This window comes from Sphingomonas eleionomae (assembly GCF_049889035.1).
GTDB lineage: Bacteria > Pseudomonadota > Alphaproteobacteria > Sphingomonadales > Sphingomonadaceae > Sphingomonas.
Genome location: NZ_JBLTWP010000004.1, coordinates 388,289 through 445,418 on the forward strand (window position 1 = coordinate 388,289; position 57,130 = coordinate 445,418).

General features: G+C 65.3%; 48 protein-coding genes (2 of these 48 cut by a window edge). 21 read left to right on the forward strand and 27 right to left on the reverse strand.

Annotation, left to right across the window (positions count from 1 at the left end; translation table 11 throughout):
* A protein-coding gene (locus ACNI3Q_RS13060) for a LysR family transcriptional regulator (RefSeq protein WP_426277350.1) crosses the window boundary here: on the reverse strand, positions 1–513 show its 5' portion. 390 nt of this gene lie to the left of the window's left edge; 513 of the gene's 903 nt are visible here — the first part of the coding sequence; it begins with the start codon at positions 511–513; its stop codon lies beyond the left edge, outside the window.
* Positions 514–618: 105 nt separating this feature from the next.
* On the opposite strand from ACNI3Q_RS13060, the gene ACNI3Q_RS13065 reads away from it, so the two are divergent.
* The 4 genes from ACNI3Q_RS13065 (at position 619) to arfB (ending at position 3,174) form a co-directional block, all read left to right on the forward strand.
* Positions 619–1,317, forward strand: coding sequence for a pirin family protein (locus ACNI3Q_RS13065; protein ID WP_426277352.1), 699 nt, complete (start codon positions 619–621; stop codon positions 1,315–1,317).
* Between the two features lie 27 nt (positions 1,318–1,344).
* Entirely contained in the window at positions 1,345–1,947 is a 603-nt protein-coding gene (gene wrbA / locus ACNI3Q_RS13070; protein ID WP_426277354.1) for an NAD(P)H:quinone oxidoreductase, read from the forward strand.
* A gap of 149 nt (positions 1,948–2,096) precedes the next feature.
* Positions 2,097–2,771 carry an RluA family pseudouridine synthase gene (locus tag ACNI3Q_RS13075; RefSeq protein ID WP_426277356.1) on the forward strand — a complete coding sequence of 225 codons (675 nt, stop codon included), beginning with the start codon at positions 2,097–2,099 and terminating at the stop codon, positions 2,769–2,771.
* Positions 2,764–3,174, forward strand: a complete 411-nt coding sequence (arfB, locus tag ACNI3Q_RS13080; protein WP_426277358.1) for an alternative ribosome rescue aminoacyl-tRNA hydrolase ArfB — start codon at positions 2,764–2,766, stop codon at positions 3,172–3,174. Before ACNI3Q_RS13075 ends, arfB begins: the two co-directional genes overlap by 8 nt.
* A 3-nt stretch (positions 3,175–3,177) precedes the next feature.
* Here the strand turns inward: arfB and galE are convergent, their stop codons facing one another.
* Complete coding sequence (gene galE / locus ACNI3Q_RS13085; protein ID WP_260020082.1) at positions 3,178–4,176, reverse strand: UDP-glucose 4-epimerase GalE; 999 nt, start codon at positions 4,174–4,176, stop codon at positions 3,178–3,180.
* Positions 4,177–4,285: 109 nt separating this feature from the next.
* Between galE and msrA the strand changes: the two genes are divergently transcribed.
* Positions 4,286–4,837: a peptide-methionine (S)-S-oxide reductase MsrA gene (gene msrA / locus ACNI3Q_RS13090; protein WP_426277360.1), complete on the forward strand. Its 552-nt coding sequence runs from the start codon at positions 4,286–4,288 to the stop codon at positions 4,835–4,837.
* 79 nt (positions 4,838–4,916) lie between these two features.
* A complete protein-coding gene (locus tag ACNI3Q_RS13095; protein ID WP_260020080.1) occupies positions 4,917–5,153 on the forward strand; it encodes a hypothetical protein in 237 nt (78 codons plus the stop codon).
* A gap of 108 nt (positions 5,154–5,261) precedes the next feature.
* Here ACNI3Q_RS13095 and ACNI3Q_RS13100 read toward each other — a convergent pair whose 3' ends face one another.
* Positions 5,262–6,671, reverse strand: coding sequence for a helix-turn-helix domain-containing protein (locus tag ACNI3Q_RS13100; protein ID WP_426277363.1), 1,410 nt, complete (start codon positions 6,669–6,671; stop codon positions 5,262–5,264).
* A 129-nt stretch (positions 6,672–6,800) separates the two neighbouring features.
* Here ACNI3Q_RS13100 and ACNI3Q_RS13105 point away from each other — a divergent pair, with 129 nt between their 5' ends.
* Both ACNI3Q_RS13105 and ACNI3Q_RS13110 read left to right on the forward strand, forming a co-directional pair.
* Positions 6,801–8,393 carry an isocitrate lyase gene (locus tag ACNI3Q_RS13105; RefSeq protein WP_426277365.1) on the forward strand — a complete coding sequence of 531 codons (1,593 nt, stop codon included), beginning with the start codon at positions 6,801–6,803 and terminating at the stop codon, positions 8,391–8,393.
* An 18-nt stretch (positions 8,394–8,411) separates the two neighbouring features.
* A complete protein-coding gene (locus ACNI3Q_RS13110) occupies positions 8,412–8,606 on the forward strand; it encodes a hypothetical protein (RefSeq protein ID WP_426277599.1) in 195 nt (64 codons plus the stop codon).
* Between the two features lie 57 nt (positions 8,607–8,663).
* Here ACNI3Q_RS13110 and ACNI3Q_RS13115 read toward each other — a convergent pair whose 3' ends face one another.
* The gene (locus tag ACNI3Q_RS13115; protein ID WP_426277367.1) at positions 8,664–9,662 is read right to left on the reverse strand and encodes an L-threonylcarbamoyladenylate synthase; all 999 of its coding nucleotides are present in this window, start codon (positions 9,660–9,662) and stop codon (positions 8,664–8,666) included.
* Between ACNI3Q_RS13115 and ACNI3Q_RS13120 the strand changes: the two genes are divergently transcribed.
* Positions 9,661–11,385, forward strand: coding sequence for an acyl-CoA dehydrogenase family protein (locus ACNI3Q_RS13120; RefSeq protein ID WP_426277369.1), 1,725 nt, complete (start codon positions 9,661–9,663; stop codon positions 11,383–11,385). The genes ACNI3Q_RS13115 and ACNI3Q_RS13120 overlap by 2 nt on opposite strands.
* On the forward strand, positions 11,382–11,636 hold the full coding sequence (locus tag ACNI3Q_RS13125; protein ID WP_426277371.1) for a hypothetical protein: 255 nt from the start codon (positions 11,382–11,384) through the stop codon (positions 11,634–11,636). The genes ACNI3Q_RS13120 and ACNI3Q_RS13125 overlap by 4 nt, the downstream gene beginning before the upstream one ends.
* Before the next feature lie 19 nt (positions 11,637–11,655).
* Here the strand turns inward: ACNI3Q_RS13125 and ACNI3Q_RS13130 are convergent, their stop codons facing one another.
* The 3 genes from ACNI3Q_RS13130 to ACNI3Q_RS13140 all read right to left on the reverse strand — a co-directional run bounded on the left by ACNI3Q_RS13130 (position 11,656) and on the right by ACNI3Q_RS13140 (position 13,004).
* The gene (locus ACNI3Q_RS13130) at positions 11,656–11,895 is read right to left on the reverse strand and encodes a hypothetical protein (protein WP_426277373.1); all 240 of its coding nucleotides are present in this window, start codon (positions 11,893–11,895) and stop codon (positions 11,656–11,658) included.
* A gap of 126 nt (positions 11,896–12,021) precedes the next feature.
* Positions 12,022–12,378, reverse strand: a complete 357-nt coding sequence (locus ACNI3Q_RS13135) for a GntR family transcriptional regulator (RefSeq protein WP_260020073.1) — start codon at positions 12,376–12,378, stop codon at positions 12,022–12,024.
* 47 nt (positions 12,379–12,425) lie between these two features.
* Entirely contained in the window at positions 12,426–13,004 is a 579-nt protein-coding gene (locus tag ACNI3Q_RS13140; protein WP_426277375.1) for a nitroreductase family protein, read from the reverse strand.
* A gap of 190 nt (positions 13,005–13,194) precedes the next feature.
* Here ACNI3Q_RS13140 and ACNI3Q_RS13145 point away from each other — a divergent pair, with 190 nt between their 5' ends.
* Together ACNI3Q_RS13145 and ACNI3Q_RS13150 are read left to right on the forward strand one after the other, a co-directional pair.
* On the forward strand, positions 13,195–14,772 hold the full coding sequence (locus tag ACNI3Q_RS13145; RefSeq protein WP_426277378.1) for a peptide MFS transporter: 1,578 nt from the start codon (positions 13,195–13,197) through the stop codon (positions 14,770–14,772).
* Between the two features lie 21 nt (positions 14,773–14,793).
* Positions 14,794–15,486: an NnrU family protein gene (locus ACNI3Q_RS13150; protein ID WP_426277380.1), complete on the forward strand. Its 693-nt coding sequence runs from the start codon at positions 14,794–14,796 to the stop codon at positions 15,484–15,486.
* Positions 15,487–15,547: 61 nt separating this feature from the next.
* Here the strand turns inward: ACNI3Q_RS13150 and ACNI3Q_RS13155 are convergent, their stop codons facing one another.
* The 3 genes from ACNI3Q_RS13155 to queF all read right to left on the reverse strand — a co-directional run bounded on the left by ACNI3Q_RS13155 (position 15,548) and on the right by queF (position 19,756).
* A complete protein-coding gene (locus tag ACNI3Q_RS13155; RefSeq protein ID WP_426277381.1) occupies positions 15,548–16,825 on the reverse strand; it encodes a glycoside hydrolase family 130 protein in 1,278 nt (425 codons plus the stop codon).
* 49 nt (positions 16,826–16,874) lie between these two features.
* On the reverse strand, positions 16,875–19,151 hold the full coding sequence (locus ACNI3Q_RS13160; protein ID WP_426277383.1) for a glycosyltransferase family 4 protein: 2,277 nt from the start codon (positions 19,149–19,151) through the stop codon (positions 16,875–16,877).
* Between the two features lie 158 nt (positions 19,152–19,309).
* Entirely contained in the window at positions 19,310–19,756 is a 447-nt protein-coding gene (gene queF, locus ACNI3Q_RS13165) for a preQ(1) synthase (protein WP_260020067.1), read from the reverse strand.
* Positions 19,757–19,787: 31 nt separating this feature from the next.
* On the opposite strand from queF, the gene ACNI3Q_RS13170 reads away from it, so the two are divergent.
* The 5 genes from ACNI3Q_RS13170 (at position 19,788) to ACNI3Q_RS13190 (ending at position 25,894) form a co-directional block, all read left to right on the forward strand.
* Entirely contained in the window at positions 19,788–21,341 is a 1,554-nt protein-coding gene (locus tag ACNI3Q_RS13170; RefSeq protein WP_426277385.1) for a cryptochrome/photolyase family protein, read from the forward strand.
* A gap of 84 nt (positions 21,342–21,425) precedes the next feature.
* Positions 21,426–22,256: a 3-mercaptopyruvate sulfurtransferase gene (gene sseA / locus ACNI3Q_RS13175; RefSeq protein WP_426277387.1), complete on the forward strand. Its 831-nt coding sequence runs from the start codon at positions 21,426–21,428 to the stop codon at positions 22,254–22,256.
* The gene (gene metC / locus ACNI3Q_RS13180) at positions 22,214–23,452 is read left to right on the forward strand and encodes a cystathionine beta-lyase (protein ID WP_426277389.1); all 1,239 of its coding nucleotides are present in this window, start codon (positions 22,214–22,216) and stop codon (positions 23,450–23,452) included. Before sseA ends, metC begins: the two co-directional genes overlap by 43 nt.
* Complete coding sequence (locus ACNI3Q_RS13185) at positions 23,449–24,753, forward strand: mechanosensitive ion channel family protein (RefSeq protein WP_426277391.1); 1,305 nt, start codon at positions 23,449–23,451, stop codon at positions 24,751–24,753. The genes metC and ACNI3Q_RS13185 overlap by 4 nt, the downstream gene beginning before the upstream one ends.
* Positions 24,754–24,757: 4 nt before the next feature.
* Positions 24,758–25,894, forward strand: coding sequence for a GNAT family N-acetyltransferase (locus ACNI3Q_RS13190; RefSeq protein ID WP_426277393.1), 1,137 nt, complete (start codon positions 24,758–24,760; stop codon positions 25,892–25,894).
* 12 nt (positions 25,895–25,906) lie between these two features.
* Here the strand turns inward: ACNI3Q_RS13190 and ACNI3Q_RS13195 are convergent, their stop codons facing one another.
* From ACNI3Q_RS13195 to ACNI3Q_RS13205, 3 genes are all read right to left on the reverse strand, one after another.
* Positions 25,907–27,607: a hypothetical protein gene (locus ACNI3Q_RS13195; RefSeq protein WP_426277395.1), complete on the reverse strand. Its 1,701-nt coding sequence runs from the start codon at positions 27,605–27,607 to the stop codon at positions 25,907–25,909.
* A gap of 68 nt (positions 27,608–27,675) precedes the next feature.
* Positions 27,676–29,244, reverse strand: coding sequence for a hypothetical protein (locus ACNI3Q_RS13200; RefSeq protein ID WP_426277397.1), 1,569 nt, complete (start codon positions 29,242–29,244; stop codon positions 27,676–27,678).
* Positions 29,244–30,914 carry a hypothetical protein gene (locus ACNI3Q_RS13205; protein WP_426277399.1) on the reverse strand — a complete coding sequence of 557 codons (1,671 nt, stop codon included), beginning with the start codon at positions 30,912–30,914 and terminating at the stop codon, positions 29,244–29,246. Before ACNI3Q_RS13205 ends, ACNI3Q_RS13200 begins: the two co-directional genes overlap by 1 nt.
* Positions 30,915–31,038: 124 nt before the next feature.
* Between ACNI3Q_RS13205 and clpB the strand changes: the two genes are divergently transcribed.
* A complete protein-coding gene (gene clpB / locus ACNI3Q_RS13210; RefSeq protein WP_426277401.1) occupies positions 31,039–33,618 on the forward strand; it encodes an ATP-dependent chaperone ClpB in 2,580 nt (859 codons plus the stop codon).
* A gap of 61 nt (positions 33,619–33,679) precedes the next feature.
* Here the strand turns inward: clpB and ACNI3Q_RS13215 are convergent, their stop codons facing one another.
* The 3 genes from ACNI3Q_RS13215 to folD all read right to left on the reverse strand — a co-directional run bounded on the left by ACNI3Q_RS13215 (position 33,680) and on the right by folD (position 38,320).
* Entirely contained in the window at positions 33,680–36,631 is a 2,952-nt protein-coding gene (locus ACNI3Q_RS13215) for a TonB-dependent receptor domain-containing protein (RefSeq protein WP_426277403.1), read from the reverse strand.
* A 187-nt stretch (positions 36,632–36,818) separates the two neighbouring features.
* The gene (locus ACNI3Q_RS13220; RefSeq protein ID WP_426277405.1) at positions 36,819–37,451 is read right to left on the reverse strand and encodes a MarC family protein; all 633 of its coding nucleotides are present in this window, start codon (positions 37,449–37,451) and stop codon (positions 36,819–36,821) included.
* Entirely contained in the window at positions 37,448–38,320 is an 873-nt protein-coding gene (gene folD, locus ACNI3Q_RS13225) for a bifunctional methylenetetrahydrofolate dehydrogenase/methenyltetrahydrofolate cyclohydrolase FolD (protein ID WP_426277407.1), read from the reverse strand. The genes ACNI3Q_RS13220 and folD overlap by 4 nt, the downstream gene beginning before the upstream one ends.
* Before the next feature lie 149 nt (positions 38,321–38,469).
* On the opposite strand from folD, the gene ACNI3Q_RS13230 reads away from it, so the two are divergent.
* Positions 38,470–39,933, forward strand: a complete 1,464-nt coding sequence (locus tag ACNI3Q_RS13230) for a tetratricopeptide repeat-containing sulfotransferase family protein (RefSeq protein WP_426277409.1) — start codon at positions 38,470–38,472, stop codon at positions 39,931–39,933.
* Positions 39,934–40,040: 107 nt separating this feature from the next.
* Here the strand turns inward: ACNI3Q_RS13230 and ACNI3Q_RS13235 are convergent, their stop codons facing one another.
* The 5 genes from ACNI3Q_RS13235 to ACNI3Q_RS13255 all read right to left on the reverse strand — a co-directional run bounded on the left by ACNI3Q_RS13235 (position 40,041) and on the right by ACNI3Q_RS13255 (position 47,358).
* Entirely contained in the window at positions 40,041–43,250 is a 3,210-nt protein-coding gene (locus ACNI3Q_RS13235) for a TonB-dependent receptor (protein ID WP_426277411.1), read from the reverse strand.
* 410 nt (positions 43,251–43,660) lie between these two features.
* Positions 43,661–43,957: a YggT family protein gene (locus ACNI3Q_RS13240; protein WP_426277413.1), complete on the reverse strand. Its 297-nt coding sequence runs from the start codon at positions 43,955–43,957 to the stop codon at positions 43,661–43,663.
* 78 nt (positions 43,958–44,035) lie between these two features.
* Positions 44,036–44,935, reverse strand: coding sequence for an acetylglutamate kinase (gene argB / locus ACNI3Q_RS13245; RefSeq protein WP_426277415.1), 900 nt, complete (start codon positions 44,933–44,935; stop codon positions 44,036–44,038).
* 71 nt (positions 44,936–45,006) lie between these two features.
* Entirely contained in the window at positions 45,007–45,660 is a 654-nt protein-coding gene (locus tag ACNI3Q_RS13250) for a queuosine precursor transporter (protein ID WP_426277417.1), read from the reverse strand.
* A gap of 963 nt (positions 45,661–46,623) precedes the next feature.
* A complete protein-coding gene (locus tag ACNI3Q_RS13255) occupies positions 46,624–47,358 on the reverse strand; it encodes a hypothetical protein (RefSeq protein WP_426277419.1) in 735 nt (244 codons plus the stop codon).
* Positions 47,359–47,670: 312 nt separating this feature from the next.
* On the opposite strand from ACNI3Q_RS13255, the gene ACNI3Q_RS13260 reads away from it, so the two are divergent.
* The gene (locus ACNI3Q_RS13260) at positions 47,671–48,918 is read left to right on the forward strand and encodes a NupC/NupG family nucleoside CNT transporter (protein WP_426277421.1); all 1,248 of its coding nucleotides are present in this window, start codon (positions 47,671–47,673) and stop codon (positions 48,916–48,918) included.
* 28 nt (positions 48,919–48,946) lie between these two features.
* Here ACNI3Q_RS13260 and ACNI3Q_RS13265 read toward each other — a convergent pair whose 3' ends face one another.
* Positions 48,947–49,816: a 3-hydroxyacyl-CoA dehydrogenase NAD-binding domain-containing protein gene (locus ACNI3Q_RS13265; protein ID WP_426277601.1), complete on the reverse strand. Its 870-nt coding sequence runs from the start codon at positions 49,814–49,816 to the stop codon at positions 48,947–48,949.
* 80 nt (positions 49,817–49,896) lie between these two features.
* Here ACNI3Q_RS13265 and ACNI3Q_RS13270 point away from each other — a divergent pair, with 80 nt between their 5' ends.
* Positions 49,897–51,021, forward strand: coding sequence for a DUF1176 domain-containing protein (locus tag ACNI3Q_RS13270; RefSeq protein ID WP_426277423.1), 1,125 nt, complete (start codon positions 49,897–49,899; stop codon positions 51,019–51,021).
* A gap of 16 nt (positions 51,022–51,037) precedes the next feature.
* On the opposite strand, the gene ACNI3Q_RS13275 is transcribed toward ACNI3Q_RS13270, so the two are convergent.
* From ACNI3Q_RS13275 to ACNI3Q_RS13295, 5 genes are all read right to left on the reverse strand, one after another.
* Positions 51,038–51,787, reverse strand: coding sequence for a class I SAM-dependent methyltransferase (locus tag ACNI3Q_RS13275; protein ID WP_260020045.1), 750 nt, complete (start codon positions 51,785–51,787; stop codon positions 51,038–51,040).
* Positions 51,788–51,886: 99 nt separating this feature from the next.
* A complete protein-coding gene (locus tag ACNI3Q_RS13280) occupies positions 51,887–55,420 on the reverse strand; it encodes an autotransporter domain-containing protein (protein WP_426277425.1) in 3,534 nt (1,177 codons plus the stop codon).
* A gap of 227 nt (positions 55,421–55,647) precedes the next feature.
* Positions 55,648–56,172, reverse strand: a complete 525-nt coding sequence (rpsI, locus tag ACNI3Q_RS13285; protein ID WP_426277427.1) for a 30S ribosomal protein S9 — start codon at positions 56,170–56,172, stop codon at positions 55,648–55,650.
* Positions 56,172–56,651: a 50S ribosomal protein L13 gene (gene rplM, locus ACNI3Q_RS13290; RefSeq protein ID WP_260020042.1), complete on the reverse strand. Its 480-nt coding sequence runs from the start codon at positions 56,649–56,651 to the stop codon at positions 56,172–56,174. The genes rpsI and rplM overlap by 1 nt, the downstream gene beginning before the upstream one ends.
* Positions 56,652–56,787: 136 nt before the next feature.
* Positions 56,788–57,130, reverse strand: the final stretch of a protein-coding gene (locus ACNI3Q_RS13295; protein WP_426277430.1) for a hypothetical protein. The gene runs 461 nt beyond the window's last position; 343 of the gene's 804 nt are visible here — the last part of the coding sequence; its start codon lies off the right edge, out of view; its stop codon occupies positions 56,788–56,790.

The window sequence follows — 57,130 nt, forward strand, 5'->3', positions numbered from 1 at the left end:
CGGTGCGCCGACGATATGGATGGCCACCGGGGCCACGCGGCGGGCGCGCAGCGAGGAATCGGGCAGGTCGGCAATGCGGATCGCGATGTCGATCCCCTCCGCCACGATGTCGATCTTGGCATCCGACAGCGTCAGGTCGATTTCGACCCCGGGGTTCAGTGCCAGAAATTCGGCAATCGCCGCGGACACATGGTGCACGCCGAACGTCATCGGTGCCGCCACGCGGATCAGGCCGGTGGGCGCGCTGGCCTGATCCCGCGCTGCTTCCTCGGCGGCCTCTGCCTCGGCCAGGATCGCGGCCGCCCGTTCGGACAGCGGCTTTGCGCTCTCGGTCAGCGTCAGCTTTCGCGACGTGCGGTGGAACAGGGTAGTGCCCAGCCGTTGTTCCAGCCGGGCAATCGCCTTGGACACCGTCGCCTTGGACACGCCCAGGCTGTCGGCCGCGCCGCTGAAGGAGCGCAGTTCAACGACGCGGGCAAAGATCGCCCAGGCTTCGAAATCAGGCAGGTTCATTGCGATGGCATAACATTGCCCATCCATGGAAACAATCCGTTTCATTCGTTTCCATTTACGTCTGTGCGCTGACGATTATCTCCCCAGTCAACAAGGAGACATCCAATGGTCGAAAGACGCGAATTCGAAAGCCTGGGCCATGCCGATCATGGCTGGCTGAAGGCACGGCATCATTTTTCGTTTGCCAGCTATTATGATCCCGCCCGCATGGGCTGGGGTTCGATCCGGGTATGGAATGACGACGAGATCGCGCCGAACAGCGGCTTTCCGCCGCACCCGCATCAGGACATGGAGATCATCACCTATGTCCGTTCCGGCGCGATCACGCATCAGGACAGCATGGGGAACAAGGGGCGTACCGAGGCGGGCGACGTTCAGGTGATGAGCGCCGGTTCCGGCGTGCGGCACGCCGAATATAATCTTGAGCCGGAAACCACGCGCATCTTCCAGATCTGGATCAGCCCGCGCGAACAGGGCGGCTCACCCAGCTGGGGTGCAAAGCCCTTCCCGAAGGGAGAGCGTTCCGGCCGGCTGGTCACGCTGGCCAGCGGTTTTGCCGATGATGGCGACGCGCTGCCCATCCGCGCCGATGCGCGGGTGATGGGTGCGACGCTGAAGGCGGGCGAAACCCTGACCCACAGCATCGGCGATGGCCGTCATGCCTATCTGGTCCCCGCAACCGGCGCGATCGAGATTGACGGCGTGCCGTTCAAGGCCCGCGACGGTGCCGCGCTGAAGGGCGGGGCGACCGTGACCATTACGGCGATCGAGGACGCGGAAATCGTCCTGGTCGACGCTGACTGATCCAGGTTCAAACACAGGAGATACGCCATGGCCAAGGTTCTGGTCCTTTATTATTCGTCCTATGGTCATCTCGAACAGATGGCCGATGCGGTGGCTGATGGCGCGCGCAGCGCCGGTGCCACCGTCGATGTGAAGCGCGTGCCCGAAACTGCCCCTGCGGCGGTGGTCGCCGCTGCCGGGTTCAAGACGGACAGCGCGCATCCGGTGATCGGCAATGTCGAGGAACTGGCCGATTACGACGCCATCATCCTCGGCGCGCCGACCCGGTTCGGTCGCCTGCCCAGCCAGATGGCGGCGTTCCTGGATCAGGCCGGCGGCCTGTGGTTTCGCGGCGCGCTGAACGGCAAGGTTGGCGCCGTGTTCACCAGCTCTGCCAGCCAGCATGGCGGACAGGAAGTCACGCTGTTCAGCATGATCACCAACCTGCTGCATTTCGGCATGACCATCGTCGGGCTGGACTATGGGTTCCAGGGGCAGATGGGCGTCGATGAGGTCAAGGGCGGATCGCCCTATGGCGCGACGACCATTGCTGATGGCGATGGCAGCCGGATGCCCAGCGCGGTCGAACTGGACGGCGCCCGGTATCAGGGCCGCCGCGTCGCCGAAACGGCGGCCAAGCTGTTCGGATAACCGAACCGGATCATCCACCCGCTGCGCCGCCCTCCCTCCCTCCCCCCAAGCGGCGCCGGGTCGATGTCAGGGACCGCGAACCCCATCCCCCCATCGGGGTTCGCGGTCCCGCCCTTTCCCTATTCGCCAAAGCCGCTATGGCTGCGGTCATGCTTTCCGATCGCGTCCTGTTCATCGATGGCGAAGCCGTCGTCATCGACAAGCCTTCGGGCCTGCCGGTCGACCGGCCGCGCGACCGGTCCGCCAGTGTCGAGGACATGCTGGATCAGCTGACCTTCGGCTTTCAGCGGCTGCCCCAGCCGGTGCACCGGCTGGACCGCGATACCTCCGGCTGTCTGTTGCTGGCCCGCAATCCCAAAGCCATGAAGCGGTTCGGCCAGACGTTCGAGGCGGGCCGGGTTCAGAAACGGTATCTCGCCGTGATCGACGGTATTCCGGCGGACAGTTCCGGCACCATCGACCTTGCGCTGTCAAGGGTGAGCAGCCGCGAAGAGGGCTGGCGGATGCGCGGCGACCCCCGCGGAAAGCCCGCGCGGACCAACTGGAAACGGCTGGCGACCGAGAATGGCCGGGCGCTCATCGGCTTCTATCCCGAAAATGGCCGCACCCATCAGATCCGCGTCCATGCGGCAGAGGGGCTGGGCATGCCCGTCGCTGGCGATCCGGTTTACGGCACCGCGCTGACCGGCATCCCGATGCTGCTCCACGCCGCCGGACTGATCGTCCCGCGCGAGGGCAAGCCCAAGATCGAGGCGTTTTCGCCCTTGCCCGAACGGTTCATGGCGCTGGGCTTTGCTGATCCCTTTGCGCAGCCGGATGGCTGACCTTGCCTCCCCCTTCGACCATGCGATCGTCGAGGAAAAGTTCCTGGCGGCGACGGGGCCGGGTGGTCAGAATGTGAACAAGGTGGCGACCGCGGTGCAGCTGCGCGTCGATGCCTATCGCCTGGGACTGCCGCCCTGGGCATGGGCGCGGTTCAAGGAACTGGCCGGATCGAAACTGACCAGCGGCGGCGAGCTGGTGCTGATCGCCCGCAAGTTCCGCACGCAGGAGGCCAATCGCCAGGATGCGCGCGAACGGCTGGCCGATCTGGTCCGCAAGGCGCATGAGCGGCAGGCCAAGCGGATCAAGACCAAGCCCAGCAAATCCGCCAAAGCAAAGCGGGTGGACGAAAAAAAGGGCCGTTCCGCGGTCAAGGCCGGACGGGCAAAGGTCCGGCCCGACTGACCGTCAGCCCTGACGTTCGGCCAGCTTGCGTTCCCATGCCAGCGCATCGCGCACGATGCCGTCCAGATCGTCATGCTGCGGCCGCCAGGGCAGGGTGGCCAGGATGCGGGCATTGTCCGCCACCAGCGCGTCGGGATCGCCCGCACGGCGACCCTCCATCCGCCGGTCGATCGTCTGGTTGGTGATCCGGTCGACGGCGTTCAGCACCTCCTGAACCGAATAGCCCCGGCCATAGCCGCAATTCATCGTATGGCTTTCGCCCGGCCGCGCGATCAGCAGTTCCAGCGCATGGACGTGCGCCGCCGCCAGGTCGCTGACATGGATGTAATCGCGCACGCCCGTGCCGTCGGGCGTATCGAAATCCGTGCCGAACACGCTGACATGGCTGCGCCGCCCGATCGCCGCCTCGACCGCGACCTTGATCAGGTGCGTTGCCCCGGCAGTGGACTGGCCCGAACGCCCCTGCGGATCGGCGCCCGCCACGTTGAAGTAGCGCAGGGCGCAATAATTGATCGGATGCGCGGCGGCGACGTCCTTCAGCATGATTTCGGTCATCAGCTTGGACATGCCATAGGGATTGATCGGTAGTTTCGGCACGTCCTCGCTCACCGGCACCTGTTCCGGGATGCCATAGGTGGCGGCGGTGGACGAAAAGATGAAATGACGAACGCCGGTCGCCACCGCGCTTTCGATCAGGCTGCGGCTGGCGGCGGTGTTGTTGCGATAGTATTTCAGGGGGTCGCTGACCGATTCCGGCACGACGACCGAACCGGCAAAGTGCATGATCGCGGTCACGCCATGGTCGCGGATCGCCCCGCGCACGGCGGCATCGTCCTGAATGTCGGCAACCACGAGGGTCGCGCGCGGATCGACCGCCCAGTCGAACCCGGTGACCAGATTGTCGACCACCACGACGCGCCATCCCGCATCCAGCAGCGCCAGCACCGCATGGCTGCCGATATAGCCCGCCCCGCCCGTCACCAGCACCGTCCCGTCCCGCATCACTTCATCCTTCTGCCAATCAGCCTGTCGCACGCGCCATATCCCAGCCGATTGTGCGCAGCCATCGCATTCCTATCTTAAGAAGCTATTCCACGATGGAGATGTTTGGATGGCGAGCGAGACCGCAACCTTTGCCGGCGGCTGTTTCTGGTGCACCGAGGCGGTGTTCACCGATGTGATTGGCGTGAATGCCGTCGAAAGCGGCTATATCGGCGGCACCGTGCCCAACCCCACCTACAAACAGGTGTGCAGCGGCACGACCGGCCATGCCGAGGCGATCCGGATCACGTTCGACCCCGATCAGGTGAGCTATGCCGATCTGCTCGACATGTTCTTTGCCACCCATGATCCGACGCAGCTCAATCGTCAGGGCAACGACATCGGCACCCAGTACCGATCGGCCATTTTCCCGCATTCGGCGGAGCAGGAAGAAGCGGCACGGGCGGCGATCGCGCGCAATGCGCCCAACTGGCCTGCGCCCATCGTGACGACCATCGAACCGGATGCCCCCTGGTATCCGGCAGAGGATTATCATCAGGATTACTGGTCGGGCGAGGGACAGCGCAATCCCTATTGCATCGCGGTCATTCCGCCCAAGCTGAACAAGCTGCGCAAGAGCTTTGCCGAGCGGCTGAAAAGCCAGGTTGCGACGAATGGTTGAACCGGCGGGGGAACCGAATGCCCCGTCACCTGTTTCGGGGACCACGGGAATTTGCCCGACCCAACAGGGAGATAGGATTATGAAGGCATTGCTGGTTCCCGCGCTTGCGCTGGTTGCCCTGCCGCTGGCCGCTTGCACGAACTCGCCCCAGGAAGCGGTGGCCGAGAACGTGGAAGATCAGGCTGAAATGGCCGCTGATCAGGCCGAAGCCAATGGCGCAACCGACGCGCAGGCCGATGCGATCGAGGAAGCCGGTGAAAACCGTGCCGATCAGATCGAGGACGGCAACATGATGGCGATGCCGAACGCCATGTGATCCCCCTTCGCCGGCGCCGGGTGCCCAAGCAAGCCCGGCCGTCGGCGGAGTTGAGGCGAGATCGGGGCCGTCCTGAAAGGGGCGGCCCTTTTCTGTTCGTGCCGCCGCTCAGATGGCGCGAAACGGGTAGGGCGACGCCGGCCGCGCATAATCGCTGAGGTCGAGGACGCGGGTGACCGGGGGCAGGGCGCGGTCCGGACATCCGGCCAGTTCGCACAGATGGCAGCGCGGGCCGATGGGGATGGCGTCGACGGGCGGTGCGCTCATCCGGGTCAGGCCGCCAATCTGCCCGGCGTGCCGATCCGGACAGCCCAGAATGATCATCGATGGCGCCCGGCCCGGCCGGGGCGGGATGGCGCGGGCCACTGTCACGAACCGCTCGCCATCCGGTGCCTCGACCAGCGCGGTCACCGGCTCGCCCGGCTGGCGAAAGGCGCGCTGCACGCCCCATCGGGCACATCCGCCGCCGGCGCGCGCAACCCATGCCCCGTCCGATGTGCAGCGTTTCGACACCGCGCCTGCCCAGTCGATCTTCATCATGAACATCGGTACGCCGCGCGCCGTGGGCCGGGTCAGCGTGACGAGCCGCTGCGCCGCCTGTTCATAGGAGACCCCGAACCGCGCCTTCAGCAGTTCCATGTCATATTGGCTGTCCTGCGCCACCTGAAGGAAGCGGGCATAGGGCATGACGATGGCGGCGGCGGCATAGCTGACCAGCGCGCGGCGCAGCAGCATCCGGGTTTCATCGTCCGGCGCACCGGCCCGTTCCACCTCGGCCCGGATGCGGTCGGCGAGGGCCGATTCCGCCAGCCGGACGGCAACGGCGAACTGCCGGCTCTGTTCGTCCATCCGTTCCGACAGCATCAGGCGGCGGCGGTGGAAATCATAATGCCACAGGGCATCGACCAGCACCCCGTCCTCGACCACCTGAACCCGGATGCCATAGCGATCGGCCAGCATCGCGCGCATTGCCGGGCGCATCGTTTCCGGCCCCGCGCCCAGATCGGCGGCCAGCGCCTCTGCCGCATCATCGATGTCGGACAGGTGATACCGCCGCGCCTGAAGCATGTCGCGAAGCCACTGGACGGCGTTGGACGCCGAAACCGGGCGCACGGTCAGTTCCTCGACCCGGCCCGGCGCTTCGCGCAGGTCCGTCAGCGCACGGTACAGGCGCATGATCGCTTCGCTGACGCCGGGATAGTTTTCGGCAACCTCCATCACCTCGTTCCGGGCGATGCCGATATCGCGGACCAGCCCGTCGGCGAACACCGATTGCAGGTCGCCTCCATCTGCCTGCGCCGCGCCCGCCACGAAATCGCGCACGTCGATTTCATAGGTGTTGGCCAGCCGCAGCAGCATCTGCGCCGTCAACGGCCGCTGATTACGCTCCAGATGGTTGAGATAGGAGGGCGATACGCCCAGTTCCTGCGCCATCTGCGCCTGATTGAGGCCAAGCTCGCGGCGCAGGACGCGCAGCCGGGGGCCAAGATACAGCTTGCGATCCTGATGCGTCGTCATGCTGATACATTGTCAATAATTCACAATGTGATCAAGTCATGTGATGACAGGCCGTCACTAATCGCCCTGCCAAGCGGTGCCGCAATGCGTCATGCCCCCGATCCGACATGGAATTGGAAAGGAACGACCATGACCTATCAATCAGCGATCCGGGCCGCGGATCAGGCGATCGAGCCGAACGCCGAACGCTGGAGCGGCATCGGTGCAGAGGCGGTGGCGCGGATGCGATTGCAGAACCGGTTCCGCACCGGGCTGGATATCGCCCGCTATACCGCGGGCATCCTGCGCGCCGACATGGCCGCTTATGACGCGGATCCGGCCGCCTACACCCAGTCGCTGGGCGCATGGCACGGCTTCATCGCGCAGCAGCAGGTGATTTCGATGCGCAAGCATTTCGGCAGCACGCGGCGGCGCTATGTCTACCTCTCCGGCTGGATGGTCGCGGCGCTGCGGTCGGATTTCGGGCCGCTGCCCGATCAGTCGATGCACGAAAAAACCGCCGTCCCCGCGCTGATCGAGGAAATCTATACCTTCCTCAAACAGGCTGACGCGCGCGAACTGGGCATGATGTTCCGTGCGCTGGACAAGGCGCGGGCGGCGGGCAATGCGGCCGAGGCGCGGGCGATCGAGGATCGCATCGATGGCTATGAAAGCCATGTCGTGCCGATCATCGCCGATATCGACGCCGGCTTCGGCAATGCCGAGGCGACCTATCTGCTGGCCAAGAAGATGATCGAGGCGGGTGCCTGTGCGCTTCAGATCGAAAATCAGGTGTCCGACGAAAAGCAGTGCGGGCATCAGGATGGCAAGGTGACTGTCCCGCACGAGGATTTCCTGGCCAAGATCCGCGCCTGTCGCCACGCCTTTCTGGAGCTTGGCGTGGATGACGGGATCATCGTTGCGCGCACCGACTCCCTCGGCGCTGGCCTCACCAAGCAGATCGCGCTCAGCCGGACGCCGGGCGATCTGGCCGACCAGTATAACGGTTTCCTGGACTGCGAGCCGGTGACCAGCCTGGATGCGATCCGGGGCGATGTGCTGATCGAACGGGATGGCGCGCTGATGCGGCCCCGACGGCTGGCATCCAACCTGTTCCAGTTCAGGGCCGGCACGGGGGAGGACCGGGTGGTGCTCGACTGCATCACCGCGCTTCAGCACGGGGCCGACCTGTTGTGGATCGAGACCGAAAAGCCGCACATCGAACAGATTGCGGGGATGGTGGACCGCATCCGCGCGGTCGTGCCGGATGCCAAGCTGGTCTATAACAACTCGCCGTCGTTCAACTGGACGCTGAACTTTCGCCAGCAGGTCTATGACGCCTGGGCGAAATCGGGCCGCGATGTCGCCGCCTATGAGCGGGATGCGCTGATGAGCGTCATCTATGACGGCACCGAACTGGCGCAGGAGGCGGACGAGCGCATTCGCCGCTTTCAGCGGGATGCCAGCGCGCGGGCGGGGATTTTCCACCACCTGATCACGCTGCCCACCTATCACACCGCTGCCCTGTCCACTGACCTTCTGGCCCGCGACTATTTCGGCGATGCCGGGATGCTCGGCTACGTTGCCGGGGTGCAGCGGCGGGAGATCCGCGACGGCATCGCCTGTGTCCGGCACCAGAACATGGCCGGATCCGACGTCGGCGACGACCATAAGGAATATTTTTCCGGCGATGCCGCCCTGAAGGCGGGCGGCGCGCACAACACCATGAACCAGTTCGCCTGAACAGGAGGAAAGACGATGATGATCACCATGATGGAAACGCCCAAGCGCACCCGCACCAGCCCGGAGCCGACCCGCGCTCGCCCGGTTTTTTCCAGCGAGGATTTCCGCCTGATCCGCGCAGCCGTGCTCAGCCATCTTCAGCGAGAGGATGTGCAGGGCTCGCCGGATTCAGTGAAGTTCAGTCACCTCTATCACCGGCTGGGCCGGCTCTGACCCACCGTTCAACCCTGCACGTCCCAAGCAAGCAGCGGGGACTGGCGCCAGCCGGCGTCAGTCCCTGTCTGCTGCGGCCCGCGTCAGCCGGTCGTTGATTGCCGCGCCCAGGCCGTCCATCGGCACCGGCGCGACGGCGATGCCCCCGGCCTCGCTCGCATCGGCGCGGTGCAGGCTGTCGAACAGGCGCGCGCCCGCCTCGATCAGGTCGCCGGTGGCGGACAGCGTATCCTGCCCCGTGACTGCACCGAACCCGATCAGCCATTCACCCGGCCGGGCGTCGGTGGCATTCAGCCGGAGCGGCTTGGACGGCGCATAATGGCTGGCCAGCATCCCCGGCGCGACCACCGCGCCATCGTCCGCCGCCAGCACCGGCTCGCCCAGTGCCGCCGCCAGCGTCGCCGCCGCGATGGGTCCGGGCCGCAGCAGCCGGGCCTGCGTCCCGGTCAGGGCGATGATGGTCGATTCCAGCCCAGCCCGTGTCGCCCCGTCATCCAGGATCAGGGGAATGCGCCCGTCCAGCGTCGCCAGCACATGAGCGGCGCGGGTCGGGCTGATCGTCCCGCTGGCATTGGCCGATGGCGCGGCCAGCGGCTTGCCCGTCGCGGCGAGCAACCCCTGCATGGCGCGGTGGGCGGGCACGCGGATGGCGATGCTGTCCAGCCCCGCCGTTACCAGAGAGGCAATTCCGCTGTCCGGCCGCAGCGGCAGGACAAGGGTCAGCGGCCCCGGCCAGTACGCCGCCGCCAGCCTGTCGGCACGCGCATCGAACAGGGCGAACCGGCGGGCGGCGTCGGTATCCGGCACGTGCACGATCAACGGGTTGAAACTGGGCCGCCCCTTGGCCGCATAAATGCCCGCCACGGCGCGCGAATCAGTGGCGTCGGCGGCCAGCCCGTAAACGGTTTCGGTGGGCACCGCGACGCATTGCCCGGCCGCGATTGCCGCAGCAGCATCGGCAAGCGCGGCCTCGCCGTAGGGTAAGGTTCGGGTGCTTTGAAGCGTCACGAAACCGCCGCTATACTTCCGTGAAAACGCCGACAAGAGAGGATTCATGAGCTTCACCGCCCCCGTTACCGAACAGCGGTTCGTGCTGGACAGCATCGCCGGGATTGCCGCCCTTGCCGACAGCGACCGTTTCGCCGCCGCCAGCGCCGATGTGGTCGATGCCGTGCTGGAGGGGGCAGGCCAATTTGCCGCGGGCGAATGGGCGCCGCTGGACCGCATCGGCGACACGGTGGGCGCGCGCCTGACCCAATCCGGCGTGGTGATGCCGGACGGTTTTGCTGCCGCCTATCGCGCCTATGTCGAGGGCGGATGGGGCACGATCGGCACGCCAGAGGCCTATGGCGGACAGGGGCTGCCCTTTTCGCTGACCACGGCCGTGCTGGAAACGCTGGGCGGCGCGAACATGAGCTTTGCACTCTGCCCGACGCTGACCGTCGGCGCGATCGAGGCGCTGGCCCATCATGGCAGCCCGGAACAGCAGGCATTGTATCTGCCGAAACTGGCGACCGGCGAATGGACCGGCACGATGAACCTGACCGAACCGCAGGCGGGCAGCGATGTCGGGGCGCTGCGGGCGCGGGCGGAGCCGATCGGTGACGGGCGGTTCCGGATTTCGGGCACCAAAATCTATATCAGCTTTGGCGACCATGACATGGCGGACAATATCGTCCACCTGGTGCTGGCCCGCACGCCCGGCGCGCCAGAGGGGACGCGCGGCCTCAGCCTGTTTCTGGTGCCCAAATACCGGCTGAACGCCGATGGCACGCCGGGCGCGTTCAACGACATCCGCGTCGTGTCAATCGAACACAAGATGGGGCTGCACGCATCGCCGACCTGTGTCCTGTCGTTCGGCGACAATGGCGATTGCATCGGCGAACTGATCGGCCCGGAACATGGCGGGATGCGCGCGATGTTCACGATGATGAACAATGCGCGTCTGAATGTCGGGCTGCAGGGGGTGCAGGTGGCAGAGCGGGCGACCCAGCGCGCCGTCGCCTATGCGCTGGACCGGGTGCAGTCGGCGCGGGCCGGATCGCCGGACAAGTCGCCGGTCGCCATCGTCGAACATCCCGATGTGCGGCGGATGCTGATGCGGATGAAGGCGCAGACCATGGCCGCCCGCGCGCTCGTCTATTACGCCGCCGGACAGGTGGATCAGGCCGCGCTGGGCGATGCGGAGGCGCAGGCGCGCGTCGACCTTGTTACCCCGCTGGCCAAGGCGCATGGCACCGATATCGGCAACGAAGTCGCCAGCATCGGCATTCAGGTGCATGGCGGCATGGGGTATGTCGAGGAAACCGGCGCTGCCCAGCATTTCCGCGACGCGCGCATCACCCCGATCTACGAAGGGACGAACGGTATCCAGGCCGCCGATCTGGTCGGCCGCAAGCTGGGGCTGGACGGCGGCGGGGTGTTCGACCGCTTTGTCGGCCAGCTGGCGGCCGAGGCACGCCATGCCGCGCTGGGCACCCTGATCGCAGAGGTGACCGCGATCGGCGGGGCGCTGAAAGGGGCATCGGCCGATGACCGGCTGGCGGCCAGCTATCCCTTCCTGACCATGATGTCGGTCGCCACCTGTGGCTGGTTGATGGAACGGCAGCTCGCGGCGCTGGACGGCTGGACCGGCGATCCGCAATTCGCCGCGATGAAGCGCGCGGCAATCGCCTTTTACCTGGATCAGGTGGTGCCGGAGGCGCTGGGCCTGGCCCATGCGGCGCGGGCGGGGGCGGAACAGCTGTATGCCGTGCCCGCGGCGGCCTTTGCTGCATGATCGGGGTGCGGCTGGTCAGCGAACGGGACGAGGCGCTCGTCCTGTTCGAACTGCTGTGCCGCTGGTTCGATGATGACGCCATGCCGCCGGGCGACCATTTCGCCCATCGCGCCGAATATGCGGTGCTCGACGGCGTGCGCCAGCGGCTGGCCGTCACGCTGGATGAGCCGTTCCGCGCCGATTACCTGCGCCTGCTGACCGAGGCGCGCGACCGGATTGCCGATGCCTGGACGGGCGAGTCCCCCGAATAGATCGCCTGTCGCCGACCGTTCAGGCGGCGAGCGTGCCGGTCAGATTGCTGGTGCCGGTCATCATGTAGCTGCGCAGGCCGCTATGGCTGAGCGGCAATGCAGCACCGCAGCACGCGCATTCGGCGGTCATCCGGCCGACGAACCACTGGCTTTCGCCGCAATCGGGACAGGCATTCACCTTGTCCAGCCGATAGGTCAGGCCCTGTTCGCCCCGGCCGATCGTCCGGCTCAGCATCAGAATGTCGTCACCGCGGGCCATGTCGCTTCCTCCAGACTGCGGACCATAGCATGAACGCAGCGATGAGCCGCCCTGTTCCGTCGATCAGCGGAAGATTTTTCTGTGGATGAATCATAAATGCAACGCTGCCCGGCGGGGCACCGGCAATCAGGCGATTTCGCGGTCCAGCAGGTCGTCGACGCTCAGGCCGAGCAATGCGATCTGTTCCTGAACCCGCGGCCAGGTTCCGGCCAGAAACCGCTCCCGTTCCGCCGTGCGCAGCCGTTCCGCCGTGCCGGGCAGGACGAACATCCCGACGCCGCGCCGCACCTCGACATAGCCTTCGTCCTGAAACCGCTGATACGCCTTTGCGACGGTCAGCGGATTGGCGCCATGTTCGGCGGCAAGCGCACGAACCGAGGGCAACTGGTCGCCCGCACGAAACCGTCCCTTCAGGATCGCGGCAACAATGGTTGCCCGCAATTTCAGATAGACCGGGCTTTCATCGTGATCGAGCAGCGCCATAGCACCTTAATACACCATCGGTCCGGCCTGTCCAGCGTCGGTGTGGGTCAACCGTGCCAGATGGAGGCAATATCGTCGATCAATGGGCGGGGCCGCTCCTCCAGCGGTTTGGCCGCCGTACCGATGAACACGAATCCGGCAATCCGTTCATGCGCAGCGCCGAATGCGTCCCGCACGCGATCCGATGTGCTGGCCCAACCGGTCAGCCAGCCCCCGACATAGCCATGGGCATGGACGGCATGCAGCAGGTTCATGGTCGCCGCGCCCGTCGACAGTTCCTGTTCCCAGGCCGGGATATGGCTGGGTTTCGGCGAATGCAGCACCACGACCAGCGCGGGGGCCATGCGCGCGAAATTGTCCATCGCCTCGATCTCCAGCCGACCTGCCTCCGGCTTTTCGGCGCGATAGGCATCGGTCAGCATCGCGGACAGCGCATCGCGCGCATCCGGCGGCACGATGACGAAGCGCCACGGGGCCAGCTTGCCATGATCGGGCGTGCGCGCCGCCAGCGCGATCATCGCCCGCAGCTCCGCCTCGCCCGGGCCCGGGGCAGTCATTTCGCGCGGGCGACCCGACCGGCGGGTGGCAAGCAGGGTCAGCGGACTGGTGCGATCATTGAACGTCATGCCCCGCGATCTAGGGTGGCACCGGCCGACGCACAATAATTGCTTGGCAAGCCAGTTTCGCTGGCTAGGCTGCGGCGCATCTTCGGTCCGGGTGCAAAGTGCGCCCGGGCCATGCATTTGTTTTGCCGAAAGGGTGTCCGTTTTGTCTTCCTTCAAACCAATCGCTGCCTGGGCGGAAGCAGACTGGATCATGGCCATCGCCATGGCAGTGCTGTTCGCGTTCCTGGCCGTCGGACTGATGATCGCGGCCAGCCGCAAGCCGGAATTTGCGGGCCATCCCAAGGGCCTGTACATGCTGTTCTTTGCCGAAATGTGGGAGCGTTTCTCCTATTACGGCATGCGCGCCATCCTGATCTTTTACCTGACGCAGCACTGGTTGTTTTCGGACGGCAAATCGAACCTGATCTACGGCGCCTATACCTCGCTGGTGTACATCACCCCGGTACTGGGCGGCTATCTGGCCGACCGCTATCTGGGACAGCGCAAGGCGGTGCTGTTCGGCGGCCTGTTGCTGGCGGCGGGCCATTCGCTGATGGCGGTCGAAGGCACCGGCGGGCAGAGCGACCCGACGATCAACGTCTTCTGGGCCGCGCTTGCCTTCATCATCGTCGGTTCGGGATTCCTGAAGGCGAACATCTCGGTCATGGTGGGTCAGCTTTATAACCTCACCGACACGCGCCGCGATGCCGCCTATACGATCTTCTACATGGGCATCAATGTGGGGGCGGCGATGGGCACGATCCTTGTCGCCTATCTCGGCCAGACGCTCGGCTGGGGTTACGGCTTCGGACTGGCGGGGATCGGCATGCTTGTCGGCCTGATCGTTTTTGCGCTGGGCAGGGGATCGCTGCGCGGGGCCGGAGAGGCGCCTGCACCGCTTGCCCGTGGCAAGGAATTCGGCCTGTACGGCATTGGCGTTGCCTCCGTGGCCGTGATCTGGGCGCTCGTTCAGTATCAGAACGTGATTCAGGGGTTGCTGGCCGTTTCCGGCGTCGCGCTGCTCGCCTATGTCCTGTTCGAAAGCTTCAAGCTGGAAAAGGAACCGCGCGAACGGATGTTCGCCATCCTGTTCCTGATTTCCCTCAATCCGGTCTTCTGGGGCCTGTTCGAACAGGCGGGCGGTTCGATGAACCTGTTCACCGACGAATTTGTCGATCGCGGCGGGGTGCCGGCCGGCATCTTCCAATCGATCAACCCGATTTACATCATCCTGTTCGCCCCGATCTTTGCCGCCCTTTGGCAATGGCTGGGCAAGCGCGGGCTGGAGCCGTCTGCCCCGGCCAAGTTCGGCATCGCCCTGTTGCAGATGGGTGCCGCCAACCTTGTGCTCGTGTTCGGTGCGCAGGCATGGGGGATCGAGGCGATGACGCCGGTGTTCCTGGTGTTCGCCTATTACCTGTTGGCGACCACGGCCGAGCTGTGCCTGTCGCCGGTCGGCCTGTCGGCGATGAACCGGCTCGCTCCGAAATTCCTCGCCTCGCTGATCATGGGGGCGTGGTTCTACATGACGGCGGTCGGCAATTTCGTTGCGGGCAAGATCGGTGAGGCGACGGGCGGCCATGACGGCCAGATGACCAAGACCGGCCTGCTCGACATTTACGAACTGTTCGGCTGGATCGCGATCGGCATCGGCGTTGCTGTCGTGCTGTTCAGCCCGGTGGTGAAGAAGTGGATGCACCTCGACACGCTGCGCGATGACGGCGATCGGGCGGTCGATGCCCTGGCCGAACCGGATGCCGCTGTACCGCCGCGCCCGGCAACCTTCTGACCCGATGGAGGCGTGCCGCCGATGATGATGCTGATCCTTGCCTGCATCGCCTTTGTCGGCACGCATTTCCTGTTGTCGCACCCGCTGCGCGCGCCGCTGGTCGCGCGGTTGGGGGCGAACGGGTTTCTGGGTGTCTATTCCATCGTCGCCTTTGCCACGCTGGGGTGGATGGCCCATGTCTATCAGACGCTGCCGGCACAGGCGCCGCTATGGCCGGTCGGCAATGGCCTTTGGGCGGCGGGTACGGCGGTGATGTGGGTTGGCGCGGTCCTGTTTGCCGGATCGCTGGTCCGCAACCCGGCGCTGCCCGATCCAAAGGGGCCGCCCGCCACCGTGCCGACGCCAAAGGGCGTGTTCGCCATCACCCGCCATCCGATGATGTGGGGGTTCGGCCTGTGGGCGCTGGTCCATGCGGCGGTGTTCCCGATCCCCGCCAATCTGGTGCTGACGGCGGCCATCGCCGTGCTGGCGCTGGTCGGGGCGGCGTTGCAGGATGCGAAAAAGGCAACGCTGCAGCCCGGATTCTGGCCGGAATGGTCGCGGACGACCAGCTACTGGCCGTTCGCCGCGCTGATCGCCGGGCGCGTGCCGTGGCGTTCGGCAATGCCCGGCGCGCATGCCCTGGGCGCGGGCACCGTGATCTGGGCCGCTGCGACCTGGGCACACATCCCGCTGGCGGGTGTCGCCGCCGGGATCTGGCGCTGGATCGGCTAGGGCCGGGGCCGCGTCCTTCGACAGGCTCAGGACGAGCGGGGATGAGTGATCAGCCGGCGGTTCAGACCATAGCCGCGATCAGCGAAGCGATGGGCACGAACGCAAAGGCGATCGAGCTGTCCGCCACGCCATAGGGGATGAAGATCCGGTCGTCATGCCGCATCCCGCCGCAGCTATAAACGACGTTGGGCACATAGCCTTCGCGGTCCTGATTGGCGGCGGACAAGATCGGCTCGGCCGTGCGGCCCAGCACCTTTGACGGATCGTGCTTGTCCAGCAGCACCGCGCCGATCGAATATTTCCGCATCGCGCCGACGCCGTGCGTTAGCAGCAACCAGCCCTCGTCCAGCTCGATCGGCGGCCCGCAATTGCCGATCTGCACCAGCTCCCACGGATAATGGGGGGTCAGCAGCTTTTGCCCCTCGTCCCAATGGGTCAGCGTATCGGACTGGATCAGGAACAGGTTTTCGCCATCCTGCCGCCCGATCATCCAGTAACTGCCGCCGATCTTGCGCGGGAACAGGCCCATGCCCTTGTTGCGCGCGGCACTGCCGCTCATCGGCACCAGGTCGAAATTGCGGAAATCGCGGGTCCGCAGCATCTCCGACTGAATCGCCGAACCGTTATAGGCGGTATAGGTGCCCAGCCATTCCACGCTGCCATCGTCATGCGTGAACTGCACGAGGCGCAGGTCCTCCAGCCCCTTTGACTGGGCGTGGGTGATGGGAAAGATCACCGTGCCGGACAGGGTGCTGTCACGGTGGCGGCACACGGTCACCGGACCTTCCGGAATCTCCTCACCCTCCACATCGACCGCCGTGGCAAAGGGCGGTTCGGGCGACAGACGCAATTCGTTGCCCGGCCCGATGATCCCCTCGCGGAACGCGACGGACGAGATGTGCCCTTCGCCGACGGCACGCATCGACATCAGGATGCGGGTGGACCCCGCCGGCATCCCGGACTGGTCGAAATGCGGCACCACGCTGGGGTTCATCAGCGCGGCGGCGGCATAGCTGTATTCGTGACAGAAATAGGCGCCGATCAGCTGGCGGCGCTCGTCGCCGATCACCGCATCGTCCAGGCCGAGCACCTGCGCAATCTGTTCATACCGGGTCATGAACACGCGCCGCGTCTGCCAGTGCCGCGCCTCGAAATCCTTGAGCACCAGCTCAAGCTCGGCGCGCGCCTCCGGCAGGGATAGCGCCAGAACGGCACTGACCAGTCGTTCCGTGCGGCTCGGCCCGCCGCCATTGGACGACCATCCGATATGGAACGGCCGCACGACCACCCGCGACGGATCGGCATACAGCCGGGCCGGGTGATGGAACAGGTCGAGCATCAAATCCCCCGCGTGCGAACCCTTGATGCGTTGCCGCGAGGAATTGGCCTCAGGCAGCGCGTTCCTGACCGTTTGACACGGACTCGCGCCGTTTTGAAAGGGCAGAAATCGCGCATGAGGCAAGTTGCAGTGCCAAAATGGATTCGGCACCCTGATTGCGGTTGAGGCCCGACGGCATCAATCCGTCGAAACATCCGCCATCGGCTCCGCTGGCCAGCGGCAGGTCAAGGTCGTTGACCCCCAGATACCAGCGATAGGCGCGTTCCGCCTCGTCGATCCAGCGCGTGTCGCCGCTGGCATGGAATGCGGCGGCACAGGCATCGATCGTCGCCTGCGCCTCCAGCGGCTGCTGGTCAAAGGGCAAGGGATCGGCATAGGCCCGGCCGAAACTGTCGGTGCCAACCGCGCGGAACCGGCCATCGGGCGATGTCTGGCGCGAAACGATCCATTCCAGCGTCGCCAGGCCGGTGTCGATGAAATCCTGCCGTTCCAGCACCTGGCCTGCGCGCAGCAGCGCCTCGGGCAGGCGGGCATTGTCATAGGCAAGGACGATTTCAAACCATTCCCATTCCGGCCGCCGCGCCGCATCGAGCAGTTCGGTCAGCTCCTCACCGAACCGGGTCAGGATGGTATGCGATACCCCATGGTCGGGCCGCGCCTCCAGATAGGCGGCGGCACCCAGCATGGCGAATGCGCGCGCCCGCGGGCTGCCCAGGTTCAGTGCGATCGGCGCCGTCCGCTCAAACCATTCGCCGGCCCAGATGCGATGCTTGGGAATCCGGCCCTCCGCCGCGCCGACGCCCAGCGCCCAAAGGGTACGGCCGTTGGAATCCTCCGACCCCGTATCTTCCAGCCATTGCCGGTCGAACCCCATGAAATTGCGGAACCGGCGCTGATGCTCGTTCCAGGCGTGCTGGATGAACGAGGCATAGACCGTGGTCCACTCATCCCGCACCTGATCGTCCAGCGGGTCGATCCGGTGCATCAGGATGAAGGCGCGGGCATTATCGTCGATGCAATAGCCGTGGCGGCGATCCGGCACGGAATGGATCGCGTGCTGCAGCATCCCCGTCCCGTCGCTCATGCGGATGACGGCGGACAAGTCCGGCGCCAGCGGGGGGTGGTCCGCCGATCGTTCGACGCGCAGGAAGCGCGGCTGGCGCTCGATCGCGTCCTCGATCACCGCCATCGCCGTATCGGCAAGGCGCGGCCACAGCATCGTGCGCCCCCGGGCATAGGCACGCGCCGACAGGGCATCGCGCCGGTCCGCTTCGTCGAACAGGCCGTTGATCGCGTCGGCAAAGCCTGCACTGTCGCCGAACGGCACGATGATGCCGTGATTGTCGGCCAGAATTTCGGTGGCGTGGACATAGGGGGTCGAAACGACCGCCGCGCCGACGCCCACGGCATAGGACAGCGTTCCCGACGTGATCTGTGCCGGGTTCGGGTAGGGTGTGGCATAGACGTCTGCGGCCTGCAGATAATCCAGCAGTTCTTCCTGTTCGATGAACCCGTCGATGAACCGGACATGTTCGGCAACGCCCAGCGCCTCGGCATCCGCCTTCAGCCGCTGGCGATACGCTTCGCCCTCATGCGCGACGACATTGGGGTGTGTCGCGCCCAGCACGATATACAGCGCCTCCGGATGGCGGGCGGCAATGGCCGGCACGGCGGAAATCAGCGTCTCGATCCCCTTTGACGGGGCGAGCAGGCCAAAGGTCAGCACGACCTTGCGCCCTTGCCATCCGAACTGTTCCTTCATGCTGTCGGGCGCGACCAGCGGGCGGTCGGGCACGCCGTGCGGCACGGTGACGATCTTTCGCGTATCGGTGCCGTGCGTGCGCATCAGGATTTCGCAGCCTCGTTCGGCCATCACCATCACCCTGGCAGCGCGGGCGATCAGCGCCTCGATCACCCGGCGCTCGTCCGGGCTGGGCTGTTCCAGGATGGTGTGCAGCATGACGACGACCGGAATGGTCAGTCGGTCGATCAGCGCCAGCAGATGCTCGCCCGCCGCACCGCCATAGATGCCGTATTCGTGCTGAACCCACAGCGCCTGGGCGCCCGACCCCTCGATCCGGCGGGCCGCGTCCAGATAGGCGGCGCGATCATGCTGGGGGATGCTGTGCGTGACGGCGGGGGGGTAGGCATAGCTTTCGGCACGGTCGTCCATCGCATAGACATCGACGGTCAGGTCCGGAAACTGTTCGACCAGCGCGTCATGACAATGGGTGGTAAAGGTTGCGAGGCCGCACCGGCGGGGCAGGAAATTGCCGAGCAGTGCGACATGGCCGGTCCCTGCCGGCGCAAGCGGATGATGCGCCATAATGCTCTATCCCTGATCTGTTTGGTGGGTGCCACGCGGCGGCACCCGAACCTAAACCCCGGATGAACACTATGGTTGCATCGATGCTGCGGTGCAACAGAAACAAAATGATGCAATTTTCAGCTGTTACGCGCCGCCGATGGTGCGGCCTGCGCGACTCACCCGCGGCCGCGATATCCCGGCACACCCTGATCCGGCAGCCACAGCCCGGCCGGCGGTTCGCCCGATTGCCAGAACACGTCGATGGGAATGCCGCCGCGCGGATACCAATATCCGCCGATGCGCAACCATTTCGGCTTCATTTCATCAAACAGCCGGCGACCGATGCCGACCGTGCAGTTTTCATGAAACGCCTGATGGTTGCGAAAGCTGCCCAGGAACAGTTTCAGCGATTTGGATTCGACGATGGTCTGGTCCGGGGCGTAATCGATCACCAGATGGGCGAAATCGGGCTGCGCCGTCACAGGGCAGAGCGAGGTGAATTCCGGCGCGACGAAGCGCACCAGATACAGCTGCCCGGCCTGCGGGTTGGGGACATAATCCAGCACCGCTTCTTCGGGGGTCTGGGGCAGGTCGGCGGTCTGGCCAAGGAATTTGGGTGTCATGGTTCGCGCATTTAGGAAGGAACGGGGCGGAATGGAACGGGGCATCGACACGCTGATCCCGGTACTGGGCGATCAGCTGAGTTTCGGGCTGTCCGCCCTCAAGGATGCGGACCCCAAAACCAGCGTCATCCTGATGATGGAGGTGGATGAGGAGGCGACCTATGTCCGCCATCACGTCCGCAAGATCGCGTTCCTGTTCGCCGCGATGCGCCACCATGCCGAAGCGCTGCGGGCGGCGGGATGGACGGTGGATTACATCGCGCTCGATGATCCAGCCAATGCCGGCAGCTTTACGGGCGAACTGGCCCGCGCGGTCGAACGGCACGCGCCGAAACGGATCGTGGCCACCGAAGCGGGCGAATGGCGGGTGCGCCAGGCGCAGGACCAATGGGCCGACAAGTTCGGATGCACCGTCGATATCCGCGAGGATGACCGCTTCATCGCCGCCCATGCCGATTTCGACGACTGGGCCGAGGGGCGCAAGCAGCTGCGCATGGAGTTTTTCTATCGCGAGATGCGCCGCAAGACCGGCCTGTTGCTGGATGCGGACGGCAAGCCCGAAGGCGGGGAGTGGAATTACGACAAGGAAAACCGAAAGCCCGCGACCCGCGACCTGTTGATGCCACGGCCGCTTTCCTTTGCGCCGGACGCGGGGACGAAGGCGGTGCTCAAGCTGGTTGCGGACCGGTTCGCCGATCATCCCGGCAGGCTCCACGGCTTCGATTTTGCCGTGACGCGCGCGGATGCGCTGGCGCAGCAGGCGCATTTCATTCGCCACGCGCTGCCCCGGTTCGGGGATTATCAGGATGCGATGCTGACCGGCGAGCCGTTCCTGTGGCACTCGATCCTGTCGCCCTATCTCAACTGCGGCCTGCTTGACCCGCTGGAGCTGTGCCGGCTGGCGGAGGCGGAATATGCCGAGGGCCGCGCGCCACTCAATGCTGTCGAGGGCTTTATCCGCCAGATCATCGGCTGGCGCGAATATGTGCGCGGCATCTATTGGCGGGAGGGGCCGGACTATACCGCCCGCAATTTCCTCGACGCCAAACGGCCGCTGCCCGCATTCTACTGGACGGGCGAGACGGACATGCACTGCCTGTCGCAGGCGATCGGCCAGACGCTGGATTTCGCCTATGCCCATCATATCCAGCGGTTGATGGTCACCGGCAATTTCGCGCTGCTGATCGGGGCGGACCCGGCCGATGTGCAACGTTGGTATCTTGAGGTGTATGCCGATGCCTATGAATGGGTGGAGGCGCCCAACACGCTGGGCATGAGCCAGTTCGGGGACGGCGGCCTGCTGGCATCCAAACCCTATGCCGCGTCGGGAGCATATATCGACCGGATGAGCGATTATTGCGGGCATTGCCGGTACGACGTCAAACAGCGGACCGGGCCGAAAGCGTGTCCGTACAACGCGCTTTACTGGGATTTTCTGGACAGGAACGCGGACAAGCTTGGCAAGAACCAGCGGCTTGCCATGCCCTATCGCAACTGGGCGAAGATGAAGGATGACGACAAGCGCGCACTGAAGGCGCAGGCCGCGCATTTCCTGAAACGGCTCGATGCGGGCGATCGGGTTTGAACATCCCCGCAGCGGAATGACGTCGGAAACGCTGTCTCGACTTCGCTCCGGACGAACGGCTAGGACGGCGGCAAGGAGGCGCGCATGGAAACGCTGGTATCGACCGAATGGCTGGCCGGGCATCTGGCCGACCCTGATCTGGTGATCGTGGATGCAAGCTATCATTTGACGCCCCGTGATCCCGCCGCCGAATTTGCCGCCGCGCACATTCCGGGCGCGGTGTTCCTGAACCTGAAGGCGCTGGCCGATCCCGATCATCCCGCGCCGATGATGCTGCCCCGGCCGGATGCGTTCGCCGCCGCGATGGGTGCGCTGGGCATTGGCGAGGGGCGGCGTGTCGTCCTGTATGACGACAGCGACATCCGCACTGCCGCCCGCGCCTGGTGGATGCTGCGGACGATGGGCTTTGCCGATGTCGCCATTCTCGACGGCGGACTGGCCAAATGGCGGGCGGAGGGTCGGCCGCTTGAGGCGGGCGAACACCGGCCATGCCCTGCAACCTTTTCCCCGCGACCGGCAAGCGGCGCGGTCCGCGACAAGGCGGCGATGCTGGCCAATGTGACGAGCGGCGAGGAACAGGTGGTCGACGCGCGCGGCGCACCCCGGTTTTCGGGGGCAGAGGCCGATCCCCGGCCCGGCGTTGCGGCGGGGCATATCCCCGGCGCGCTGAACCTGCCCTATGGCCGGATGTTTCAGGCCGACGGGACATGGAAGTCGCCGGACGCCATCCGCGCCGAATTCGATGCGGCGGGCATCGACCTTGACCGCCCCATCGTCGCCAGTTGCGGATCGGGCATCACCGCATCTGTTCTGCTGTTCGGGCTGGACCGGATCGGGCAGGGCGGCGCGCTCTATGACGGCAGCTGGTCCGAATGGGGCATCGACCCCGAAACGCCAAAGGAAGTGACTGCGTGAGCAAGACGCCGCCCGACGATCAACGCCCCGCAACCCGCCTGATCACCGGCGGCCGGCGCGCGGAATGGACCAACGGCATCGTCAATCCGCCGGTCTGGCGCGCGTCGACGATCCTGTATGACAGCGTCGCCGAGCTGCGCGCGCGGGGCGGGGCGGATACGCACCACAGGCTGTTCTACGGCCGGCGCGGCACGCCGACCCAATGGTCGCTGGCCGACGCGCTGACGCAGCTGGAGCCGGAGGCAGAGGCGACGTTCCTCTATCCGTCCGGCGTGGCGGCGGTATCGGCTGCGTTGCTCGCCTGTCTCAACCCCGGCGACGAGCTGTTGATGACCGACAGCGCCTATGACCCGACGCGCAGCTTCTGCGACCATTTCCTCGCCCGGTTCGGCGTGACGACGCGCTATTACGACCCGCTGATCGGCGCGGGAATCGCCGACCTGATCAGCCCTGCCACCCGCGCCATCTTCATGGAAAGCCCCGGCAGCCTGACGTTCGAGGTGCAGGATGTGCCGGCCATCGTCGCTGTCGCCAAGGCGCGGGGGCTGACCACGCTGATCGACAATACCTGGGCAACGCCGCTGTTGCTGCCGGCCATTGGCATGGGGGTCGATTATTCGATCATGGCCTGCACCAAATATGTCGTTGGGCACAGCGACGTGATGCTGGGCAGCGTGACCGCCGGGCCGGGCCGCTTTGACGCCCTGCGCACCGTCAGCCATCAACTGGGTCAGACGGCCAGCCCCGACGATGCCTGGCTGGGCGCGCGGGGGCTGCGCACCATGGGCGTCCGGCTGGCGCAACAGGGGGCGGCGGCGCTCAGGATCGCCGAATGGCTGCAGGGCAGGGCGGAGGTGGCGCGGGTGCTGCATCCGGCTCTGTCCGATTGCCCGGGCCATGCCCTGTTCCAGCGGGATTTTCGCGGTGCGTCAGCCCTGTTCAGCATCGTGCTCGCGGGGGGCAGCGACCGGGCGCGGGCGGCGTTCATCGACACGTTGGGCCTGTTCGGCATCGGCTATAGCTGGGGCGGCTTTGAAAGCCTGGCGCTGCCCGTCGATCCGCAGCGGCATCGCAGCGCGACCCGCTGGCTGGCAGAGGGGCCAGTGGTCCGGCTGCAGATCGGGCTGGAGGATTCGGACGACCTGATCGCCGATCTCGAGCGCGGCTTTGCGGCCTGGCGATCCATCAAGGCATGAACGGCATCGGCGCCTGGCTGGCCGCGCGTGGCATCGACGTGCCCGACGGGCCGGAGCTGGTCGAGGCGGCGGTGGCGCTGGGCATCATCGGCCTTGCCCTGATCGCGGGTTGGGCTGCCGCGCGCTGGATCGGCCCAGCACTGGTGGCGATGCTGGGCGATCGGACGGGGTTTCAGGGCACGCCGATCCTGCCCCGCATTGCCCCCATCCTGCGCCACCTGACCATCGCGCTGATGCTGGCCATCGCCAATCGGCTGTGGCCGTGGACCGGCCTTGCCACGCTGCTGATCGGCCTTGTCTGGAGCATCGCGGCGGCGCGCGGCGTGATCCAGACCCTGCGTGGCCTGCGCGTGGTGGGCGGGCTGGCCTGGGCGGTCGGCCTGTTCGTCTTTGTGGCCATCTTCACCCGCGCGGTCGGGGGCCTCACGCCGGTCACCGAACTGCTCGATTCGCTGGCGGTTCAGGTGGGCAGCCGCCGCATTTCCCTCCTCGATCTGGTCACGATCACCATTGCGGGCGTCACCCTGTTCGCCATCGCCCGGCTGACCAACAAGCTGATCGCTCATTCGATCAGCGGCTCGCGCGCGTTCGATCCGACGCAAAAGCTGCTGTTCCAGAAACTGGCCGGCATTGCGGTGGTCGTCATCGCGTTCTTTGTCGGCATCGACCTGTTGTCGATCGACCTGACCAGCCTTGCGATCTTTTCGGGCGCATTCGGCCTGGCGGTGGGCTTTGGCCTGCAAAAGACCATCGGCAACCTGATCGCCGGCATCATCCTGTTGATGGACCGGTCGATCAAGCCGGGCGACGTGATCGTGGTGGGTCAGAGTTTCGGCTGGGTGAACAAGATCGGCGTGCGCGCGGTCAGCGTGATTACGCGCGATGGCAAGGAGCATCTGATCCCCAACGAAAACCTGATGACGCAGGAGGTGGAGAACTGGTCCTTTTCCGACCGCGACGTGCGCATCCGCATCCCCGTCACCATCGCCTATTCCAGCGACATGGCGCTGGCGCAGCAGTTGATGATGCAGGCCGCGACCGACAGCCCCCGCGTCCTGAAAAGCCCCGCGCCCAATGTGTGGATGACCGCCTTTGCCGAAAATGGCGCGGCGTTCGAAATCCTTGTCTGGATCAACGATCCCGAAAGCGGCGTCGGCAATGTGAAGTCGGATGTGCTGAACCGACTGTGGCGCCTGTTTCAGGATCGCGGTGTCGAGGTGCCGTTGCCGCAACGGATCGTGACAATGAAGCCTGCGCCGCTTGATCAGCCATTGCGGGCGGGCGACGCCGCCCTACCTTGATGGCGTGACCGCCCGGCCCATCACTGCCCGCATCGCCGAAAGCGTAACCGCCATTCCGGCGGCCGAATGGGATGCGTGCGCGGGCACCGGCAATCCGTTCCTCAGCCACCGGTTCCTGTCGATCCTTGAACGGTCGGGATCGGCGTCGGCACAGGCCGGGTGGCAACCGCTGCCCATCGTGGTCGATGGCGCGGATGGCCGCCCCGCCGCCATCGCCCCGGCCTATGGCAAATCGCACAGCCAGGGCGAATATGTGTTCGACCATGCCTGGGCCGATGCGTGGGAACGGGCGGGGGGTCGCTATTATCCAAAACTTCAGGTGGCAGTGCCGTTCACCCCCGTGCCGGGCGCGCGCCTGTTGCTGCGCGATGCTGATGCGGCCCCCGGCCTGATCGCCTCGATCGAGGCGGTGACGGATCAGAACGGCCTGTCATCCGCCCATGCGACCTTTGTCGAGGAGGCGCAGCTCGACGCCTTTCGCGCCGCCGGCTGGCTGATCCGTCGGGGCGTCCAGTTCCACTGGGCCAATCGCGGCTATGGCTCGTTCGACGATTTCCTGGGCGATCTGGCCAGCCGCAAGCGCAAGAACCTGCGCAAGGAACGGGCGGCGGCGGTGGAGGGGCTGACCATCCGCCACCTGACCGGCGCGGCGATCACCGAGGCGCATTGGGACGCCTTCTGGGTTTTCTATCAGGATACGGGCGCGCGCAAATGGGGTCGGCCCTATCTGTCGCGCGCTTTCTTTACCCTGCTGGGGCAGGAAATGGCGGACGATGTGCTGCTGATCCTGGCGGAACGGGACGGACGGCCGATTGCGGGCGCGCTGAACCTGATCGGGTCGGATGCGCTGTATGGCCGCTATTGGGGCTGCCGCGAGGACGTGCCCTTCCTTCATTTCGAGCTGTGCTATTATCAGGCGATCGACGCCGCCATCGAACGCGGGCTGGCGCGGGTCGAGGCGGGGGCGCAGGGCGAACACAAGCTGGCGCGCGGCTATGCGCCCGTGCCCACCTGGTCCGCGCACTACATCCCCGATCCGGGATTTCGCCGCGCCATCGCGGATTTTCTGGCGCGCGAGACGGCGGCGATGGAAAGCGAAGAGGCGTTTCTGGGCGAAATGACCCCGTTCAAGCGGGGTTAGGCATCGCGGCCCTTAACGCTCCCGCTCGTTCGGCGGGTCCAGCTCGCGCCGTTCGATCCGGTCACGCAGCTCGCGCAGCCGCACCTCGCGCCGCGCCAGCCGCTCGATGGCGAACGGGCCATAGGGGCCAAGGTCTTCCACCGTCACCACGGCCGGCGGTACGGCGGGATTGACGCGGAACAGCGTGCTCGACCCGTTGGTCCACACTGGCACCAGCCCCTGGTTGAGCCGCTGGTCATAGGGCGGGGCGTGGATCAGCCAGACATGATCGAACGCATCGCGCGGGAAATGCGTGATCGCCCAGGCCAGCGGCCGCCACCATTCGCGGCGGCACTGGTGACTGGTCACCAGCTCCGACGGATCGGACGCATAGCCCAGCCCTGCGGCGTACCGCGTCGTCATCAACTGGCCACCGACCATCGACCATTGATCGTTGGCAAAGGCGAGCTTTCGCGCCAGCGCCAGCCCGGCCAGATGCTCGACCCGCGTCATGGCCCAGGGTTGGGCACAGGACACGCCGACGAATGTGATCAGCCGCGATTTGGGCGGCAACGCCTCCAGCGCGGCAAGCTCACGCTTGTAGCTCTGATCATACAGGTAGAAACTCGCCGTGGTGCCGCCCAGCCGCACCAGGAAAAAAGCAAGGCCGATCCCCGCCAGCACCGATGCACCGCGGATCGACAGGCCCGGTTTCGGGCGCAGCGCGATCAAGCCGACGGCAAACAGATAGGGCGCAAGGCGCATGTCGGCATAGGCCGATCCGAACACGATGCGCGGCAAGAGGACATAGACCAGCGCCAGAAAGGCAAGCGAGATCAGGAGGTTGCGCGAATATTCGATATTCGGATCGCGCACCCCCTTGAACAGCACCAGATACAGGACGCCGACACTGGCCAGGTCGAACAGCTGCCACCGGTCGCGCAGGACCATGGTCAGCCACATCATCTTGGCCTGCCAGTTAAAGAAATCCGTGGTCGCCCCCGATGCCTGACCGGTGCGCCATGCGATCATCAGGATGACCGGCGGGGCCAGCACCAGGCACTGGATACCGGCAACGAACCAAGGCTTTACCCACCGCTGGATGAAATCCCCGCCCGGCCCGCGCATGTCGTGGCGGCGGATCAGCTCGGCCGAAAAGGCAAGAACGCCCAGCGTTCCCCAGCCAAAGGTGTGCGTGACCCAGATCAGGCAGGCGATCGGCGGAAAGATCCAGTTGCGCAGCCGCAGCTTGCCCAGCCGCGCCAGCCGCAACCACAGGGCAAAGGCGTTGAGCGCGAGCGCCATCGACAGCGCGAAATTGACGAAGCCGAAATGCAGCGGAAAGCTGTAGGCCAGCGGCAGGGCGAACAGGGCGGTGGCCGGCACCCGCCCATGCACTTCCCGCGCGATCCACAGCAGGCCGAGCGCGGTCAGCGGCGGGATGGTGATGACGATCGCCTTCACCGCCGGTTCCAGACCCAGCACCGGCTCCAGCACGAAAACGAGCAGGTCGACGCCCAGATTGCCGATCAACTGCCAATCGAACCGGTACCATTCGGCGAGATGGGGCATTTCGCCCCACATCTGCTGCACCCGATACCGCCCGATATGGCCGGGCAGATCGAGCAGCGGCGGCACCTGCGGCCACAGCATCGGGATCGCACAGGCAAGCGCCGCCGCCCATACGAACCAGCGTGTCTGCCACCAGCGAAGTCGGTCTGCCCCTGCCTCCATCGCGCGCTTCTAGGCGAGGGGACAGAGATGCTGCAAGCGGCGCGCATTTCCGCTGGTCGCGCTTTTGCCTAACGATCGATCCTGAACAGTTTGCTGTCGCCGTTCGACCAGATCAGCGTCATGCCCCTCAGCTGTTCGGGGTCCACAGGATGCGGCCGGATCAGCCACAGATGCGTGAACCGTTCGCGCGGAAAGGTCGCCAGCGACTGGCTTTGGGTCATATTCGCCGGAAGGTCGGGGCAGCGAACGCGCAGCACGATCTGCGACGGGTCCGCATCGAAATAGCCGGGCCGGGGGTTGCGAAAGCGCATCAGCGGCGCGCCCAGCATGGGCCACTGACTGTTCACAAAGGCGTCGCGGCGCGCCATCGCCAGTCCGGGAAGGTGGATCAGCCGCGACACACCCCATGGCTCGTCACAATCGCGCGCGACCATCGCCATCACCCGTGCGCCGCGTGGCAGCGCCTCGATCGCACCGGTCTCGCGCTGCCAACCCTGATCGACGACGATCAGGCTGACCGTCGTCGCCGCAAGCCGAATCAGGCAGAACGCCATGCCGACAAGCAGATAGGCGCGCATCCTGTTATCGCTGTCCGTCGGTGCGGGTGCGATGCCAACCAGAGCGACGATCATGGCATAGGGCAACAGCCGGACATCCGCATAGGCCGATCCCATCACCATGAACGGCATTGCTAGCACGGCAGCTGCCATCACGCCGCTCATCCACGCGGCAACGGGGTGCAGACGACCCAGCCGCCCCCGCACGGCAGCATAGACGATCAGGACGACCAACAACGTCGATGGCAGGTCAACCCAGATCCACTGGTCCCGCATGATGCTGGCCAGGCCGCGAGCCTTGATGACCAGGTTGAAAAACCGCTCGATGGTGCCGCCGCCGGACCCGGCATTGAGCAGCATCAGGACGATGGGTCCGGCAAGGGCAAAGCAGGATAGCGCCGCCCGGATCAGTCGTTCCGCCATGCCTTCGCGACGGTCTGCCCGTTCCGCCACCGCGGCACCGAACGCCAGCAGGCACAAGCTGCCCCAGCCGACGATATGGGCGGTCCACACCAAGAAGCTGAACGGCACCGCCAGCGCCGCCCGCAGCCGATATCGCTTTTGCCGGCCAAGCCGCAGCCACAGGCTGAGGCCCGCCAGCGCAAGGCCCATTGCCATGCAATAGTTCAGGAATCCGAAGTGAAAGGGCTGGTTATAGACCAGCGGCACTGCGAACAGAACGAATGGGGTGACCCGGCCGTGCACCTGCCGCGACAGCGCCAGGATTGCGGCCACGCTGCCGCACTGGATCAGGATGACCGTCGCTTTGACCGCCGGCTCCAAGCCCAGCAGCGAGGCGAGCGCCGCGACCATCGCATCCATGCCCAGATTGCCCACCCATCGCCATTCGAACGTGAAGAACCGGGATAACGGGCCGGTGCCGTCTGCGGTCATCACGCGGTAGCGCCCGACATGTCCGGGCAGGTCGGTCAGGGGCGGCAGTTCGGGCCAGAGTAGCGGGACAGCCGCCAACAGGATGACGGCGATGGCAAACCAGCGTCGGTTCAGGATGCCGGCCGCCGCATCGGCGTCACGCGCACGCGCCGGTATCTGGCTGGCGGTGGTCAGCGCTGTCTGCATCAGCGATGCTGATCCGTGTGGCCAATCTGTCGAATGGAAAGGTCGTTCGAACCGGCGCACTGGATCACGTAATCGGCGCCCAGATCGCGTTCGATCGCGCGCCGCGCGGCCGGGTTGGCGTGGAAATAGTCGATGATGGCCAGGTTGCCGTCCGTGTTGCGGTGATAGGCGCCGGCAATCACATGGTGCCGGGTCGCGCCCAGCAGGTGACTGCTCAGGTCAATCGGGGCGATCACCCGGCCGGGGGGCAGGGCCGCGGCTTTGGCCAGCGCGGCCGGGGTCGCGCAATCGGATGCGATGGCACGGGTGGCCGCACCTTCATCGCCGCTGCCCGTCCCGCCGATCATTCCGCCGATAACTCCCCCGATCAGCGTCCAGAACACGCCAGTCGATACCAGCCAGCCGGCAACGCGTCTTGCCGTGCCGCCACGTGTCCGCAGGTCGGCGATCATCGCGGCCAGCACGGGCAGCGCCAGCGCGGCGGCGGACGGGCTGCCCCGCGCCTGGATCATCGCGGCGACCGACGCGGCCAGGATCAGCGCGGCCATCGCCCGGTCCCGACGCCGGTTGAGCGACACGGCCCGCACGAGCGCCACGATCAGGCCGGTGACGAACACGCCGCCATAGCCGATGGCAGTGCCGACAGGCAGCGCCAGCAGCGGCTGCGCCTCGGCCACATGGCTCAGCCACAGGCTAGCCAGGCGCGGATCGACCGCGCCATAGGGACCGGCCAGACACGCATGGCCCGGCCCGATCAGCACCGCGCCCATGGCCAGCAAGGCCGCCCCAGCCGCCGCCATTCGCATCGGCTGGCTCAACCGTTTGCCCAGCATGGGCAACAGGATCATCGCCGCTGCGCCCGCCGCCGCACCCTGGGTCAGCGCGGGCGTCAGGCTGTCGCAAAGGTCCGCCGGCCAGATGCGCGGCCGCAGCAGCAGCGTGGTGATGGCCAGGCCAACCGCCATGCCCGCCCCCATACCGAACAGGCGCCGCTCCGAATCCGCCCTGCGGACAATCCAGGCCAGCCCGGCCAGCATGGGAATGACCGCCAGCGGCAGGACATTTTCCAGGCCAACCGCCAGGCTGAGCGCAATGCAGAGGCCGGCGACCGGCGGCCCGCGTCCGCGCGGCCCGCCCAGCGCGGCATCGGCCGCCATCAGCAGCATGACGATCTGGAACCCGTGATGGTCGATCTTGCCTGGCAGGAACATGGCCGTCATCGGATAGGCCAGCGCGCCAAGAACGACCGCGACGATCCCCGCCGAACGGCCGCTGCCCAGCCGCAGCGCAATCCGCGCGACAAAGGCCAGCGACAGCGCAAACAACAGGGCAGGTGAAGCGATCACCGCCGCCACCTCGGCCATGTGAACCCCGATCACAGGCGTCAGCACGGCGATGATCGCGCCGGGCACCAGGTCGGGCAGCCGCGACCAGTGCATCGGCAGGCCGCCGCTCGCGCCCAGCCGGTATTGCGTCAGGTCGTTGAAGGATTGTCCGCCTAGCCAGTCCCGCACCTGCGCCAGCCGCGCCATGTCGTCGGTATCGGGCAGGGCAAGCGCGCTCAGCGACGGCCATGCCGCAATGGTCCATGCCGCTGTCATCGCCAATGCGATGGCAACTGCCGGGCCGGTGGCCGCCAGCGGGGGCAGGGATCGGTGCGCCTGGTTCATCGGACTGGCCGCGATGCTACGCCCGACATGGTTAAGATTGCTTTGACCATCAGGACGGCCGGGCGCCCCCTTGTGTTGCATTAATACAACACTATGTTGCTGGTACGAAGGACGGGGACCACCAATGAATCTCGAACAATTCACTGATCGCGCCAAGGGCTTCCTGCAATCGGCGCAGACCGTTGCCATCCGCATGAGCCATCAGCGGATTGCGCCCGAACATCTGCTCAAGGCGCTGCTGGAGGACAAGGAAGGCATGGCGTCCGGCCTGATCCGCGCGGCGGGCGGATCGGCGGAAACGGCGCTGCGCGAGGCGGATGCCGCCTTGGCCAAAATCCCGGCCGTGTCGGGCGGCGGGGCGCAACAGACGCCCGGCCTCGACAACGACATGGTCCGCGTGCTGGATCAGGCGGAACAGGTAGCGAAAAAGGCGGGCGACAGCTTCGTCACCGTCGAACGGATGCTGCTGGCGCTGGTCCTGTCGCCGCAGACCGCAGCGGGCAAGGCGCTGGCATCGGCGGGCGTCCGGGCCGATGCGCTGAACGCCGCGATCAACGAGCTGCGCAAGGGCAAGACCGCCGATACCGCCGGGGCGGAGGATCGCTATGACGCGCTCAAGAAATTCGCCCGCGACCTGACCCAGGCCGCGCGCGACGGCAAGCTCGACCCCGTGATCGGGCGGGATGAGGAAATCCGGCGGACCATCCAGATCCTGGCCCGGCGCACCAAGAACAATCCCGTGTTGATCGGCGATCCCGGCGTCGGCAAGACCGCGATTGCCGAGGGGCTGGCGCTGCGCATCGCCAATGGCGACGTGCCCGACACGCTGAAGGACCGCACGCTGATGGCGCTCGACATGGGCTCGCTGATCGCGGGCGCCAAATATCGCGGCGAGTTCGAGGAACGGCTGAAGGGCGTGCTCGATGAGGTGAAGGCGGGCGAGGGCGATATCGTCCTGTTCATTGACGAGATGCATACGCTGATCGGCGCGGGCAAATCCGAAGGGGCGATGGATGCCGGCAACCTGCTGAAACCCGCCCTTGCGCGCGGCGAGCTGCACTGCATCGGCGCGACTACGCTGGATGAATATCGCAAATATGTGGAAAAGGACCCCGCGCTGCAGCGGCGGTTTCAGCCCGTGTTCGTTGGCGAACCGACGGTAGAGGACACCATCAGCATCCTGCGCGGGCTGAAGGAGAAATACGAACTGCACCACGGCGTGCGGATCACCGACGGCGCGATCGTCGCATCGGCCACGCTGTCCAACCGCTACATCACCGACCGTTTCCTGCCGGACAAGGCAATCGACCTGATGGACGAGGCCGCCAGCCGCATCCGCATGGAGGTGGAGAGTAAGCCGGAGGAGATCGAGACGCTCGACCGGCGGATCATCCAGCTCAAGATCGAGCGAGAGGCGCTGCGCCGCGAAAGCGACGCCGCCAGCCGCGACCGGCTGACCACGCTGGAGGGCGAGCTGGCCAATCTGGAACAGCAATCGTCCGAACTGACCGCCCGGTGGCAGGGCGAAAAGGACAAGATTGCCGGTGAGGCCAAGCTGAAGGAACAGCTGGAGGCGGCGCGGCTGGAGCTGGAACAGGCGCAGCGCGCGGGCGACCTCGGCAAGATGGCGGAGCTGAATTACGGCACCATTCCCGCTCTGACCCGCCAGCTGGAAGACGCGCAGGCCCAGACCGGCAGTGCGATGCTGCGCGAGGAAGTGACCGCCGACGACATTGCAGGCGTCGTCAGCCGCTGGACCGGCATCCCCGTCGACAAGATGCTGGAGGGCGAGCGCGAAAAGCTCCTCAAGATGGAGGAGGCGATCGGCAACCGCGTGATCGGTCAGGCACAGGCGGTCAAGGCCGTGTCCACCGCCGTCCGCCGCAGCCGCGCGGGGCTTCAGGATCCGAACCGGCCGCTTGGCAGCTTCCTGTTCCTCGGCCCCACGGGCGTGGGCAAGACGGAACTGACCAAGGCGCTGGCCGGATTCCTGTTCGACGATGACAGCGCGATGGTGCGGCTCGACATGAGCGAGTTCATGGAAAAACATTCCGTGGCCCGCCTGATCGGTGCCCCGCCGGGCTATGTTGGTTATGAAGAGGGCGGCGTTCTAACCGAAGCGGTTCGGCGGCGGCCCTATCAGGTGGTGCTGTTCGATGAGGTGGAAAAGGCGCATGGCGATGTGTTCAACGTGCTGCTTCAGCTGCTCGACGATGGCCGGCTGACCGATGGTCAGGGGCGGACGGTGGATTTTTCCAACACCATCGTCATCCTGACCAGCAATCTGGGCAGCCAGTATCTGACCGCGCTTGCCGATGGCGAGGGGGTGGAAAGCGTCGAGCCACAGGTGATGGAGGTGGTGCGCGCGCACTTCCGGCCGGAATTCCTCAACCGGCTGGACGAGATCATCCTGTTCCACCGGCTGGGCGCGGAGCATATGGCGCCGATCGTCGACATTCAGGTGGTGCGCGTTGCCCGGCTGCTCAAGGATCGCAAGATCAGTATCGAACTGACCGAGGGCGCGCGCGCCTGGCTGGGCCGGGTCGGCTATGATCCCGTCTATGGCGCCCGTCCGCTGAAGCGCGCGGTTCAGCGGTATCTTCAGGATCCGCTGGCCGAACTCATCCTGTCCGGCGGGGTGCTGGGCGGCCAGACCGTCCGGGTCGAGGACGGCGACGGCGCGCTGAAGCTTAGCGTCGCGTGATCAAAAAAAGGGGCGGCCTCCAATGGAGACCGCCCCGATTTTCATCCGGTTCTGATCGGGATCAGAAGCGCAGACGCGCACCCGAATAATAGCGGCGACCGAACACGTCATAGACGTTTGCCGCCGTGTCCGTGCCCGTCACGTTGAACGGCGAACCCGACAGGATGTTGGGCGCACGCGTGTCGAGTAGGTTGTCGGCACCGACGAAGAATTCCATCGCATCGCCCGCACGGACAGTCAGCTGGCTGTCCAGGTAGAAGCGCGAGGGAACCGAAACGTCGAACCGGCCCACATCATAGGATGCTAGCGACAGATCGTCCTCGAACGACTTGCCCAGCCACGTGCCGGTCAGGTTGAGGCGCAGATCGTCGTTGCTGTACGCCAGCGTCGTCGTGAAGCGGTCGTTCGGCGTACCGATTTCACCGGCGAAGTTGTCGCGCGGCGCACCCGGCAGCGGCACCAGATAGCCGCGGAACAGGTGGGTATAGGAAACACGCACACCAATGCGGCCGTTGGTGCCGATGGCAACCGGCACGTTCATGCTGAGAACCGCGTCGATGCCGTCGGTCAGCAACCGGCCGCCGTTGATGGCAGGCGCGTTGATGAACTCAAGCGATCCGGCGCTGTTGACGGCAGTGCCCACGTCACGACGATCGATCAGGTCGCAGAATGCCGTGACACCCCCCTGATAGCACTGGTTGAGCGTGAACTGACGCGGCGGAGCCGTGATGACGTCCTTGATGTCAATGTTGAAGTAATCAACCGACAGCGTCAGCGACGACAACAGGCCTTCGACCCCGAAATCACGCGCCGACAGGACGCCGCCGACGGTCCAGGACCGCGACGATTCTTCCTGAAGGTTCGGATTGCCGCTGTTGAAGCCGCTGATCCCCTGCGTGTCGAGCTGCGTTGCGGTGAACGTGCCATTGGCGGCGATGTTCGCCAGCACGCCCGGTGCCGCACGGCAGTTGTCGCCCAGCGTACCGCCGCCCGTCGCACCGATGCCGATGCACGGATCGCTGATCCCGGTCGGGAACGTCTGTGCCGGTCCCTGGAACAGCTCGCCGATGTTCGGCGCACGCACCGAGCTGGCATAGGTGCCGCGGAACCGCAGGCCGTTGAACGGCGTCCAGTCGCCGCCGACATTCCAGGTGTAGATCGTGCCGACCGTCGAGTAATCGGACACACGGCCCGCCGCACGAAGGTTCAGCGACTGGAACAGGGTGGTGTCGGCCAGCAGCGGGATGTTGATTTCGCCATAGGCTTCACGGACGTCGAACGAACCCGACGTGTCGGGCAGCGCGTTGCCGGCGTTGAGGCCAGCGTTGGTCAGCGCGTCGTTATTCTCGACACTCGATTCCTTGCGGTATTCCGCACCGATGGCGATGGCGATGGCGAGGGGACCGGCCGGCAGTTCGACCAGCGTGCCCGACAGGTTCGCCTGCAGCTGCTGCTGCGTGATCGTGGTCTGCAGCGTCTGGTCAGCGGCGATGTATGCCACCGCCTGCGGCGAGATGCTGCCGGCGCCATAGATGTTGATCGGAACGCAGCCCTGTGCCCGTGCATTCGCATCGGCGCAGACGACGGTACCGTTTTCACCCGGAATCGCGCTGAGCGCGTTGCGGAAGTTCAGGACGTTGACCTGACCGTTCGACTGCTGCGATTCAGCGGTCCGGCCATAGTTGTAGCTGACATCCCAGCGGAAGTCGCCGAACACCTGGCCTTCAAGTCCGACGACGAAGCGATAGAAATCGCGGTTCGTGCTGCCGTTGCGGGTGCCGAACTCGCTGATGCGGCGGGCGAACTGAATGTCGCGGATGCCGTCGCCATTGGTGTCGGTCGCCGCATTGAAGATGGCGTCCGGCACGAACGGGTTGCGTACCAGCGCGCCGTTGACCAGCGTTTCGAGCGGAACCGCACCGCCGACACCCGGATAGATGCCGTTGACGCCGTTGGACTGAAGCGCGAACGGCTCGATTTCGCGCGATGCGCGGGTGTTGTTATAGGTGCCTTCGGCGAACAGGCGGACATTGTCCGTCACGTCAAACGTACCGCGCGCGGCAAACAGGTAACGCTCGACCGGCACGGCGATGGTGCGGAAGAACTGACGGTTGAACCCGTTGACCGGGGTGGAGAACCCTTCCTGCAGCTGACCGGTGGGGCTGTAGGTGAAGTTGCGACCACCGGCCGTGAAGCGGCCCTGCGGCGCGAAGCCGGACAGCGCACCCTCGGTCGGTACACCGTAATCGGCGGGATCGCCGGTCACGAAGTAGAAGGTGTCAAGATCGTCCAGCACGGTTTCCGGACGCTGGCGCGACAGCAGGCCGCTTTCGTTGGTGTAGCCCAGATGGACCATCACGTTGCCGCGGCCATCGGCGAAATTGCCACCGGCGGTCAGGTTCGCCTGATAGCGAGGCGAATCGCCGCGCTCGGTTATGCCGTACTGCGCGTTGGCTTCGATGCCTTCGAAATTGTCACGATAGATGAAGTTCACGACGCCAGCGACGGCGTCCGAGCCATAGAGCGAGGACGAACCACCGGTCAGCGTGTCGACGCGCTGCAGGAACTGGGTCGGGATGACGTTCAGGTCGACCGTTGCCGAACCGGGAACGCCCGAAACGACGCGGCGGCCGTTGATCAGGACCAGCGTGCGGGCAGTGCCCAGGTTACGCAGCTCGGTCGACGCGATGCCGGTGCCCGAGGTGAGGAAGGCAGTGTTGGTGCGCGACAGGGTCGGCGCGCCGAACGCGGGATTTTCCTGCAGCAGCTCCTGGATGTTGACGACGCCCGAATCGGTGATCTGCTCGGCCGTGACCGACTGGATCGGGGCGACCGACGTGATGTTCGGGGACTGGATGCGCGAACCGGTGACGACGATCGTGTCGTTCTGCTCGGCGTCCGTGGTGTCCTCGGTCTGGGTGGCGTCCTGCGCCATGGCGGGGGCGGCAACGGCCGCGATGGCGAGCGCAATGCCCGCCGTGCCGGCCCGCAGGCCGACGGTGAAACGCTTCATGTGTTACTCCCTAAGCAACGCAACTAACAGGCATCGTGCAATCATTGCGCAATGCCGGCCCCTCGTTTCCTTGGTTCCTGGCGGCGGGAGAACATGGCCGCGGCTTCAGCGCAAGCGGTTCGATCATCGGCGGTTCATAATCCTGCCGATTGTCGCATTTAAGTAACACTACGTAAGGGCGTAACGATCAGCCCAGGCTGGCTCGCACGCCGTCGATCACGAACTGCGTCGCCAGCGCGGCGAGCAGCACGCCGAGCAGGCGCGTAATCACTGCCTCGATCCGCGCGCCCAGCACCCGCATCAGCGGCCCGGCCGCCAGCAATGCGGCCAGGGTGAGCAACAGGTTGATGCCCAGCGCTGCCATCACCACCGCGCTTTCCGCCCAGCCGCTCGTCCGGCCGACCAGCAGCATGACCGTGGCGATGGATCCCGGCCCGGCGATCATCGGCATAGCCATGGGAAAGGTGGACACGTCCTCCACTTCCGGGGTTTTCGCATATTGATCGGCGATCTTGTGCGCGGTGTCCTCCTTGCGCTGGTTACGCTTCTCGAACACCATTTCCAGCGCGATCAGGAACAGCATGATGCCGCCTGCGATGCGGAAGCTGTCGAGGCTGATGCCCAGCTTGTCGAGCAATGCTTCGCCCGCCAGCGCAAAGAACAACAGGATCGCGCCCGCCGTCACGACCGCGCGGATCGCCATCGACCGGCGCTGCGCCGGGTTCGCCCCGCTGGTCAGTCCGGCATAGATGGGCGCGCATCCTGGCGGATCGATGATGACGAACAGCGTGACGAACGCCGAGATGAACAGCTCGATCATGGCAGGTCGGCCGTGGCCAGCCCCGCGCGGCGATGTGCCGCATGCAGCGTGTTGCGCAGCAGACAGGCGATGGTCATCGGTCCAACCCCGCCCGGCACCGGCGTGATCGCCGCCGCTACGCTGGCCGCGCCGGCAAAGTCCACATCGCCGACCAGCCCGTCATCCGTGCGGTTGATTCCGACATCGATCACGGTCGCGCCGGGCCGGATCCACTCGCCCTTCACGAAATTGGGGATGCCGACCGCGGCGACGACGATGTCCGCCCGCGCGACATGACCGGGCAGGTCGCGGGTACGGCTGTGCGCCAGCGTCACCGTGGCGCTGCGTGCGGTGAGCAGCGCCGCCATCGGCTTGCCCACGATGTTCGACCGGCCAATCACCACCGCGTCCATGCCCGACAGGTCGCCCAGCGCATCTTCCAGCAGCATCAGGCAGCCGAGCGGCGTGCAGGGGACAAAGCCATCCAGCCCCGTCGCCAGCCGCCCGGCATTGACCGGGTGAAACCCGTCGACATCCTTGTCCGGATCGATGCGAAGCAGCACAGCCTGCGCATCCAGATGACGGGGCAGGGGCAGCTGAACCAGAATGCCGTCCACCGCCGGATCGGCGTTCAGCGCATCGACCAGCGCGATCAGCGTATCCTGATCCGTGTCGGCGGGCAGGCGATGTTCGAAACTCTCCATGCCCGCCGCCACGGTCGCGCGATGCTTCGACCGGACATAGACGGAGGAGGCCGGATCCTCGCCCACCAGCACCACGGCCAGCCCCGGCGCACGCCCTGCGGCTGCGCGAAATGCGGGGACGGCGTCCGCGATGCGGGCACGAAGCTGTTCGGCAAACCCCTTGCCGTCGATGATGCGGGCGCTCATGCCGCCGCCCTTATCGCGGGGCGACGATTTGCGCCAGTCAAGACATCCATCCCCGGTTTCCGCCGCCTTTCGGGGTTGCGCGGCCGGCAATTGCACCCGGCCGGCCGTCGCCCATTTCCCCATCGGCGCAAGGGGGGTAAGCGTCCCCGATGACTGAAGCGAAACCCGGCGCGTTCGTGGCGCAGGCACTGGCCGCGTTGCAGCATCATGATCGCCGCACCGCTGCACAACTGCTCGCCCGGGAACTGGCGGTCGGCCCGTCTGGCGGCGATCATTGGCGCAGTTGCGGCGCGCTGGCGATGCGGATCGGAGAGATTGATACGGCATTGCAGGCGATGCGCCGTTATGCCCGCACGCCTCCGGTGCGGATCGATCGCCTGCTGCACTATTGGGGGGACATGGCCGGCAATGGCCGTGCCGAAGCCGTGCTTTCAGAAATTGCCGCATTGCCCGATGCGGCGCGCCGCCATCCGGGCGTGCTCCACCTTCTCGGCACGCTGGCGAGCGAGGCTGGCGATGCAGCACAGGCGCAGGCCATGTTCCGGGAGGCGCTAGCGGCCAGTCCGGACGATCCGCAGATCTGGTTCGCGCTGGCGATGGTGAAGCGGTTCGACGCAGGCGACGCCGATCTTGCGGCAATGGAGCGCCTTGGTCAGCGGCTGACCACCGCACCGGCGGCACTTCGCGCCCGGATGCTCTATGCCATTGCCAAGGCCTATGAGGATTGCGGCGATGCGGATCGTGCGCTGACCCTGTATGCCGAAGGGGCTGCGCTGCGCCGGACCGAAAGCCGGTTCAATCCGGACGGGGTGGCGGCGATGGCCGACCGGCTGATCGACGGGTTTCGGCCTGAACGGATGACGGCGCTGGTCCCGTCCGGTCATCGCGGCAGCCGTGCGGTGTTCGTCAACGGCCTGCCCCGATCCGGAACGACGCTGGTCGAACAGATTCTGGTCAGTCATTCGGCGGTGACGGGCGGGGCGGAAATCAACCTCGTCCGGGCGGCGCTGATCCCCACGGGCGATCAGTCGCTGGCCGGCGCGCTGGCCTATCAGAACAGGGTCGGCGCGTCGGCCGATCCGTGGGGCGCGCTTGCCCGCGATTATGAGCAGATGCTGGCCATGCGCTTCGGGCCAGCGGGTCTGGTCGTCGACAAGACACTGGTCCAGTCGCATCATCTGGGACTGCTGCTGCATATGATCCCGGATGCGCGAGTGATCTGGCTGCGCCGCGATCCGGGCGATACCGCCCTGTCCTGTTTCCGCAGCTATTTCACCGCGTCGGTTCCGTGGAGCTGGTCGTTGACGGACATCGCGGCATTTTTTCGGATCGAGGATCGGTTGTTCGCCCATTGGACGGCCCAGTTCCCGGACCGGATCCTTACCGTGTCCTATCGCGATCTGGTCAGCGATCCCGATCGCTGGATCCCGGCGGTGCTGGCGCATGTCGGACTTGCGGATGAGCCGCAAGTGCGCGCCTTTCATGAAACGGCCCGGCCGGTGCGCACCGCCAGCGTGCATCAGGTGCGGGCACCGATTTCCACCGCGCGGATCGGCACCGCCGCCGCGCATGATCGGTTCATGCGACCCTTTCACGACGCCTATTACAGATAAGCCGGGCCATCCCGTTCCGCACAGCATGATGGTTCGTGCGCCCATGCAAAAGGGGCGGACATTTCTGCCCGCCCCCCTGATCCAGGTTCAAACCGGGATGATGCGGATCAGAAACCCACGCCCAGCTGGAACCGGAAGAACCGCGGCTGCTGATAGGCGATCGGCGAACCGAAATCGCCGCGCGGCGTGCCGTTGGCCAGCGTGCCGACTTCGCGCACGTCGGTCACTGCCTTTTCGTTGAACAGGTTGAACACATCGACGCGGAAGAATGCGTCGAATGCATCCGTCGGCACTTCGAAATTCACCGAGATGTTGGTGAACGTCTGCCAGTCACTCTTCAGCACCGACCCGCGCGGGGTCAGTTGAAGCGTGGTTGCCGTGGCCGAGTTGGTGAACGGGAACAGCGGGTCGGTGATGACTTCGCCATTTCCGTTGAGGTTGCAGTAGAACCCTGCCGCGCCATAAGCGCCCGCGAACGGATCGATCGACACTGGCACGCGGCCGATACACCCGAACTTACGCGGGCTGAGCGCCTGGAACTGCCCACCGATGGTGATCGAATCGAACAGCTTGTACGAACCGAACACCTTGAAGATGTGGGTTCGGTCACCCGGCAGCGGGCCGAATGCACCGTCGGTCAGGCCGGGCTGGTCGAACGCGGTGGTCAGGCCGGAATCGGTCTGGCCATTGTCCGAACGGATGCCCCCTTCGATGTTCCCTTCGGTCTTGGACCAGGTATAGTTGGCGCTCAGGCTCCAGACCCCGTCGAATTCACGATCAAAGGTGACCGTGACCGCCTTGTACGTGCGCTTCGCCTGGGGATAGCCCAGTTCTGCGCCCGTAAAGTCGATCGTGCGCAGGGACGTTTCGCCCGGCAGCGGATCGGACAGGGTGATCGTCGCATCGGCACCCGGATTGGCCAGCACATACTGATGGAATCCGGTCCAGATATCGCCGCATCCATCGATATTGTTCTGTTCGCAATAGGCGTTGACCGCAGCGTCGATGGCGATGTCTTCCAGCGACTCGTTCAGCTTGCGGTACACGCCGAACACACCGACGCGAACCCGGTCACCGACACGCTGTTCGGCGCCCAGGATGAACTCGTCGACCGATTGCGGCTTCAGACCCTGGGCCACGGTTGCAATGGTCGGCGTGGGCTGGCCATCCGAAATGATGTCGCAGTTGCGCACCGATGGGTTGTCCGGGCACGCCGTGGCATCGGGGAAACCGGTGACCGGTGCGCCCAGGATCGGGGTATTGTCGGAATTGACCCCGTTGACCAGGAAGTACCGGGTATAGTCCAGCTCGGCACCGGCCAGACGGACATTGGTATTCGACGGCACCGGCAGGAAATACCGGCCATAGGAGCCGTACACCTTGGTCCGGCCATTGCCCGCCGGGTCGAACGCGAACGACAGACGCGGCGCAATATTGCGGCCGGAGTCATAATAAGTGTCGCCAATGACGTTGTCGTTGGTGAACTTGTCGCTGCGCAGGCCCAGGTTCAGCGTCAGGCGGTTGTCGAACAGCTGCCAGCTGTCCTGGATGTAGAACGCCTCGTTGTCCGACGTGAACAGGCCGCCGTTGATGAACGTCCGGCCCGCGACATAGATCGCGTTCGGATCCTGCACATAAGGATCGCCCGCGGCACCGCGGAAATAGGTCCAGGCAACACCGCCGGTATAGGAAACCGTCTGGTTGGTGGACAGCTTTTCGCGGTCATAGCCGAACTTGATGTGGTGATCGCCCAGCAGGCTGAAATACAGATCGACGTCGCCGCGATAGAATTCGCGCTCGTCCTCTGCCGTCTGAAGCGTGGTATCGGCGTTGCCGGCATAACCATTGCCCGTGGTGTCACCGATCGCCGGATAGTCCGGGCGGCTCGACGTGACGTTCACCCGGCGCTTGTTCTTGCCATAGGCACCCGACACGGTGATGAAATCCGCCAGCTGGCCGGTGTAGCGGCCGACATAGTTTTCACCGCCAGCTTCCTGAAGACCCAGGCCCTGGAACGCACCGATGGTCGGCGTCGGGCCGTCGATGCGGCTGTCATAGGTGCCGCCGTTTGCGTCGGTGACGGCAAGCGAACGGATCTTCGTTACCCGCTCCGAGTTGAAATAGGTGAACTCCAGGCGATGGCCGTCGAACGGAATGAAATCGAGCTTGCCGCCATAGAATGGCGAGTCAAAATTCGTTTCCTCGCGCCGCAGACCGGTCGAATAGGGTGCGAACGCGATCGGGGCCGTGACCACCTGGCCGGTTACCGGGTTGATGACCGGCGCTGCTCCGGCGGCGGCGGGACGCAGCACGGTCGACGGCGCGACGGTCAGCAGCGTGTCGCCCTGCGACACATTGTTATGCTGATAAAAGGCATAGAAGAACAGGCGGTCCTTGATGATCGGACCGGACAGGCTGACCAGCGTTTCAAAGGTTTCGCGCGTATCCTGATCATTCTGATCGATCAGCGTATTCGGACGATCGGAAGTGGCCTCGTCCGGAATATAGGTCGACAGCACCTTGCCATGGAACTCGTTCGATCCCGACTTGGTGATGGCGTTGATGAAGCCGCCGGTGAACCGGCCGAACTCCGCCGGAATGCCGCCGTTCTTGATTTCCACCGTATCATAAAATTCGAACGGAACTTCGACCGATCCAAGCCCCTGGCGGAAATCGGTGATGTTCAGGCCGTTAAGGAAGAACGAGTTTTCCGAAACAGACGAACCCGACACGGCGGCCAGATTGCCGAATGCATTGTCACCGGCGCTGGTGCCGGGCGCCAGCAGCACGACCGACGTAAGGTCGCGGGCAACCGGAACGCGGGTGGCCAGTTCGCCGATCGACACGACTGCGCCAACCGTGGTGCGATCGAAATCGGCGACCTTGATGCGGGTGCCGGTCACGATGATGTCGTCACCCGTGCTGGCGGTGCCTTCCGACAGCTGGAAGGTGTTGCCGGCAGCCGACTGGCTGAGTGCGATGCCGGACTCGCGGTAAGTGCCAAACCCGTCGGCGTTCACTTCGAACGTGTACTTGCCTGCCGGCAGCTGCGGGATGCGATAGCTGCCCGAACCGTCCGTCGTGACCGTGCGCTCAAAACCCTGGTCGTCGGACGTGATCTTGACCGTCGCGCCTTCGATCGGGGCGCCCGATTCATTCGTCACACGACCCGTGGCGGTAACGAAGGTAAAATCCTGCGCTGCGGCAGGGGCTGCGAAAGCGACCGATCCGGCAACGCCGACACCCAGCAGCGCAAGCGCCCGCAATGCGGTGCCCGCGCGGAAATGCCTGCCGCGCCTGCAAGAAGTTCTATTCATGAAACACCCCTCAAAATATGGCGCCGGTTCCCATGCCAACGCCGCCCCAACAAGTGTCACGCCCATGCGCTGCCCACGCCGGTTGTGACACCAGCGTGACATTCGATTGGACACCAGTTCATGTAAAGCGAAACGCAACGGATTTGGGCGGTTTCGTCCCTGCGTGGTAAATCCGTCACATTTTGTGAAATTCTGTTGTGATGGCCCGTGTTTCGATGCAACTTTGTTGCGTTGCAGCGCAAAGGGGGTGCTGAAATTTTGCGCCTGCGCAGCGTGCATCGCCGCAACCACGCCGCACGTCAGGCCGAAGCGTGCGCTTTCAACCGGTCACGACGGTGCCGGCGCCCCGACGGGATGGCCATGCGCTGAACGATGGCCGCCCGGCGGATTCGCCGGCATTCCCGATAGAATTACATCCCGCTCGACGCAATTGCGCCGGCCAGCCACGGGATGATCGCGCGGTTGAGGATCGACATGGCGACCAGCACGGCCAGCGGCGCCAGATCCAGTGGCCGCGTGTCGGGCAGCATCCGGCGGATGGGCGCGAACAGTGGTTCGGTCAGCCGATTGAGCCCCTGATACAGGCCCGCCACCACCTCGTTATAGGTGTTGATGACGTTGAAGCTGATTAGGATCGACAGCACGAACTGGATGATGATGATCCACCACAGCACGTCGAGCAGAATTTGCACGATTCCCAGCAGCATGATCAGGAACGAACCCAAGGCGACCTCCGCGTGACTGTGTTGCTCGGTTAATACAGATAGGGAGCGTTTTGCGCAATCCTAGCGGCGGACAAGCGTGCCCGCACCCCTGCGCGTAAAGATTTCCAGCAGCATGGCGTGCGGCACCCGGCCATCCAGGATGACCGCCGCCTCCACGCCCGCCTCGACCGCGGCGATGCAGGTATCGACTTTCGGGATCATGCCCCCCGAAATCGTGCCATCGGCCTTCAGCGCCTCGATGCCCACCCGGTCCAGGTCGGTCAGCAGGGTCTTGTCCTTGTCCAGCACGCCGGCAACGTCGGTCAGCAGAAAGAACCGCTTGGCCCCCAGCGCGCCGGCGATCGCGCCCGCCATGGTATCGGCGTTGATGTTGTACGTCGCGCCATCCGCGCCCAGCGCCACCGGGGCGACCACGGGGATATAATGATCCCCGGCCAGGTTGCGCAGGATCGTCGGGTCCACCGCCACCGGTTCGCCGACAAAGCCCAAGTCGACATGGCGTTCGATGCCCGAATTGGGATCGGGTTCGGTGCGGCTGACCTTTTCGGCCAGCACCAGATTGGCGTCCTTGCCCGAAATGCCGACCGCACGGCCGCCCAGCGCCGCGATCCAGCTGACGATTTCCTTGTTGATCTTGCCCGCCAGCACCATCTCCGCAACTTCGGCGGTGGCGGCATCGGTGACGCGCAGGCCGCCGACAAACTGGGATTCGATGCCCAGCTGTTTCAGCATCCGGCCGATCTGCGGCCCGCCGCCATGCACGACCACCGGATTGATGCCGACAGCTTTCAGCAGCACCACGTCCTCGGCAAAATCGCGCTGCGCCTCGGGATCGCCCATGGCATGGCCGCCATATTTGATCACGAACGTCTCGCCAGCGTAACGCTGCAGATAGGGCAGCGCCTCGACCAGCGTTTCGGCCTTGGCGAGCATCGCCGGATCGGGTGCGTTGTCGGTCATGGCGGTGCCTTTAGCGGCGAGGGCGCGTGCGCGAAAGCCTTCTTGCCGCGGCGGCCCCGCCCGATCGGCGATCAGGCGCGGTCCAGCCGACGCCCCAGCGCCACCGCCGCCATGATCAGCGGCGGCACCAGCAGGATCGACAGCGTCACCTTGGCCGTCATCTGCCCGAACAGCAGGTTGGCGATCGGAAACACGCCCAGAAACGCGACCGTCACAAAGATCAGCGTATCGACAATCTGGCTCAGCACGCTGGCAATCCCCGCGCGCAGCCACACCATCTTGCCCTCGCCGCGTTTCAGCGCGTCGAAAATGGTGACATTCAGCACCTGAGAGATGCCATAGGCGAGGATGCCGCCCGCCCAGATGCGTCCCGTCGCGCCCAGGATGATCTGGATGGCGTCGCGGTTGGCGGGCAGCATTTCGGGCGACGCGGGCAGGGCAAAGACCAGCCACGACAGCAGCATGGATGCGAGCAGCGGCACAAAGCCGATCAGCACCAGCCGGTTGGCGACCGCCCGGCCATGCAGTTCCGCCACCGCGCTCGACACCACGACCAGCAGCAGAAAAGCAAAGATGCCCGCCTCCACCGCCAGCGGGCCCAACGACACCTGCTTGTTGCCCAGCACGCCCGCGATGCACACCATGCCGCCATAAAAGATGGCAAAGGCGAACAGGGACGGGGAAAGGGCGGTGGCAGGCGCTGCGGCGCGGGTCGGCTGGTCCATGCCCGTTGCTAGCGGCAAAGCGGGCAGGGGAGCAAGCGGGGGCAATCGTCAACCGGGCGCGGCACAACAGGTGCTAGTCAGGGACGGGAGATAGCAGCGGGGCGGCACCGGGACAGGTTCCGCACAACCTCCGTCAGCGATCGGGGGGACATCCGCCACACCCTCCACCGTCGCCCCGTGCCCGACACGGGGCCTGGCTGTTCTTCCCCGGCGGCTGCGACGATACACGGATCAATGGTGCAGGGCGGATGGCATTCCATCATGGCAAACCGCCATCGGGATCGTGATTAAGCCTCGCGCACGGCCGCTTGTGGGTGGACAGGCAATATGGTGTCAGAGCGCAGGTTCGGTTCCGTCTCCGAGGTGTAAGCGACCGTGCCGAACTGAGAACCATCGCTGCAAGTCATCCCGGCGGTCGACCAGGTGCCACTGCGGCTGACCGTCCGTTGTCGAGAACGATAGGAAGCGGACACCCCGGTCCGTCGATAACTCCACCTCAGGCAATCTACCGAAAAGCTTCAGGCCTCGGACCTGCGCGTTGCGAAGCAGAGTAAAGGCTGGCTCCCATAACTCTTCCTCGCTCCAGCTGCCGCATATGATGGTGGAGTCGTCTTCGACCCGCCAACTCCATTCCACGCCAAGCGAAATTTGGCCTTCGGGATGTCCCGGAGAGCCGGCCCGATTAGTCCTGGGGGAGAGGTCTCCAAGCTCAATGTAGACCGCTGATCCGTAGCCTGGCCAGATGTAACTGATCGGCTGCCCGATCAAGCTTGCGGCCACGGCTTCGAAGGCGGTTAATGCTTCCATTTGCACTCAAGTGCCTGATCAGCCTCGCGCCAGCAACGGCGGCGATAGCCGAATGACATAAAATGCTCGTCATCGGGGCGAAGCTGCCATCCCGCTTTCGGGATCGTAATTGAGCCTCGCGCATGGCCGATTTCGGGTGGTCTTTTGCCTTTGCCGCTAGTCGGCGGTCTTCTTTCTGACGACTGCTGGGATAATTTTCACGCTGGGTTCGCAACCAGTGATGACTTCGAGACAGTCGCCGTTTGTTGCGACCATATATGAAAACTCGCAGTCTCTCATGATCCACGAGAGTTCACTCTCGGTCTGCCACAGATGTCCTTTGACCTTGAAAGTAGTGGAGGCGGGCCTCGGGGTATCCATTGAAGCGTTCCAAAGGTCAACGAGGCCATGCTCATCAAGCACACGGAAGCCATCGACGTCATTGAAATAAAACACAACGCCAGCCATTTTTTCACGAGAGATGAACGTTGCCTCTAATTCGTTCTCACAATCATCATAATCTAAGGTCAATTCAACGGTGTGATCATCCTTTGCAAAGTTGATCGCCTCATGGCCGCCGTATCGGACCCCCACCAAAGTGAGATCATCATTTTCGACGGCCGTCATCCAAGGAGCAAACTCAATAGTCTTCGGCTGCTCTACGATGGTTTCAGGCTTATCGGTCATGCCGTTCATATCCGCAAAAATGCTCGATAGATCAATGTCCGCAATGGGGTCGGAAATTGACTGGCAGGATTTTTGCGACCGAGATGACTTCCTGCCATTCAGGACATGACCCGTCAGGGGCATGAGGCAGTGCAAATCGAGCCTCGATATCCCATGCGCCATCCACCAAGCTCCACCCCGCACCCCCCTTCCAATGTAGGATTTGCCGTGCTGTGCTCCCTGCATGGATCTTCACCTCGCCACGATGGCAGCAGCTCCTCTCCATTCGTCGTCAAATACCCCGCACCGTCGAGGTTTGAACGCGACGTGTCCTCACCTTCGCCACCTTTCGATGGCATCGCCCTTTCGCGGCTCATCGGCTTGGCCGGGATCGGCGGAACGTGCATCCCGCATTCGCGCCCGCATTCACGTCGCCCCCTCGCGCGCCTTCGCAATGCTCGCCTCTGGCGCGGCGCGTCGCCCTGTGTATGACTGCGTTCCCGATGGGCGCGCTCACGGGGCGGCGCGGCCCGCTTGTTCCGGGACCGTGATCCTCTGATGAATCGTTACCTGATCGGCATTGCCGGCATCATCGCCATTCTCGCCATCGCCTATCTGTTTTCCACCAATCGCCGCGCGATCCGCCTGCGCGTGGTCGGCGCGGCCTTCGCGCTTCAGGCGGGGGTGGCGGTGCTGGTCATCTATTTCGAACCGGGCCGGCAATTCATTGCCGCGCTGTCGACCGGGGTTTCCGCGCTGCTCGGCTATGCCGGGGCGGGCACCCGCATCATCCTGGGCGGGCTGGCGACGGACCCGGTGTTTTCGAACAGTTTCGCCATTTCGGCCATTCCGGCGATCATCTTTTTCGCCGCGCTGGTCGCGGTCCTCTATCACCTCGGCATCATGCAGCTGATCGTGAAGTGGATTGGCGGTGCAATCGAAAAGGTGACGGGCGTGTCGCGGGTGGAATCGCTGTGCGCCGCGGCCAACATCTTTGTCGGCCAGTCCGAATCGCCGCTGGTCATCCGCCCCTATCTGGCCGCGCTGTCGCCGTCTCAGATGTTTGCCGTGATGTCGGTCGGCATGGCCGGGGTCGCGGGCACCATCCTGGCGGCCTATGTCGGGATGCTGGGGTCGGGATCGCTGCCGTTCCTGTTGGCTGCGGCGTTCATGTCCGCGCCGGGCGGGCTGTTGATGGCCAAGATGATCATGCCCGACGAACCGGCAGAGGCGGTTGCCCATGCCGAAGGGGATCCGGTCATCGCGGTTGAAGGCACGGGCGAGCATGAGCGCGCGTCGAACATCATCATGGCCGCCGCAATGGGCGCGGAAACCGGGGTGCGCATCGCGGTTGCCGTGGCGGCGCTGGTCCTTGCCTTTGTCGCGCTGGTGGCGCTGGCCAACGGCATCCTGTCGGGCGTTGGCGGCTGGTTCGGGATCGAGGGGCTGACGTTTCAGCGGATCCTGGGCGTCCTGCTGGCGCCGGTCGCGTTCCTGATCAACATCCCCTGGGCGGAGGCGAGCACGGCCGGCGGCCTGTTGGGGACGAAGGTGGTGCTGAACGAATTCGTCGCCTTTGCCGATCTGGGCACGGCAACCGGCCTGTCCGATCGCAGCCGCGCGATCATCACCTTTGCGCTGTGCGGTTTCGCCAATTTCAGCTCGATCGCGATCCAGATGGCGTCGGCGGGCAATCTTGCCCCCAATCAGCGGCCGGTAATCGCGCGGCTGGGCCTGCGCGCGCTGCTGGCCGGCACGCTGGCCAATCTGATGAGCGCGGCGCTGGCCGGCATCCTCCTGCCCTGACCGGCGGGGGGATGCCGGGCCGCGCGGGTCAGCGGGTCGGCACCGGTTCCGGCCCCGAATAGTCGTAAAAGCCGCGACCGACCTTTCGCCCGTACCAGCCCGCCTCGACATATTTGACCAGCAGCGGGGCAGGGCGGAACTTGGGATCGCCCGTCCCTTCGAACAGGACGCGGGTGATTTCCAGGCACGTGTCCAGCCCGATAAAGTCCGCCAGCGTGAACGGCCCCATCGGGTGGTTGAGGCCAAGGCGGCAGGCGGTATCCACGTCGCGGATCGTCGCCACGCCCTCGCCCAGGGCAAAGCACGCCTCGTTCAGCATCGGCATCAGCACGCGGTTGACGATGAACCCCGGCGCATCATTGGCATGGACGATCTCCTTGCCCAATGTCCGGCCAAACGCCTCCACAGCCGCGACCGTGGCATCGGATGTGGCGAGGCCCCGGATCAGCTCGATCAGGCCCATGACCGGCACGGGGTTGAAAAAATGCACCCCCATGAACCGCGCCGCATCGGGCGATGCCTGCGCCAGCCGGGTGATGGGGATGGACGATGTGTTGCTGGCCAGGATCGCGTCGTCCCGCATGACCGCGCCGACGCTGGCAAAGATCTGCCGCTTGATCGCCTCCCGCTCGGTCGCGGCTTCGATCACCAGATCGCATTCGGCCATCGCGGCGACATCGCCGACCGGCTCGATCCCGGCCAGCGTGGCATCGCGTGCCGCACCGTCGATCTTTTCCTTGGCGACCAGCCGGTCCAGCCCCTTGGCAATGCCGGCCTTGCCCGCCTCCGCCCGCTCGATGCTGACGTCGGACAGGAGGACGCGATAGCCCGCCGCCGCCGATACCTGCGCAATGCCCGCGCCCATCTGTCCCGCGCCGATCACGCCGATGATTTTCATGCCGTTCACGCTCCTGAATCGATGATGGGGTTCAGATAGCCGCTTTTGCCCGGCGTGCCACCGCGATATGACAGCGCCCCATGCGATCCATCCCCCTGTATCTGTTTGTTGCGCTTGCCGCCTGCACCGAAGCTCCGCCCGTCGCCAATCAGGCGGAGGGTCCGGACAACAGCGTTGCGGCCCCGTCGCCGTTGCCCACCCCGATTGCCGAGGAGGCGGACAGCAATGCGCGGCCGCGGCCGGGCGAACTGGGCACGTTCCGCGACTGGACCGTCGGGTGCGACAACGGTCTGGCGTGCAAGGCGGTGGCGTTGGCGCCAGAGGATGGGGATGTGCCGAGCGTCCTCATGTCGATTGCGCGCGATCCGGCTGATTCGGGTGGCATGATCGTCCGCTTCACGGGCAGCGACCTACCCGCACTGCCGCTGACGGTGGCGGTGGATGGCAAGACCGTGGCCAGTGGCGGGGAGCGTGAGGACGAACGCACGATCCGCCTGACCGAGGCATCGGCGCGAACCATCGCGCTGGAGGCGGTGAACGGGACGCGCCTGACTGTGGCGGGGGCAAATGGCCCTGCCTATCCGATCTCGCTTGCCGGACTGTCGGCGGCCCTGCGGTACATGGACGCGGAGCAGGGCGTGGCCGGCACGGCGCAGGCGATCGTCGCGCGCGGCGGCAGCAAGGGGGCGCTGGGCAAACGCGATCTTCCCGTGATCCGCGCCATCAACCCTGCTGGCGCTCCGCCGCCGCTGGATGCCGCACTGGTCGACCGGCTGCGCAAGGATGCGAAATGCGCGATCACCGAGTTCATGGACGAGCCGCCCGCAGCCGAGGCGCATGCGCTGGGCGACGGCGCGACGCTGATCCTGCTGCCCTGCGATGCGGGCGCCTATAACCTGATGTCGCTCGTCTATGTCGCGCCCGCCGGTGGAGAGCCGGTGCTGGCGCGGTTCGACGTGGATGTCGGCATGGCCGGACCGGACGGGCCCCAGACGCTGGTCAATGCCGGCTTTGCCGACGGCGTGCTGAGCAGCTTTGCCAAGGGGCGGGGCATCGGCGATTGCGGCGTCGGCCAGAACTTTGTCTGGGACGGCAAGCAGTTCCGCCTGTCGGAACAGGTTGAAATGGGCGAATGCCGGGGCAGCGTGGATTTCATCCCCACCTGGCGCGCGCGCGTCGTCCGGGCGGCTGCGCCCGCCGGCTGAGCCGCCCGACGCCGGTTCAGCGCAGCCTTTTGCCGATCAGCGTCCCCTTGGTCCCGCGATTGACCAGTTCGAACCTGAAATCGGGCCAGCGTTTGCGCCACCGTGCGGCAACCACGCGTTCGCCGGGGCGTGCGGCGTCGTCCAGCAGGATCGTGCCGCCCACCGCGATCTTGTCGAACAGGCATTCCGCCGCGCCGCGGACAAAGGGGTGGATGGTCCAGGGCGGCCCGTCGATGACCAACATATCGATGCGATCGGGCAGCGGCCCGGTATCGTACCAGATGCAGGGCCAGGGTTCCGGCGCGCGGCGGAACGGCACGGCCCGCAATTCCGGATGCACGCCCTGTTCGGCCAGCCATTCGCGCGTCGACGAGACGAACCCGCCATGCTGATCCATTGAAATCAGCTGCCCGCCGCCATTCATCTGAAGCGCGCGGGCGATGATCAGGCTGGATGCGCCCATGCCCAGTTCGACGACCGTGCCGGGGCGTTCATCGCGGATATGTTCGACGATCAGCGATAACAGGCCGGTATCGGCCTTCCAGCTGCCCAGATTGGGGAGGGCGTCATCGTCCAGCCGCAGTTCGGCCAGCAACCGCGCCTTTGCCGCACGGCTGCCGCCGGACAGGCTGCGCGCCAGCCAGGGCCACTGGATCGCGCCCCAGGCGATGGTGAACAACCGGTCGCTCAACGATTTGGTCATGCCGTCGGGCCATGGATCGGCATCGTCCAGGGGAAGGAACTGCGTCGTCTCGCGGCTGGTCATGGATCACTTTGCACTGTGGATTCGGTTGCGCAGTGCTGGACCCGCAATCGGCAAAAGGCAATCCGGCGCAGCATAAAGCCGCGCCGGATCGTTGGTGGTTCAGAACCGGACGGTCAGCGACGCCCGATAGGCCTGATTGCGGACGTCCGACCGGTTGACAGTCGATTCGGCCGAGAAGGACGCGGCGATGTTGCCCGTGTCGATCACCAGGCCGCCGGCAACTTCGCCCCATTCGCGGTCGATGCCGGCCAGTGCCAGAAGGGCGCTGGGCCCGCGGCCGCCGATCAGGTTCACGCCGAACGCACCCGGCCGGTCGCCAAAGTCATAGACATACTGCGCCGAGGCAAAGGGACGGACACTGCCCGCACCCGTGGTCAGCGTGACGCCGCCGCGCGCCTGCCAGCTTTCGAACTTGCCGAGATTGTAACGCAGCGCCGGGCCGCCACCGGTTTCGAACACATCGTCGAAATCGAGGAGGTTATAGCGAAGCGCTACACGCGGCATGATCGACAGGGCCTGGCCCTCCGGCGCGACACCGCCCAGGCCCAGTTCGGCGGACACCGCCGTCGCCTGATCCTTGCTGCGCAGCGTGAAGGGCACGGCGCCCAGGGTCGCATTGCGCTGGGTGTTTGTGTCATAGGACCCGACGCTGATCACGCCATCCAGCGCAGCCAGCTTGCCAAGCCCCAGCGTGCCATAGAGCGTGCCCTGATAGAGCGCGGCATCGGCCAGCTGTGCGCCGCCGGGAATGCGGCCGTCCATGTCGGCATAGGAAACGCCGATGCCGAGCGTGCCGCCGCCCAGATCCTTTTCGATGCCGCCGGCGATGTAATAACCGTCAAAGCGGTTGCGGCCGAAATTGACCGCACCGGGCAGACCCTGGCCCGATCCTTCGACATAGCCGCCAGCCAGATAAACCGCGACATCATCGGGCAGCGCGCCCTGCTGCACGCTCATGCCGTTGCCGCTGTCGCTCTGCACCTCGGCGCCGCCCGGGTTCATCGTGGCCAGCGAGGCAAGCTGGACCGGACGGCCATACATGGCGATGCTGCCATAGGTGCCGCCGCGTGCAACCGTGCCCATCCGGTCGCGATAGAAGCGGCTGAGCGTGTCGGTCAGCACGATGCCCATATTGCCCGAAAGCTGCGCCGCGTTCGGAGCCAGCGTTTCCAGCGTGTCGCGCAGCTGCGGCGCGCCGAGCAGGTCGAGTTCGCGGTACAGCTCCGCCGAGACCGCCGTGTTGCCGCGATTGGTGTCGAGCAGGCTGGCATAGGCGCGCTGGATGGGCGAACCGGCGTTGATCACGTCGGCATAGCGGCCTGCTTCGATCTCCACCTGCACGGCGGTGGTGCCGTACAGGATCCGCGGCGTCAGGATCGCGGACAGCGGAGCGGTGGCGGCGAACCTGCCGGTGATCCCGCCCGCTGCGGTCAGGATGGTGAACACATCGCCATCCGCCGGCCGGTATCCGCCAACCGTCGAGAATCCGACCGTGCCGCCGAGATCCGCCTGGCCCGTCTGGCCGCTGCCCGCGACCAGCGCGATCCGGTCAGATACGCCGTTGGGGCCAAGGTCGATCAGCAGCTGGCTGCCCGATGTCAGGATCAGGTTGCCGCCGATGGTCAGCGTGCCGGTGGTCCCGATCGTGCCCGGCGCGATCGTGCCCATCACGCTGGTGGTAAAGGGCGCGTTGATCCGGCCGGAACCGGTCAGCAGGCCCGACAGGAACAGGTAATCGCCCTGCGACGCCAGGATGCCGTTGTTGACGATGGTGCCGGTATTCTGCCGGATTTCCATCAGGCTGGTCAGCGAGGCATTGCTGGCGATGGTCAGCTGCGACGTCGCGCCCTGTACGGTGAAGCGGTCGATGGTGACGGTCGAATTCAGCGTGACATTGCCCGTGTTGCGCAGGGTCACGTCGAAATACCGGCCGATCTGACCCGTGGTGCGGACGCCATCGACATTGTTCGGCACGAAATTGGTCGCGCCGGGCAGGCCGTTGGCGATGGTCGCGGCGGGACGCGCGGTGTCGCTGTATCCGGGCGTTGCCTGTGCCGTTTCCAGACCCGGTGCCAGATCCCCCTCGCCGACGATCTGGGTGACAGCAGGCGCATTGGTGTCCGTGGCGCGGTTCGGAATGCCGTTGCGCTCCCGACCGGTCGACAAGTCAACGCATTCATTCGTCGCCGGATTGGTCGATGTGTTAGGCGACTGGAAACAGGCCTCACCAAACTCCGGGCCGTTGCCGGAATTGGCGCCGCCCAGATTGGTGGGCACGCCATTGACCAGCTGACCATTGCTGATGATCTGGTAATTCGGGTCCAGTTCCGTGACCCAGGCGGCCGCATTTTCCCAGTTTACGTTGCCGCCGACTGCGGAGACGTAGCGATAGGGGTTGTTGGCGACGATCCAGTCCCAATAGAGGAACAGCGGCTGATAGAAGCTCTGCGTTCCATAGCTGCCGCCGGGCTGGCCGGCAAAGAAGGTCGATCCGCCCGACAGGACGCCGATCACGACCTGCTTGGAAAACGTGCGGTCGAGGATCAGCGGGCCACCCGAATCGCCGGGGCCAGTGGTGCCTTCGCGGGTCAGTGCATTGTCCCGGAAGCCGTTGAAATCGCGGGTATTGGCCGCTGGCGTCCCGCGGGCCGGATCGTCGAAATCCAGGAAATAAAGCTGCTGCGGCCGGGATATCGCGCCGGGCGATCCGAACAGGAACGTATTGCGCGAATTGAAGGAGGTGAGCGCCCCCAGCATGTTTTCGGCCGCGCGGCGGCGGAAGTTGCCATTGCTTGCCGAACCGGTCGTCCCGTTGCCGAACGCGCCATAGCCCGCGATGTTCACATGATAGCCGGTGCCGTTGACCGGATCGATCGCGCCTGGCGTCGGCAGCGGGGAAAACAGCAGCGCCCAGGTCGGGATAGCCTTGGCAGGCGTGTCCAGCACCGCGGTCGCCACGTCCGCTTCAAGGAAGCACGACGTGGGCGTCGTGCACGACGCGGCCGACAGCGAGCGCGGGTCGTAAAAGACCTGATTGATGTTGTAGAACGCCTGGGCCGTGTTCGTCTGGAACCGGCCGGCCTGGGTCGGGCCGGTACCGATCAGCCAGCGGACGAGCTCGTCCACCTGTCCGGGGGCATTGGCGCGGGTATTGGTTTCAAATCCGATGCCAACCGCGACGCCGCCCGAATTGGCGCCATAGGCAGTCGCACTGCGCGAGTTCACGCAATGCGCGGCAAAGATGACGGTGCGGGGGTTGATCAGCGAACCGGTGCACGTGCCGATAAAGCCGCCGCCCGAATCGCTGATGATCTGGCCCACGCCGGTGATGTTGGTGGGATCATAGGCCTGAACCGGCGTGAAATTGTTGTTGATGGTGATCTGCGGGGTTTCTTCCGCACCGTCCGGCACGACGTGGATCTGCTGTTGGGGCAACGGCGCCACCGAGACACGATGCGCGGATTCGATGACCAGATCAGGGCGGCTGCCGTCCGCGCCGGGTGCAATGCTGACCAGTTCGGAAGCCGGCGTCGTATCGCTGTCGCCTGCCATCGCCGGCGTGGCGATGGCGCACAGGCCCAATCCGGCCGCGGACAGCAACAAGGATGCGCGCGTGGTGCGACCAAGAATCATGCAAACCCCCATCGATACAAGTGAAACTGAAGCGTTTCACGGCATGGGTCGGAGGCTATTGCGCTTTGACACCGGGTCAATAGCGTCTTGAGAGCCTAAATCACTTGGCAAAGCGAGCGATGCACGAAGGCAACACATCGTTTCGCAGCGAGAAGATACAGCCAGCGCCGAAATAAAAAGGGCGGCCCGAAGACCGCCCTTTTCTGTCTTTTTTGGTCGAAAGCGGATCAGCGCTTCGAGAACTGGAAGCTGCGGCGGGCCTTCGCCTTGCCGTACTTCTTGCGCTCGACCGCGCGGCTGTCGCGGGTCAGGAAACCGGCACGCTTGACGGGCGTGCGCAGCGCAGGCTCGTACTTGGTCAGCGCCTGGGCAATGCCGTGCTTCACGGCACCGGCCTGACCCGACAGGCCGCCGCCCTTGACGGTGGCGATCACGTCATACTGGCCCTCACGCTCGGCAACGCCGAACGGCTGGTTGATGACGAGACGCAGCGTCGGGCGGGCGAAATAGATTTCCTGATCGCGGCCGTTGATCGTGATCTTGCCCGAGCCGGGCTTGATCCACACACGGGCAACGGCGTCCTTGCGGCGGCCGGTCGCATATGCGCGGCCATAGGCGTCGAGTTCCTGCTCACGCAGCGGCGCGGGCTCATAGGTCGGCGCCTGAACGCCCAGGTCGGTGCCCTCATCGGCCAGCGGCTGGCCCTGGACGACCGCGCCCAGATCGGAAAGGGACTGGCGATTGTCGGTCATTATGCGCCCACCTTGTTCTTGCGGTTCATGCCCGCGATATCCAGCACTTCGGGGTTCTGGGCGTCATGCGGATGCTCGCTGCCCTTGTAGATGCGCAGGTTGCGCATCTGCTGACGGCCCAGCGGGCCGCGCGGGATCATGCGCTCGATCGCCTTTTCCAGCACACGCTCCGGGAACCGGCCGTCCAGCACCTTGGCGGCGGTGATTTCCTTGATGCCGCCCGCATAGCCGGTGTGCTTGTAATACACCTTCTGCGACAGCTTCTTGCCCGTGAAACGGACCTTGTCCGCGTTGATGACGATGACGTTGTCACCGCAATCGACATGGGGGGTAAAGCTGGTCTTGTGCTTGCCGCGCAGCACATTGGCGATGATCGTCGCAGCGCGACCGACCACCAGGCCGTCGGCGTCAACGATATGCCACTTCTTTTCCACTTCCGCCGGCTTTACCGACTTGGTGGTCTTCATCAGCGCCTTCATGGGCTTGGTGACCTTATCCGGGTTGAACAGCAAGCGCCGCCCCAGTGCGGAGCGGCGCAATACGTGGCCAATGTTCAATCCGTGCCCGAAAGTCAAGCGAAAGCGCGGCTCTGCTGACGGGTATAGGAGTACCGGGTCAATTCGCCGGGGGTGGATCCACGGTGATGCGCGTGGTCGTCACCTGTGCTGCATCGCCGCTGGCCGTGCGTCGCACGCGGACCGCCGACCGGATCAGCCCGGTTGCCGGATCGATGGTACGGCGATGTTCGACGGACAGGTCGAACGCACCCTGGGGGCTGCGGCCCTGACCGGTCAGCCGGTCGTCGATCACCAGCCAGTCGTCGGCAGAGCGAAAGGCGCGGCGCGTGCCGGACAGGTCGGCGGCTGCGCTTTTCTGATCGATGGGCGTTTCGGCGACCGGGGCGGCCGGCAGATCGGGGGTAGGGATGATCGCGCCCAGCATGGAAGCGAACATGTCC

Coding starts and splice junctions, on each gene's coding strand:
- ACNI3Q_RS13065 (WP_426277352.1), top strand. CDS start 619: ATGGTCGAAAGACGCGAATTCGAAAGCCTGGGCCATGCCGATCATGGC.
- ACNI3Q_RS13155 (WP_426277381.1), bottom strand. CDS start 16,825: ATGCTCGACCTGTTCCATCACCCGGCCCGGCTGTATGCCGATCCGTCG.
- queF (WP_260020067.1), bottom strand. CDS start 19,756: ATGACACCCAAATTCCTTGGCCAGACCGCCGACCTGCCCCAGACCCCC.
- clpB (WP_426277401.1), top strand. CDS start 31,039: ATGAATCTCGAACAATTCACTGATCGCGCCAAGGGCTTCCTGCAATCG.
- wrbA (WP_426277354.1), top strand. CDS start 1,345: ATGGCCAAGGTTCTGGTCCTTTATTATTCGTCCTATGGTCATCTCGAA.
- metC (WP_426277389.1), top strand. CDS start 22,214: ATGGGGCATCGACCCCGAAACGCCAAAGGAAGTGACTGCGTGAGCAAG.
- ACNI3Q_RS13130 (WP_426277373.1), bottom strand. CDS start 11,895: ATGGCCCGCGGTGACGACATTCTGATGCTGAGCCGGACGATCGGCCGG.
- arfB (WP_426277358.1), top strand. CDS start 2,764: ATGGCTGACCTTGCCTCCCCCTTCGACCATGCGATCGTCGAGGAAAAG.
- ACNI3Q_RS13140 (WP_426277375.1), bottom strand. CDS start 13,004: ATGACGTTCAATGATCGCACCAGTCCGCTGACCCTGCTTGCCACCCGC.
- sseA (WP_426277387.1), top strand. CDS start 21,426: ATGGAAACGCTGGTATCGACCGAATGGCTGGCCGGGCATCTGGCCGAC.
- ACNI3Q_RS13255 (WP_426277419.1), bottom strand. CDS start 47,358: ATGCAGGGAGCACAGCACGGCAAATCCTACATTGGAAGGGGGGTGCGG.
- ACNI3Q_RS13185 (WP_426277391.1), top strand. CDS start 23,449: ATGAACGGCATCGGCGCCTGGCTGGCCGCGCGTGGCATCGACGTGCCC.
- ACNI3Q_RS13205 (WP_426277399.1), bottom strand. CDS start 30,914: ATGAACCAGGCGCACCGATCCCTGCCCCCGCTGGCGGCCACCGGCCCG.
- ACNI3Q_RS13105 (WP_426277365.1), top strand. CDS start 6,801: ATGACCTATCAATCAGCGATCCGGGCCGCGGATCAGGCGATCGAGCCG.
- rplM (WP_260020042.1), bottom strand. CDS start 56,651: ATGAAGGCGCTGATGAAGACCACCAAGTCGGTAAAGCCGGCGGAAGTG.
- ACNI3Q_RS13075 (WP_426277356.1), top strand. CDS start 2,097: ATGCTTTCCGATCGCGTCCTGTTCATCGATGGCGAAGCCGTCGTCATC.
- ACNI3Q_RS13275 (WP_260020045.1), bottom strand. CDS start 51,787: ATGACCAGCCGCGAGACGACGCAGTTCCTTCCCCTGGACGATGCCGAT.
- ACNI3Q_RS13195 (WP_426277395.1), bottom strand. CDS start 27,607: ATGGAGGCAGGGGCAGACCGACTTCGCTGGTGGCAGACACGCTGGTTC.
- ACNI3Q_RS13145 (WP_426277378.1), top strand. CDS start 13,195: ATGGCCATCGCCATGGCAGTGCTGTTCGCGTTCCTGGCCGTCGGACTG.
- ACNI3Q_RS13270 (WP_426277423.1), top strand. CDS start 49,897: ATGCGATCCATCCCCCTGTATCTGTTTGTTGCGCTTGCCGCCTGCACC.
- ACNI3Q_RS13235 (WP_426277411.1), bottom strand. CDS start 43,250: ATGAATAGAACTTCTTGCAGGCGCGGCAGGCATTTCCGCGCGGGCACC.
- ACNI3Q_RS13240 (WP_426277413.1), bottom strand. CDS start 43,957: ATGCTGCTGGGAATCGTGCAAATTCTGCTCGACGTGCTGTGGTGGATC.
- ACNI3Q_RS13220 (WP_426277405.1), bottom strand. CDS start 37,451: ATGATCGAGCTGTTCATCTCGGCGTTCGTCACGCTGTTCGTCATCATC.
- galE (WP_260020082.1), bottom strand. CDS start 4,176: ATGCGGGACGGGACGGTGCTGGTGACGGGCGGGGCGGGCTATATCGGC.
- ACNI3Q_RS13280 (WP_426277425.1), bottom strand. CDS start 55,420: ATGATTCTTGGTCGCACCACGCGCGCATCCTTGTTGCTGTCCGCGGCC.
- ACNI3Q_RS13215 (WP_426277403.1), bottom strand. CDS start 36,631: ATGAAGCGTTTCACCGTCGGCCTGCGGGCCGGCACGGCGGGCATTGCG.
- ACNI3Q_RS13230 (WP_426277409.1), top strand. CDS start 38,470: ATGACTGAAGCGAAACCCGGCGCGTTCGTGGCGCAGGCACTGGCCGCG.
- argB (WP_426277415.1), bottom strand. CDS start 44,935: ATGACCGACAACGCACCCGATCCGGCGATGCTCGCCAAGGCCGAAACG.
- ACNI3Q_RS13125 (WP_426277371.1), top strand. CDS start 11,382: ATGATCGGGGTGCGGCTGGTCAGCGAACGGGACGAGGCGCTCGTCCTG.
- ACNI3Q_RS13095 (WP_260020080.1), top strand. CDS start 4,917: ATGAAGGCATTGCTGGTTCCCGCGCTTGCGCTGGTTGCCCTGCCGCTG.
- ACNI3Q_RS13170 (WP_426277385.1), top strand. CDS start 19,788: ATGGAACGGGGCATCGACACGCTGATCCCGGTACTGGGCGATCAGCTG.
- ACNI3Q_RS13100 (WP_426277363.1), bottom strand. CDS start 6,671: ATGACGACGCATCAGGATCGCAAGCTGTATCTTGGCCCCCGGCTGCGC.
- ACNI3Q_RS13110 (WP_426277599.1), top strand. CDS start 8,412: ATGATCACCATGATGGAAACGCCCAAGCGCACCCGCACCAGCCCGGAG.
- ACNI3Q_RS13265 (WP_426277601.1), bottom strand. CDS start 49,816: ATGAAAATCATCGGCGTGATCGGCGCGGGACAGATGGGCGCGGGCATT.
- ACNI3Q_RS13160 (WP_426277383.1), bottom strand. CDS start 19,151: ATGGCGCATCATCCGCTTGCGCCGGCAGGGACCGGCCATGTCGCACTG.
- ACNI3Q_RS13135 (WP_260020073.1), bottom strand. CDS start 12,378: ATGGCGCTGCTCGATCACGATGAAAGCCCGGTCTATCTGAAATTGCGG.
- ACNI3Q_RS13200 (WP_426277397.1), bottom strand. CDS start 29,244: ATGCAGACAGCGCTGACCACCGCCAGCCAGATACCGGCGCGTGCGCGT.
- ACNI3Q_RS13250 (WP_426277417.1), bottom strand. CDS start 45,660: ATGGACCAGCCGACCCGCGCCGCAGCGCCTGCCACCGCCCTTTCCCCG.
- folD (WP_426277407.1), bottom strand. CDS start 38,320: ATGAGCGCCCGCATCATCGACGGCAAGGGGTTTGCCGAACAGCTTCGT.
- ACNI3Q_RS13120 (WP_426277369.1), top strand. CDS start 9,661: ATGAGCTTCACCGCCCCCGTTACCGAACAGCGGTTCGTGCTGGACAGC.
- ACNI3Q_RS13260 (WP_426277421.1), top strand. CDS start 47,671: ATGAATCGTTACCTGATCGGCATTGCCGGCATCATCGCCATTCTCGCC.
- ACNI3Q_RS13115 (WP_426277367.1), bottom strand. CDS start 9,662: ATGAATCCTCTCTTGTCGGCGTTTTCACGGAAGTATAGCGGCGGTTTC.
- msrA (WP_426277360.1), top strand. CDS start 4,286: ATGGCGAGCGAGACCGCAACCTTTGCCGGCGGCTGTTTCTGGTGCACC.
- ACNI3Q_RS13150 (WP_426277380.1), top strand. CDS start 14,794: ATGATGATGCTGATCCTTGCCTGCATCGCCTTTGTCGGCACGCATTTC.
- rpsI (WP_426277427.1), bottom strand. CDS start 56,172: ATGACCGACAATCGCCAGTCCCTTTCCGATCTGGGCGCGGTCGTCCAG.